Below are 52,230 nucleotides of genomic sequence, written 5' to 3'. Positions count from 1 at the left end.
ATGTGGTCGATCGCCATCTCGGCGCCTTCGCGCATCACCGTCCCCGGACGGGCGTAGAGCCCGGAGATCGGCACCAGCAGGCCGACCTTCACCTCCGCCGGCTGCTGCGCCCAGGCGCGCGATGCGATCAGCGTGCCGGAGGCGCCGGCCAGCAGGGTTCGCCGCGATATCGTGATCTTGCTCTTGGCAGTCATGACAGTCTCCTCCCCAGGATTGCGCGACGCTTAGGATTTTTTCGGCCAGAACGGCTGCGCCTGCGCGAGTTCGGGCGGATAGACGGTGACAGGCACGCCCGATTGCCATTGCACGATGACGACGCCGGCGCCGACGCGGCGGCCCTTCTCGTCGAATTTCAGCTGGCCGCCCGGATAGTATTTCGACGGGCCGGCATCCATGGTGCGGAAGGCCTGGGCGACCGCATTGCGGTCTGCCTTGCCGGCCTTCTCCAGCGCTTCCTTCATCAGCCACATGTCGCCATAGGTCGAGATGACGTTCTGCGTCATCCAAGGCTCCTTGTACTTGGCCTTGAGCTCGGCAATCAGCGCCTCATGGCCCTTCGAGCCCCAATTGGCGACGATGGTCATGATGCCTTGCACCGTCTCCGGGCTCACGCTCTGCAGCATGTCGGGCTCCGCGATGGTGATGCTGAAGGACACGGTCGGGATCTTGCCCTGGCCGAGGCCGAATTCGCTGATCTTCTCCAGACCGAGCTTGGCGTCGGATACCGCGTTCGGCATGAACAGCAGCAAATCGGGCTTGGCCGAGCGGACTTTCTGGATCAGCGGCGTCGCGTCCGACAGCGGCGGCGTCCAGACTTCCTCGACGACGAGCTGAAGGCCTTCCTGCGCGAACAGTTTTTCCTTGAGCGCCTTGGCGGTGGCAACCGACGTCGCGGTGTTGTCCATCAACATCGCCACGGTCTTCGGCTTCTTGCCCGATGCATTCTCGGCGAGCTTCATCAGCGTCGGCAGGCCGAGCTCGGACTGGCGGCTCGCGGTAGCGGCGGTCTGGAAGATGTATTTGAAGCCGCGGTCGGTCAAAAGGTCCGAATAAGACAGTGTGAGCACCGGCAGCTCGGCGCGCTCGGTCACCTCGGTGACCGCGAGCGTGAAGGACGAGAGATAGGAGCCGGTGGCGGCGACCAGATCGGGCTCTTGCGCCACCATGCGCTGCGCCGCATTCTTGGCCTTTTCCGTGGTGTCGCCGCAGTCGATCACGACGAGCTTCAGCTTGGCGCCGCCGAGCGCCTTGATGCCGCCTTGCGCGTTGATGTGCTCGATGCCCATCTCGGCGCCCATCTTCATCACCTGGCCGGGGCGGGTGTAGATGCCCGACAGCGGCACGATCAGGCCGACCTTGATCTCGGCCGGCGTCTGCGCCCGTGCGACGCCGGCGAGGCCCACGGCGGCGGCGCCGGACAGCACCGTGCGGCGCGTCAGGCCTTTCGAAGTCTTGTTCATTTTGTTTCTCCCTGGTCTTTGTTTTTATGTCCGTCACATGCCGAGATAGGCCTTGCGCACGCGGTCGTCGGCGCGCAGCGTGGTGTTGTTGCCCTGGAGCACGACGTGTCCGGCTTCGAGGACATAGCCATGGTCGGCGGATTCCAGCGCCTCAGCGACGCGCTGCTCGACCAGCAGCATGGTCAGCCCGGACTGACGCCGGATGTCGATCAGGCGTTCGAAGATGAAGTCGGCGGTCGAAGGCGCGAGTCCCATCGAGGGCTCGTCCAGCATCAACAGCTTCGGCGAGGAGGCGAGGCCGCGGCCGATTGCGAGCATCTGCTGCTGTCCGCCGGACATCGTGCCCGCGAACTGGTCGCGACGCTCCTTGAGCACCGGCAGCCATTCGAAGATGCGCTCGATATTGGCCTGCCAGTCGCGGCGGCCGCTTTCGGTCATCGCGCCCATTTCCAGGTTTTCCATCACCGTCAGTGACGGGAAGACCTGGCGTCCCTCCGGGACGTGGGCGATGCCGAGATGGGCTCGCTGCGGCGGCGGCACCGCAAGCAAATCGACGCCGTCGAACGTGATCGCGCCGCCGCTCGGCTTGACGATGCCGGAGATCGTCTTGAACAGCGTGGTCTTGCCGGCGCCATTGGGGCCGACGATCGCAACGAACTGGCCGGCGCCGACTTCGATCGAGACGTCGTTCAGGACGGGTTTTGCGGAGTAACCCGCGCTCAATCCTTCAATTCGCAGCATGGCCCGCCCACTTCTTGCCGAGATAGGCCTCGACGACCCGGCTGTCGCGCGTCACCACCTCGGGCAGCCCTTCGGTTATGACGGCGCCGTGGTCGAGCACGAGGAAACGATCGACGAGGCGCACCATCGCCTGCATGGTGTGCTCGATGATGGCGATGGTCATGCCGTCGCGCGCGAGCTGCTGGATCACTGCCACGACCTCGTCGGCCTCGCCGTGGCCGAGGCCCGCGAGCGTCTCGTCGAGCAGCAGGATGCGCGGCTGGCCGGCGATCGCGCGGGCCAGCTCCATCAGCCGCAGCTCCTTGGTCGAGAGCTCGCCGGCGACACGATTGGCCACCGCGGACAGCCCGACCCGGGCAACCGCGTCGGCCGCGAACTGGCGCGCCTGGTCGTCGGTGCGGGCGCGCACATAGGCGCCGACCACGACATTGTCGAGGATCGACATGCGCAGGAACGGCCGCATCACCTGGAAGGTGCGGCCGATTCCGGCCTCGCAGATCACGTGCGGCCGCTGTCCCGACATGTCGCGGCCGCCGATCAGCACTTCGCCCTGGCTCGGCTTCAGGAAGCCGTTGAGCAGATTGAACAGCGTGGTCTTGCCGGCGCCGTTGGGGCCGATGATGCCGAGGATCTCGTTCTTGTGCAGCTTGAAGCTGACATCCTGCACGGCCTTGAGGCCGCCGAAGGAGCGCGAGAGATTGCGGACCTCGAGCACGACTTCGCCGGTCGCGGGCCGCGGCGAAGCCGGCCGCAGCGTGGTGACATTGGCGGCGACCGTTGCCACAGTGTCGCTCGCCGTCGCCTTGGCATTCCGCTTGCGCAGGAGATCGCGCAGCTTCCAGAACAGGCCTTCCGGTGCGAGCAGGATGACGCAGACGATGGCGATGCCGAAGATGACGCCCTGAATGCCGGGGATGCGCGCGCCGGCTTCGGCGTGCAGGATCTCGGCGAGCGGGATCAGGATCACCGAGCCGATCACCGGACCCCATACCGTGCCGACCCCGCCGAACATCGCGACCGTGAGGGCCTGCGCCGACACCAGCATGCCGAACACCGATGCCGGCGTCACGACCAGCAGCACCTGCGCATAGAATCCGCCGATGGCCGCGGCAATCGCCCCGCTGAGCGTGATCGCGCGCAGCTTCCAGGCCAGCGTGTTGATGCCGGCCGCTTCAGCGGCGGCTTCGTTCTGCTTGATCGCGAGCAATGCCATGCCGAAGCGGGATCGCTCGATGATTTGCGTCAGCACGATGGTGGAGAGCATGAGTGCCAGCCCGAGCAGCGTGTAGAGATGGGGATCGGCGAACTGCATGTAGGCGATCGGCGCATCGCGCTTGATCGGCAGCGTCACCTCCTGGAAGCCGAGCCACTCGAACACGTAGAGAATGGCGAGCGGATAGGCGAGCATCGCCAGCGCGAAGTAGTGGCCCTGCAGGCGAAAGGTCGGAAAGCCGATCAGGAGCCCGGCGATGCCGCCGAGCACGGCGGCGATGGGGATCAGCAGCCAGGGCGAGATGTCGAAATAGATCTGCCCGAGCGCGGTCGCATAGGCGCCGATACCGAAGAAGGCGGCATGGCCGAACGAGATCAGGCCGGTGTAGCCGCTGAGCAGATTCCACGACAGCCCGAACACCGCCCACACCGGCACCAGCGTCAGGATCAGCTGATAGTAGGAGTTGGTGACGCCGAGCGACACGACTGCATAAGCGAGCGTGAAGAGCAGGGGAGGCAGAAAGGAGCGCATCCGGAGCATGGTCACGTCCTCTCGACCATGCGCCCGAAGAAGCCTTGCGGACGGAAGAAGATGATGAGGAGGAAGACGGCGAAGATCGCGGCGTTCTGCAACTGGGTCGGCAGGATCAGCGTCGACATCTGCTGCACGAGGCCGATCGTCATGCCGCCCCAGAACGCCCCGATGATGCTGCCCATGCCGCCGAGCACGACGCCGGCATACATGACGATGACGTACTCGAGACCGACAAAGGGGTGGAACGGGTAATTGGTGGCGAGCAGGCCGCCGGCGATGGCGGTGATGCCGCAGCCGAGCGCGAAGGCGGTGCGGTGCGCGCGGTCGACGTCGATGCCCATATAGGTCGCGGCGGTCGGATTGTCCGCGGCGGCGCGGAGCGACTTGCCGATCCGGGTCCGCGTGATCAGCAGCGAGAGCAGGGTCATGATCGCCAGCGAAACGATCATGTCGATGCTGCGGGCCTTGTTCAGGAAGATGCTCATGTCGAAGAAGGGCCCGAGCTCCCAGGCCGAACTCGACAGCGGCGTCCGGATCGAGGCGAGCACCGAGCCGAACACGATCAGGCCGCCATTCTGCAGGATCAGCGCGATGCCGAGCGTGAGGATGAGCTGAGCGTAATGGCCTTCGCCTTCGAGCGATGCCGTGCGCGTCCCCGATACGTGCGAGATCAGCGTACGATGCACGAAATAGCCGAACACCGCGAGCACGGGCCCGGCCAGCAGAATGGCGACGAACGGCCCGACCGTGTTGCCGAACAGCGTCTGCACGCCGGCGGCGGTGAACAGATAGAAGGCCGTGTACATGCCGAGCATCATGAAATCGCCGTGGGCGAAGTTGATGACGCGCATGACGCCGAAGATCAGGCCGAGCCCGACGCACATCAGGCCGTAGACGGCGCCGATCAGCAGGCCCGCGGCGAGCGCTTGAAAGAATCCTTCCATCAGCCTTGTCTCCGCGCAGCTGACGATTTCAGGCTGATCTTTGGATCGACCATGTTTCCCCGCATTCTCCGGCACTTCTTATGATGCCGATCGTAAAGCCCGTTCCGGTGCGTTCAGGCGGCATTGCGCGGCGATGTCGCCGGCGTTGCCGAGCTGCTCGCAGTCGTCGATGAGTTCTTCGAGCCGGTGCGCGCGGTCCTCGCCGAGGACTGTGGTTGCCGAGCTGCGAAAGCGTGCGCGAATATCTGACGGTGTTGCCGCGATGACGTCGGGCAAGGCGTGCCGGATGCTCCGCCCGCCGCGCAGATGCACGGTCACCTCCGCGCCCTGCCTGCCGGGGAAGGCGGCGGTGAAGCCGGCACCGGCTTCGAGCTCGGTGACCGCAACGAGGCGGACGATGTCGGTATCGCCGAGCTCGGAATAGTTCTCTTCCTCGATCTCGCCCCGTGCCAGCGTCGCCGCGACGCTGAAGGGAATGCTCATCTTGGCCTGGAGCGCATTGCGATAGGGCCCCATGGAATCACAGCCGGGATAGCGCACGGCGGCCTCCGACGCGCGAATGACGATTCGGTCGATCTCGTCCGTATTGGCGAGCTCGTGCGAGACGCGAAGCGCGGCCTGCGCCGCGGTCTGCGCGAAATTGCAGGCGGGGACGGGCTTGTTGTAGACGGCCATGATCTCGCACTCGCCATCGGGGAAGAGCGCGATGCTGTCGGGCGCGGCCTGGCGGCGATAGGCGGCGAACAGGCCGGCTTCGCCTTCGATGATGGTTTCCGAGCCGAAGGCGCCGGCCGCGGCAAGGCCGACGGCCTTGATCGCATTGCCGGCGGCAAACCCGGGATGGAAATACATGTCGGAGCCGCCGGCATGCGGCCATTCGTTGAGCCCGCTGGAAGTGTTGGCCGCGATCGCGATGGCGCTGGTGGCTTCATCCTCGGAGAGGTCGAGCGCGAAACTCCCTGCGAGCGCAGCGCCCAGGGGAGCGACGAGGCCCGTCGGCCGGTAGAGGCGCGCGAGGTCGGAGGTCAGCAGCGCGCGGCCGATCCGCGCGCCGGTCTCGTAGCCGATGACGGCTGCCGTCAGTAGCGTGGCGCCGCGCAGCGGCGTCTGTTCGGACAGTGCGAGCAGGGCCGGCCAGATCACCACGCCGTGGTGCGCGATGCTGGCCGCGTGCATGTCTTCGCGCACCAGGCCGTGCCCCATCACGGCATTGGCGAAGGCTGCGTCGGCCGGGGAGGAGAGCTGCGACGTCCCGATGATCGTTGCACCGCCGCCGGCTTGCGCGATCGCGACGGCCTGGCGGCTCCAGGGATGATGGCCCGCCTCGAACGCGCAGGACAGGAAGTCGAGCAGGCAGAGCTTTGCCTTGGCGATGACCTCCGGCCCGAAATAGCCTATATCCAGCGCAAGCACGCTCCGCGCCATCTGGCGCGCCAGCGATACCTTGCCGGATACGGTCGGGCCGATCGTCATTGCGGGGTGCTCTCCCTGGCCTGCGTGATCAGCCGCGCATCTCGACGCCGGCCCACTCTTCGAGCACCTTGGCGATCGAAGTGAAGTCGGATGATGCGCCGTATTTGGCGTTGGTGATCGCGAGCATCTGCCGGACCACCGCGCCGCAGACCATCGGCACGCCCATCGCCTCGGCCTCGTCCACGCACAGACGGACGTCCTTGTAGGAGAGGCCGGTGGTGAAGCCGAAATCGAACGTGCCGGGCAGCACCGCGCGGGGGAATTTGTCTTCGGATGCGCTGTTGCGGCCGCTGCTGGCGTTGATGATGTCGATCAGCACCTTGGCGTTGACCCCGCCCTTGACGCCCATGGCGACGGCTTCCGAGGTGATGACCAGTGCCGCCGCCGCCATCAGATTGTTGGCGAGCTTGGCGGTCTGCGCCACGCCGGGCTTGTCGCCGGTGTAGAACAGCTTGCCGAAATTCTTCAGGATCGGCTGCACAGTCTCGTAGGTCGCCTGCGGGCAGGATACCATCACCGCCAGCGTGCCGTTGACGGCGCCCTTGATGCCGCCGCTCACGGGCGCATCGACCAGCGTCATCCCCTTGGCCTTCAGGCCCTCGGCGACGAACTTCGCAGCGCCGGGACCCGAGGTCGAGAGATCGATGACGATCTTGGCGCGACTGCCGCTGCCGATGCCGTCCTGGCCGAGCGCAACGGCCTTGACGATGTCGGGGGTCGGCAGGCTCGCAAGCACGATGTCGGCGCGCGAGGCGACGTCGGCCGGAGAACTGGCGAGGAGCGCGCCGCGCTTGACCAGCGGCTGGGTGGCCTCGACCTGCGTGTCGTAGACGACGAGCGAATAGCCCGCGTCCATCAATCGTCCCGCCATGGGACCGCCCATGCGGCCCGTGCCGATTACGCCGAGCGTCTCTCCCGCCATCGTCCACTCCCTGTCGCGCGGTCCCGTTCGGGCGCGCCTTCTTGATCTCGTTGGCCAATAATTGTCGCCGGCCGGCCGTCTCGGCCGCCGTCGTCGTGGCAGCGGGTAACCGCGCCAACGGGCCGGATTGTTATGATTGTCAGACAAGCTGTCAAGCATAACATTTGGGGTCGACAGTTTGCCGCGGATCGGCATAAGGTCCGAACAAAACGAGGAAGACGCCCGGCGTGCCGCAAGACCCCATTCCAAGTGTGAGCAGGACGCTCGCTGATTTCGTAGCTGCCTCGTCATGGACGGACGTCGAGGCGCAGAGCCTCGAGGCGCGAAGATCGATCCTCAATTTCTTTGCGACCGCACTCGGCTCCGCGCGCGATCCCGTTGTCACCGCTGCGATGCGCACGCTGGCGCCGTTCAGTGGCGCTGCGACATCGACGGTGATCGGTCATTCCGAGCCGATGGATGCGCTCTGCGCGTCGTTCCTCAACGCCATCTCGGCGAATCTGCTCGACTTCGACGACACCCATCTCGAGACGATCATTCATCCGGCCGCGCCGGTCGCAGCGGCCGTATTCGCGCTCGCAGAGACGCGACAGCTGTCGGGGCGCGAGGTGCTGACGGCATTCATTCTCGGCGTGGATGTGGAATGCCGCATCGGCAATTCAGTCTCGCCGCGCCATTATGCGCGCGGCTGGCACATCACTTCGACCTGCGGGATTTTTGGTGCGGCCGCGGCCTGCGCGAAGCTGCTCGGCCTTCCGGCGGAAAGCATTGCAAACGCGATCGGAGTGGCTGCGAGCCAGTCGGCCGGCAATGTCGAGAACCTGCCGAGTGCCGCCAAGAACGTCAGCGTCGGCAATTCGGCGCGCAACGGACTGTTCGCCGCACTTCTTGCGCAGCAGGGCTATGAAGCCGCGCCTCGTGCCATCGAAGGTCCGCTCGGCTGGGCCCGCACCATGGGCGACGAGCCGGATGTCGCACATCTGCTCGACGGTCTCGGTAAGACCTGGGAGATTGCAAAAAACACCTACAAACCCTATCCCGCCGGTATCGTGTTCCATGCGGTCATCGACGCCTGCCTGCTGCTGCGCGAGCGGATCGCAGGGCGCATCGACCAGATCGAGCAGGTGACCGTGCAAGGCTCGGCACTGCTGCTTGCGCGGGGCGATCGCCCGATCAACAACGAGCGTGATGCGCGCGTCAGCATCCACCATTGCGTCGCGTGCGGATTGCTGCTCGGCGCGGCCGGCGTCGCCGAGTTCGCCCATGAAACCGTGGTCCGCCCCGATATCGCGCAACTGCGGCAGAAGGTGAGGGCGGAGCTCGATACGCGAATGCCCGATGGCGCTGCGCGCGTCACTTTGCGCCTGATGTCCGGCGAGGTGTTCACCGAGACCGTGACGTCGCCACGCGGCAGCCAGGCTGCGCCGCTGTCGAACCGCGACATCGAGGAAAAGCTGCGCGAAGGCGTGCGGACGGGTCGAAGCGACTGGGACGCGGACCGTGTCATCGACGCGGTCTGGCGGCTCGATGCGGTGGATGACGTCGCCACTCTCCTGCGATCGCTGCGACCGCCATCGCGCTAATCAACTCCAACTCAACTCTCTCAAGACCTGAAAGGGACGATCATGAGCAAGACCGAACTGTTCGACAAGGGCCTCAAGGTTCGCAAGGAAGTGCTCGGCGAGGATTACGTCAACAAGTCCATCGCCGGTGCCGACGACTTCACGCGCACCATGGCGGAATGGTCGACCGAGTTCTGCTGGGGCGCCTTGTGGACGCGGCCCGGCGTCGACCGGCGCACGCGTTCGATCGTCAATCTGGCGATGCTCGGCGCGCTGAACCGGCCGCACGAGCTGAAGCTGCACGTCAAGGGCGCCTTGAAGAACGGTCTGACCAAGGAGGAGATCAAGGAGATCCTGCTCCAGGTCGCCGTCTATTGCGGCGTGCCCGCCGGCATCGACGCCTTCCGCAACGCGCGCGAGGCATTCAACGAGGTCGACGCGGCCGGCTCCTGAGCGCGCTGGATTGGAAGAGGCAATGGCCACCCCGGAATACGAGCTCTTCGCAATCCGCTACGCCACGCGGGAAGCGCAGCGAAGCGAGCACTTCATCGGCGGCGACCCGCATGACGGGCCGATGCCGATGGACTATTTCATGTGGCTGGCGCGGGGAGGCGGGCGCACCTTCGTCATCGACACCGGTTTCAACGCGGAAGTCGCCAGGCAGCGCAGGCGGAATTTCCTGCGCTGCCCGGTGGAGACGCTTGCTGCGTTTGATGTCGACGTCGCCGATGTCAAGGACGTCATTCTCACGCATCTGCACTACGACCATGCCGGCAATTTCGACCGGTTTCCCAACGCGCGTTTTCATCTCCAGGAGCGCGAGCTCGCCTATGCCACCGGTCGATATATGCATTATCCGCGGCTGTCGCATTCCTTCGAGGTCGAGGACGTCTGCGGGATCGTGCGGCTGAACTACGCGCGCCGCGTGCTGTTCTACGACGGCGACGCCGAGATTGCGCCCGGGCTGACGGTCCATGCTGCCGGCGGACACTCCGCCGGCCTTCAATTTGTCCGCGTCAGCACGCGCCGCGGCCCGGTCGTGCTCGCCTCCGACGTCAGTCATTTCTACGAGAACATGACCAGCGAGCGTCCGTTCACGACGGCATTTCATGTCGGCGACATGCTGGTGGGGTTCGACAAGCTGCGCGCCGCGGCGCCCAATGCGGACCACATCGTTCCAGGTCACGATCCGCTCGTCATGATACTTTATCCCGCGCCTAGCCCGGATCTGGACGGGATCGCGGTCCGCTTGGATGTGGCGCCGTCCGGGCCTGCTCATTCCTAGGGCGGCGAGGGGACCACGCACCGCCTCCCTGTCGAGCTTCTCTCTCGCTCGACCCGTCTACATCCGAGAATCGATCATAGCCAGGACGACTGAGGAGTTCGATATCAGCGTGTCTGCGTTTGGTTGCTTCGTGCATCGCCCTCCACGAGGCGGTAACTCCTCGATGATCCGTCTTACGGATTGCGAGCATCGTCCGCACCTGACGGTGCATCCCAGGCAGTCGTAGACCTGGGCAGGCGAAAACAGTGCATCATCCGTCGCGACAACCGCGCCCCTGATGTCGTGATCGCTGATGATGTTGCAGGAGCAGACGATCATGCCGGATTCCGCTGCGTGGTGCGTCGCGCGGCATGGAGCCTGACGGCGGCGATGGTGGCGTTGGCGATCGCACGGCCGCGCTTGTCCGTTCCGGTCCACTGGGCGTCGCGGCCGCGCGGGTCGATCTCTAGTAACTTGACGCCGGCCGGAACTTCGCTGCCGTCGCGGACGATGCCGCGCAGGATACCGTCCCGCGGCGCGAGCACCGGAACGCCGGAGAGATGGCCGAGGACGAGGTCCCGGTAGACGCGGGCGCCGATCTCGATCGGCGTGTGCCAGCGTCCCGAAAATTGCGAGTAGACGAAGCGCTCCGCGCCGACTTCGCCCAGCGAACTCGCGACGCCGTCGGCCGCGTCCGTCCAGCGCGTGTCGGCAAGGGGCCCGATCTTGCCGGGCCGGGTCTCCACCGCAACGTCGCAATTGGAGGTTGAGGCGAAGCCGGGGCCGAGCCCGATCGTCAGCCGAGCGAGCCGCCTGAGGTCAGGCGTGATCCGGCGCTTCTGCAGACGCGCGTCGATCAGCAGGTCGATGTGGCGGACCGGAAGCAGGTCGAGCAGGCCGAGCCAGGTTACCAGGATCCGCGGCGGCCCGCCCAGTGTCTGATAGACCTGTATGCTATCGTCCACGCGTTCCGCCACGAACTCCTCGAGCCGGGCGGTGTCGGTGTAGAGCGCGTCGTGAAAGGCCATCTTGCGCCGGATCACCGGTGGATCGGGATCGTGCGACAGCACCACACAATATCCTGCGCGGACGAGCTGGATTCCGATCGCGGAGGCGATCTCGTTGGTGCCGAGGATGACAGCAAAGAGTCGTTGGTCGTTCGGCTGAGACATTTGAAACCACGGTTGCAGAGAAATGTGCAGCAAGGCGCGAGCCGGCCCGGAACAGGAAGAGCAAGAGCCGGGCCATTTGGAACGATTGAAAAAGAGCTCTCAACTGCCGATCAACATTCACGAAGCCGTCGCGCGTCCATCTGGTCCGAAAGCGCACGCGAACGTGTTGCAAACCTTCCATCGTGTCGAGAAGCCGACATCAAGCAGGCAAAAGCGCAACGATTGGGTGCGTGGCCCAAATCCTGCAAAGTTGGTCCCGTCGTAATTGTCGGGCGTCCGATCGGACGCAGTGAGGAGCTGACGTGACGCTCGATCTGCTGGATCGCGATGCTGCGCCGGATGGTGCGTCTGCGCTCGACGTTGCCCTGTGCCCGTTTCACGGCGACAAAGCGCGCGCGCCAGGCGGCGAACGGAAGACGCTGGTGCTGACCGGCGCGTCGCGCGGTATCGGCCATGCGACGGGAAAACTGTTTTCCGAGTCCGGCTGGCGGATCATCACCTGCTCCCGGCAGGCCTTCGATGGCGAGCGCTGTCCGTGGGATTCGGGGACGGACAATCATGTGCAGGTCGAATTGAGTGACCAGCGCGCCCTACCGCGCGCGGTCGCCGAGATCAAGGAGCGGCTCGACGGTGGACCACTGCACGCGTTGATCAACAATGCCGGCATTTCGCCCAAGGCCGCCAACGGCTCGCGGCTGAATTCGCTGACGACGCCGGTGGAAACCTGGATGAGCGTTTTCCACGTCAATCTGCTCGCGCCGATCCTGTTCGCGCAGGGTTTGGTGGAGGAATTGAAGCGGGCCACCGGTTCGATCGTCAACGTCACCTCGATCGTAGGTTCGCGGGTACATCCGTTTGCCGGCACCGCCTATGCGACGTCGAAAGCCGCGCTCGCGTGTCTCACCCGCGAGATGGCGCACGATTACGCGCCGTTCGGAATTCGCGTCAATGCGATTGCGCCCGGCGAGATCAAGACCGATATCCTCTCGCCGGAGACCGAGGCCCAACTGGCGCCGATCATCCCGCTGCACCGTGTCGGTACGCCCGACGAGGTCGCCAAGGTGATTTTCTTCCTGTGCTCGGATGCAGCCAGCTACGTCACAGGTGCGGAAGTACCGATCAACGGAGGGCAGCACGTGTGATCAAACGGCAGGCGCCGATCGCAGAAGAAACTTTGCCGATTTGCGCTGGATCAATGCGGTAATCCCACTTTGGCGCGTGACGCCCATTCGGACGGCAAATTCCGCGAAACGGATCACAAAGCGTGCAAGTGCGACGGAATCTTTTTGCAGCGATGCTGACAAGTTGAGCGCGACTCCCGACACGACATGAATCAGAATACGAAAAATTCCAAAGAAGGCCGCCGGGAGGATGTAACAGGCAACGGAGAGTCCGTCATGCTTCACGCTGCTCCCTTGGTTGAACGCTCCCCTGCCGATCGGACCGCGCCGATCGTGCCGCTCAACGAGATCGCGCTGACCGGCATTTTCGAGATTTCCAAGATATTGACGGCGCCGACGCGGCTGGAGACGACGCTCGCCAACGTCGTAAACCTCCTGCAATCGTTTCTCCAGATGCGCCATGGCGTCGTTGCACTGCTCGCCGATGACGGCATTCCCGATCTTGCGGTTGGCGCCGGTTGGAGTGAAGGCAGCGACGAGCGCTACCGGGGGCGGTTGCCGCAAAAGGCGGTCGACCAGATCGTCGCGACCGCCATGCCGCTGGTCGCGGAAAACATCGTCACCCATCCCGCCTTCGGTCCGGCTGATGCGGTGACCCTCGGCGCCTCGGAGACGACGCGAGTGTCGTTCATCGGCGTGCCGATCCGTATCGATGCCAAGGTCGTCGGTACCCTGACGATCGATCGGGTTTGGGACGAGCGGTCGATGTATCGGCTTGATTCCGACGTCCGCCTGCTGACCATGGTCGCCAATCTGATCGGCCAGACCGTGAAGCTACACCGCGTGGTTGCGCAGGACCGCGAGCGGCTGATGCATGAGAGCTATCGGCTTCAGAAGGAGCTGTCCGAGCTCAAGCCCACGCGCGATCGCCGCAGGGTCCACGTCGAAGGCATCATCGGTGACAGCCCGGCACTGCGCGGGCTGCTGGAAAAGATCGCCGTCGTGGCGAAGTCGAACTCGACCGTCTTGCTGCGTGGCGAATCCGGCACCGGCAAGGAGCTGATCGCGAAGGCCATTCACGAATTGTCGCCGCGCGCAAAGCGCCCGTTCGTCAAGATCAACTGCGCGGCTCTGCCGGAGTCGGTGCTGGAATCCGAGCTGTTCGGCCACGAGAAAGGCGCCTTCACAGGCGCGCTGAATTCCCGCAAGGGCAGGTTCGAGCTCGCCGACAAGGGTACCCTCTTCCTCGACGAGATCGGTGAGATCTCGGGCTCGTTCCAGGCCAAGCTCCTTCGGGTGCTGCAGGAGCAGGAGTTCGAGCGGGTCGGCGGCAACCAGACCATCAAGGTCGATGTCCGCGTCATCGCCGCGACCAACCGCAACCTGGAGGAGGCGGTTACGCGCAACGAATTCCGCGCCGATCTCTATTATCGCATCAGCGTCGTTCCGATGATGTTGCCGCCCCTGCGCGAGCGGCGCAGTGATATTCCATTGCTGGCCAACGAGTTTCTGAAGAACTTCAACACCGAGAACGGCCGCGCGCTGAGCTTCGATCGGCACGCGATCGAGGTCCTGATGGGTTGTGGCTTCCCCGGCAACGTGCGCGAGCTCGAGAATTGCGTGCAGCGCACGGCGACACTGGCGCCCGGGCCTGAGATCGTCAGGAACGATTTCGCCTGCTGTCACAGCCAGTGCCTGTCCGCCATGTTATGGAACGGGACGTCCGAGAGCACGCAGCAGCGCTCGCTGCCGATTGTGCCGCTTTCCGTCCTGCCGGCGGCCGCTCAGCGCGAGAGGGCACGCGAAATTCCGACGTCCGTCGAGCCGGCTGCCCCGGGATCCGATGTTGCTCCGGTCTCGTTGGTCGGCAATGTGACCGACCGCGACAGTGTCGTTGCCGCCATGGAGAGGTCGGGTTGGGTTCAGGCCAAGGCCGCTCGCCTGCTCGGTCTGACGCCGCGCCAGATCGGCTACGCGCTGAAGAAGCACGGCATCGAGGTCAAGCGGCTCTGACGGCGACTGTCGCAGATGCGACATGCTGTCGGGGCCACGACAACCGGTTCCGGGCAAATTATCGTTGAGTTTCCAACGCTTCACGATTGGCACGACGCTTGAAGAGAGATGTCCGACGGCATCGCCCATTCAAGGAGTCGAACAACATGGCCTACAAGATCGTCGCCTCGCAATGTACGGTTTGCGGTGCGTGTGAGTTCGAGTGCCCGAACGCCGCGATCAGCCTCAAGCGCGACATGTACGTAATCGATCCGAAGAAGTGCACCGAGTGCGAGGGGCATTTCGACACGGCGCAATGCGCGGTGGTCTGTCCGGTCCCCGACACCTGCATCCCGGCGTGAGGGTGGACCGATGCAGCAGGCTCCGAGGTCAATTGTGCAAGCGAGGCGATAGATGGCGGCAGTCCAGGAGACCATCGAGCGGGTTCGCGGCATCGACGTCGACCAGTATCGTTATGGGTTTGAAACCCTGATCGAGTCCGACAAGGCCCCCAAGGGGTTGTCGGAAGAGACCGTCAAGTTCATCTCCGAGAAGAAGAACGAGCCCGCCTGGATGCTGCAGTGGCGGCTGGAGGCCTATCGGCGCTGGCTGACCATGCAGGAGCCGACCTGGGCCCGCGTCGACTATCCCAAGATCGACTTCCAGGACCTGTATTATTACGCCGCGCCGAAGCCGAAGAAGACGGTCACCTCGCTCGACGAGATCGATCCGGAGATCCTGAAGACCTACGAGAAGCTCGGCATCCCCTTGCGGGAAGTCGCCATGCTCGAGGGCGTCGAGCCCAAGGTGGGCGAGGAAGATCCGGCGCGCCGCAAGATCGCGGTCGATGCGGTCTTCGATTCGGTCTCGGTTGCGACCACCTTCAAGGCGGAGCTGAAGAAGGCAGGCGTGATCTTCATGCCGATCTCGGAAGCGATCCGCGAGCATCCCGAGCTGGTGCAAAAATATCTGGGATCGGTGGTTCCGACCTCCGACAATTTCTATGCGACGTTGAACTCGGCGGTGTTCTCGGACGGCTCGTTCGTCTACGTGCCGCCGGGCGTGCGTTGCCCGATGGAGCTGTCGACCTATTTCCGCATCAACGAGCGCAACACCGGCCAGTTCGAGCGCACGCTGATCATCGCCGACAAGGGCGCCTACGTCTCCTATCTCGAAGGCTGCACCGCGCCGCAGCGCGACGAGAACCAGCTGCATGCGGCCGTGGTCGAGCTCGTCGCCCATGACGATGCCGAGATCAAATATTCGACGGTGCAGAACTGGTACCCGGGCAATTCCGAGGGCAAGGGCGGCATCTACAATTTCGTCACCAAGCGTGGCGACTGCCGCGGCAACAATTCCAAGATCTCCTGGACCCAGGTCGAGACGGGTTCGGCGATCACCTGGAAATATCCGAGCTGCATCCTGCGCGGGGACAATTCCCGTGGCGAGTTCTACTCGATCGCGATCTCGAACGGCTTCCAGCAGGTCGACTCGGGCACCAAGATGATCCATCTCGGCAAGAACACGTCGAGCCGCATCATCTCCAAGGGCATCGCCGCCGGCAAGTCGCAGAACACCTATCGCGGTCTCGTCACCGCGCATCGGAAGGCGACCGGCGCGCGCAACTTCACCGCCTGCGACTCGCTGCTGATCGGCGACAAATGCGGCGCGCACACCGTTCCGTACATCGAGGCCAAGAACTCCTCGGCGACGTTCGAGCACGAGGCGACGACCTCGAAGATCTCCGAGGACGTGCTGTTCTACTGCATCCAGCGCGGCCTCTCCCAGGAAGAGGCGGTCGGCCTCGTCGTCAACGGCTTCGTCAAGGACGTGCTGCAGCAGCTGCCGATGGAATTCGCGGTGGAAGCGCAGAAGCTGATCTCGATCTCGCTTGAAGGAAGTGTCGGATGATGATCGTCGGACCCAGCAAGCAAGGAGAAGTATGATGACGGCGCTCCTGGAGATTCGTGGACTGAAGGCCGAGATCGACGGTCGCCAGATCTTGAACGGGCTCGATCTCACCGTAAACAAGGGCGAGATTCATGCGATCATGGGCCCGAACGGTGCCGGCAAATCGACGCTGTCCTATGTCCTCTCCGGCAAGCCGGGCTACGAGATCACCGGCGGCGAGGTGCTCTTCAACGGTGAGGATCTGCTGGCCATGGATCCCGACGAGCGCGCCGCCAAGGGGCTGTTCCTGGCCTTTCAATATCCGCTCGAAATCCCCGGTGTCGCCACGCTGACATTCCTGCGCACGGCGCTGAATGCCCAACGCAGGAAGCGTGGCGAGGAAGAGCTGTCGTCGCCTGACGTGCTGAAGCGGGTGCGCGAGCTCGCCAAGCAGCTCAACATCGACCCCGAGATGTTGAAGCGCCCGCTCAATGTCGGCTTCTCCGGCGGCGAGAAGAAGCGTAACGAGACGCTGCAGATGGCGCTGCTGGAACCAAAACTCTGCGTGCTGGACGAGACCGATTCCGGCCTCGACATCGACGCGCTACGCATCGTCGCCGACGGCGTCAATCGCCTGCGTGCCTCGGATCGCGGCATGATCGTCATCACGCACTACCAGAGACTGCTCGACTACATTGTACCCGATGTCGTGCACGTGCTGTCGGCAGGCCGCATCGTGAAGACCGGGGGCAAGGAGCTTGCGCTCGAACTGGAAGCGACCGGCTACGCGCAATATCAGAACGAAGCGGCCTGACCCATGAATGCCGAGATCCGCCCCGTGAAGACCGCCGCCGAGATCGGGTTCGCCGATCTGTTCGCGGCCGTACGGCAGAGCTTGCCTGGTGGCCGAGATATCGAGGCTGTCCGGCGCGATGCTTTCGACCGCTTCGTGGCGCAGGGGCTACCGAACTCCCGCGTCGAGGCCTGGAAGTATACCGACCTGCGGCGTTTGGTACGCGATGCCAAGGCGTTGGCGCCGCGCCCCGACGCGGACGCTTGGACCGCTGCCCGCAACGCCGGCGCGGTCTTCGCCGGCCTCGACTTGCGCCGGCTCCTGATCGTCGACGGCGCCTTCGTGCCGGAACTCTCCGATCTTGCCGGTCTCGAATCCGGGGTCAGGATTCGCGCGACCGCCGAGGCGCTGAGCGCGGACGAGATGGTTCTACCGCTCGAGATGGCCGGGACCGATCCGGCCGCAGCGCTCAACACCGCACTCGCCGCCGACGGCGTCGTGATCACAGTTGCCGCTGATGTCGCCGTCGAACGGGCGATCCATCTTGTCTTTGTGACGACCGGCACCGTGCCCGCCGCGATGTTCACTCGATCGCGACTGGAGCTCGGCAGCGCGGCCGCGCTCACGTTGGTCGAGACGCATGAAGGCCCGGATCAATCCGACTATCAGGTCAACGCGGCGTTGCAAATCAACATCGCTGACAAGGCTCGCCTCGACCACATCAAGATCACCGGTGAAGGTACGGCGGCGCTGCATATCGCCACGCTGGAGGCCTCGATTGGAGCCGGCGCGGACTACCGCGAATTCGGCTTCGCGGCCGGCGGCGCGGTGGTGCGCAACCAGATCTTCCTGAAGGTCGCGGGCGAGGGGACCACAGCCAGCGTGCATCAGGCCAGTCTCCTCTCCGGCCGCCAGCACGCCGATACCACGCTCGTCCTGGACCACGTCGCCGCCGGGTCGCAGAGCCGCGAAGTGTTCAAGGCCGTGGTCGACGACGAGGCGCGGGCCGTGTTCCAGGGCAGGATCACCGTGCGACCGGGCGCGCAGCAGACCGATGCCAGGATGATGGCGCGGGCCCTGCTCCTGTCGGACGAGGCTGTCGCCAATTGCAAACCCGAGCTCGAGATATTCGCAGACGACGTCCAGTGCGGCCACGGCACCACCACCGGCGCGCTGGACGACCAGTTGAAATTCTATCTGATGGCGCGCGGCATTCCGGAAAGGGAAGCCGAAGCGCTGCTGATCCAGGCTTTCATCGGCGAGGTGATCGACGCGGTCGTGCGCGAAGATCTGCGCGAGGCGCTGTCCCGGGCGATGTTCGCCTGGCTCAAGGGACGGGAATGATCCCATGCATCCGGCGGTGAGTAACGGCAGCTATGACGTCAACCGCGTCCGCCAGGATTTCCCGATCCTGTCGATGCAGGTGCACGGCAAGAACCTGGTCTATCTCGACAACGCGGCCTCGGCGCAGAAGCCGAACGCTGTGCTCGATCGGCTGACGCAGGCCTATGCCAGCGAATATGCCAATGTGCATCGCGGCCTGCACTACCTCGCCAATGCCGCAACGGAGGCCTATGAGGGCGCGCGCGACAAGGTCGCGAGATTCCTCAATGCGGAGCGGCGCGAGGAGGTGATCTTCACCCGCGGCGCCACCGAGGCGATCAATCTGGTGGCCCAGACGTTCGGCCGTGAAAGGATCGGCGCGGGCGACGAGATCGTGCTCTCGATCATGGAGCACCATTCCAACATCGTGCCCTGGCACTTCCTGCGGGAACGGCAGGGCGCGGTGATCAGATGGGCGCCGGTCGACGACGACGGCAATTTCCTGATCGACGAGTTCGCGAAGCTGCTGAACGCGCGGACCAGGCTGGTCGCGATCACCCAGATGTCGAACGTGCTGGGCAGCGTCGTTCCGGTCAAGGAGGTCATTGGCCTGGCTCATGCGCGCGGCATTCCCGTCCTGGTCGACGGCTCGCAAGCCGCCGTCCACATGGACGTCGACGTCCGCGATCTCGACTGCGACTTCTACGTCATCACCGGCCACAAGCTGTACGGACCGACCGGCATCGGCGCGCTCTATGGCAAGTACCAGCATCTGGCGACCATGTCCCCGTTCAATGGCGGCGGCGAGATGATCCGCGAGGTCTCGTGCGAGACTGTCACCTATGGCGAGCCGCCGCACCGTTTCGAGGCGGGAACCCCGCCGATCGTGCAGGCCATCGGCCTCGGCGCCGCGGTCGACTATGTCCAGTCGATCGGCAAGGAACGAATCCGCAGACATGAGCGCAGCCTGCTGACCTATGCCCAGGAGCGGCTGCGCGGGATCAATTCATTGCGGATCATCGGGACGGCCGCCGACAAGGGTGCGCTCGTGTCGTTCGAGATGAAGAACGCGCACGCCCACGACTTCGCAACCGTGATCGACCGGTCCGGCGTGGCGGTGCGCGCCGGGACCCATTGCGCGATGCCGCTGCTCGACCGCTTCGGCGTCACCGCGACCTGCCGCGCCTCGTTCGCGCTCTACAACACCTTGGAGGAAGTCGATGCTCTGGCCGAGGCCTTGGTCAAGGCCCAGGAGCTGTTCTCATGAGCGATCGGATTGCCGCAAGACAGCGGCCCGTGGCTCGTATCGTCTGCGACGCCCGTCGCCGCCGGACGGTGCGCAACATGGAGCGGCGCTTCACCGGGGAGTTCGCGTCTGGCGAGCCGGTCCGCGCTACCGCCGTGATCAGGAACGACGGCATGTATCCGCACAAGGACGTCGGCGAGCCGCTGGTGCATCCGGGCGATACCGGTGTCGTCCGCGAGAGCTGGCGTTTCCTCGGCGAGATCTACTACACGGTCGAGTTCGTGGCCCGGTCGGTGTTCGTCATCATGCGAGGCCACGAAATGGTGCGAATGGGGACCGCCTTCGACGCTGCCTGACGCACTGCCGTCATGACACGGCTTCAGCCAGCGCCGCGGTCGCGTCCGCCCGCATCCGCGACACCATCGACCGGAAGCCGTTCGAGCGCTGTGGCGTCAGGTGCTCGCCGAGCCCGAGGCGCTCGAACAAGGCGAGGGGATCTTCGCCGGCGATCTCCTGCGCGGATCTCCCCGACAGGAGGGCGATCAGGATCGCGACCAAGCCGCGGACGATGTGAGCATCGCTGTCGCCGGCAAAGCTGAGGAGCGGCCGTCCGTCCCGGTGCCCGACGGTGGTCGCCAGCCAGACCTGGCTGACGCAGCCCTGCACCTTGTTGGCGTCAGTGCGCTGGTCGTCCGGAAACGGCGCCAGCTTGCGCCCGAGCTCGATGACGTAACGATAGCGGTCGTCCCATTCATCGAGCAGTGAGAAGTTCTCGATGATGTCGTCGATCGGCGTTGGCGGAGATCTGGTTTCAAGCGGCATGATCGCCTCGTTTGGTTGGTGAGGCGCATCAAGCAAGCTCCGTACCGCAGCGGGGTCGGTGCTTTCGGCAAGAAAATCCAAGTCCGATGGCGCCGCCGACAGCGCGCATTGTTTCGTTTCGAACAGGCCTCCGTTCAAGCGCATGTCGGCATGATGCGATGTCGGGTTTGCAACAATCGCGAGCGTCAACGCTATCCTTCTTCAATCGCTACGTTTTCTGCCTTCGGAAGACGCTGGCACACTCGTTGCAAAAGTCCCTGTGCAAGGCGACCTCGCGGAAAGAGATCGCGAGAGCGGCGCGCCGGTTGAGGCGTCCAATCGTTCACACAGGGATAACCGAGGGATATTCGCATGAGCCTAGCAACCACCCAGAGCGTTGCAGAGATCAAGGCCCGCAACAAGCAACTGATCGACGAGGTCTTGAAGGTCTATCCGGAGAAGACCGCCAAGCGCCGTGCCAAGCATCTCAACGTGCACGAGGCCGGCAAGTCCGATTGCGGCGTCAAGTCGAATCTGAAGTCCATCCCCGGCGTGATGACCATTCGCGGCTGCGCCTATGCCGGCTCCAAGGGCGTCGTGTGGGGGCCGATCAAGGACATGATCCACATCAGCCACGGCCCGGTCGGCTGCGGCCAATATTCCTGGGCCGCCCGGCGCAACTACTACATCGGCACGACCGGCATCGATACCTTCGTCACCATGCAGTTCACCTCCGACTTCCAGGAGAAGGACATCGTGTTCGGCGGCGACAAGAAGCTCGCCAAGATCATCGACGAGATCCAGGAGTTGTTCCCGCTCAACCACGGCATCACCATCCAGTCGGAATGCCCGATCGGACTGATTGGCGACGATATCGAAGCGGTCTCGAAAGTGAAGTCCAAGGAGTATGACGGCAAGACCATCGTTCCGGTCCGCTGCGAAGGCTTCCGCGGCGTCTCGCAGTCGCTTGGTCACCACATCGCCAACGACGCCGTTCGTGACTGGATCTTCGACAAGGTTAATCCGGAGGCCAAGCCGGCGTTCGAATCCACGCCCTATGACGTCGCGATCATCGGCGACTACAACATTGGTGGCGACGCATGGTCCTCGCGCATCCTGCTCGAGGAGATGGGCTTGCGCGTGATCGCGCAATGGTCGGGTGACGGCAGCCTCGCGGAGCTGGAAGCGACACCCAAGGCGAAGCTCAACGTCCTGCACTGCTACCGCTCGATGAACTACATCTCCCGCCACATGGAAGAGAAGTTCGGCATTCCCTGGTGCGAGTACAACTTCTTCGGCCCCTCCAAGATCGCGGAATCTCTGCGCAAGATCGCCAGCTTCTTCGACGACAAGATCAAGGAAGGCGCCGAACGCGTCATCGCGAAGTACCAGCCGCTGATGGATGCGGTGATCGCCAAGTATCGCCCCCGCCTCGAAGGCAAGACGGTGATGCTGTTCGTCGGGGGCTTGCGTCCGCGCCACGTCATCGGTGCGTACGAAGACCTCGGCATGGAAGTCGTCGGCACCGGCTACGAGTTCGGCCACAACGACGATTACCAGCGCACCGCCCAGCACTACGTCAAGGACGGCACGCTGATCTATGACGACGTTACCGGCTATGAGTTCGAGCGCTTCGTCGAGAAGATCCAGCCCGATCTCGTCGGCTCCGGCATCAAGGAAAAGTACGTCTTCCAGAAGATGGGCGTGCCGTTCCGGCAGATGCACTCCTGGGACTATTCCGGCCCCTATCACGGCTATGACGGGTTCGCGATCTTCGCCCGCGACATGGACATGGCGATCAATTCCCCGATCTGGAAGAAGACCAGGGCACCCTGGAAGGATGCCCCGCGGCCGAGCCTGATGGCGGCTGAATAGCAGAGGCGACGTCGGCTCTTCCCGAACCACGGGAAGAGCCGAACGACAGGCGATCGAACACGACATCCAAACGAAGGTGCCAAGATGACACAGAATGCCGAACACGTGCTCGATCATTTCGAGCTGTTCCGGGGTCCCGAATACCAGCAGATGCTGGCCAACAAGAAGACGCTGTTCGAGAATCCGCACGACCCGGCGGAAGTCGAACGCATCCGCGAATGGGCCAAGACGCCCGAATATCGCGAGAAGAACTTTGCTCGCGAGGCCCTGACCGTCAATCCCGCCAAGGCCTGCCAGCCTCTCGGCGCCGTGTTCGTGGCGGTCGGCTTCGAGGGCACGCTGCCCTTCGTGCACGGCTCGCAGGGCTGCGTCGCCTATTACCGCAGCCATCTCTCGCGCCACTTCAAGGAACCGAGCTCCTGCGTTTCCTCGTCGATGACGGAAGACGCGGCGGTGTTCGGCGGCCTGAACAACATGATCGACGGGCTTGCCAACACCTACAATATGTACAAGCCGAAGATGATCGCGGTCTCGACCACCTGCATGGCCGAGGTGATCGGCGACGATCTCAACGCCTTCATCAAGACCGCAAAGGAGAAGGGCTCGGTTCCGGCCGAGTACGACGTTCCCTTCGCCCATACGCCGGCCTTCGTCGGCAGCCATGTGACCGGCTACGACAACGCGCTCAAGGGCATTCTGGATCATTTCTGGGATGGCAAGGCCGGTACCGCACCGAAGCTCGAGCGCAAGGAGAACGGCAAGATCAATTTCATCGGCGGCTTCGACGGCTACACCGTCGGCAACATCCGCGAGATGAAGCGCATCTTCGAGCTGATGGGGATCGAGTACACGATCCTGGCGGACAACAGCGACGTGTTCGACACCCCGACCGACGGCGAGTTCCGCATGTATGACGGCGGCACCACGCTGGAAGACGCCGCGAACGCGATCCATGCCAAGGCGACCATTTCCATGCAGCAATATTGCACGGAGAAGACGTTGCCCTTCATCGCGAACCACGGCCAGGAGGTTGCGGCTTTCAACCACCCGGTCGGCGTCAGCGCCACCGACGAGCTCCTGATGACGCTGTCGCGGATCACCGGCAAGCCGATTGCGAAGGCTCTGGAGCAGGAGCGCGGCCGCCTGGTCGATGCCATGGCCGATTCCAGTGCGCATATCCATGGCAAGAAGTTCGCGATCTACGGCGATCCGGACCTCTGCTACGGGCTTGCGGCATTCCTGCTTGAGCTCGGCGCCGAGCCGACGCACGTGCTCTCCACCAACGGCAGCAAAGCCTGGGCGGAGAAGATGCAGGCGCTGTTCGACAGCTCGCCGTTCGGCAAGAATTGCCATGCGTATCCGGGCAAGGATCTCTGGCACATGCGTTCGCTGCTGTTCACCGAGCCGGTCGATTTCCTGATCGGCAACACTTACGGCAAGTATCTGGAGCGCGACACCGGCACGCCGCTGATCCGCATTGGTTTCCCGGTGTTCGATCGCCATCACCACCACCGCTATCCGGTGTGGGGCTATCAGGGCGGCATGAACGTTCTGGTCAAGATTCTCGACAAGATCTTCGACGAGATCGACAAGAACACCAACGTGCCGGCCAAGACCGATTACAGCTTCGATATCATCCGCTGAGGCGGCGAGAACGATCCGCCGCCGCCCGAGGCAATCGGCGGCGGCGGCAAGTCTAGCCAAAATGATCGAGATTGCGGGGCACGGCGCTCGCGCAACGGGTCAGTGGATAGGAGAGACGAATGACTTCGCTGTCGGCCACCATCCAGGATGTCTTCAACGAGCCGGGTTGCGGCAAGAACGCCAACAAGACGGAGGCCGAGCGCAAGAAGGGCTGCACCAAGCAGCTGCAGCCGGGCGGTGCCGCTGGAGGCTGCGCCTTCGACGGCGCCAAGATCGCGCTCCAACCCTTCACCGACGTCGCCCATCTCGTCCATGGCCCGATCGCCTGCGAGGGAAATTCCTGGGACAACCGCGGTTCGGCATCATCCGGCTCCGATCTCTGGCGCAGGAGCTTCACCACCGACATGAACGAGACCGACATCGTGTTCGGCGGCGAGAAGCGGCTCTACAAGGCGATCAAGGAGGTCATCGAGAAGTACGATCCGCCGGCGATCTTCGTCTACCAGACCTGCGTTCCCGCCATGATCGGCGACGATATCAATGCCGTTTGCAAGGCTGCCGCGACGAAGTTCGGCAAGCCGGTCATTCCCGTCAATTCACCAGGCTTCGTCGGTCCGAAGAACCTCGGCAACAAGCTCGCAGGCGAAGCGCTGCTCGAGCACGTGATCGGCACCGAGGAGCCCGACTACACCACGCCCTACGACATCAATATCATCGGCGAGTACAATCTCTCGGGCGAGTTCTGGCAGATCAAGCCGCTGCTCGACGAGCTCGGCATCCGCATCCTCTCCTGTATCTCGGGCGACGGCAAATACCGCGAGCTGGCCTATTCGCACCGCGCCAAGGCCGCGATGATGGTGTGCTCCAAGGCAATGATCAACGTCGCCCGCAAGATGGAGGAGCGCTACGGCATTCCGTTTTTCGAGGGCTCGTTCTACGGAATCCAGGATTCCAGCGATTCGCTGCGCGAGATCGCGCGGATGCTGATCGAGCGCGGCGCGCCGGCGGAGCTGATGGAGCGCACCGAGGCGGTGATCGCGCGCGAGGAGGCCAAGGCTTGGGCTGCGATCGAACGCTTCAAGCCGCGCTTCAAGGACAAGAAAGTGCTGCTGATCACCGGCGGCGTCAAATCCTGGTCGGTGGTCGCAGCACTCCAGGAGGCGGGGCTCGAAATCGTCGGCACCTCCGTCAAGAAGTCCACCAAGGAGGACAAGGAGCGGATCAAGGAGCTGATGGGCCAGGACGCCCACATGATCGAGGACATGACGCCGCGCGAGATGTACAAGATGCTGAAGGACGCGCGAGCCGACATCATGCTGTCCGGCGGCAAGTCGCAGTTCGTCGCGCTGAAGGCAGCGATGCCGTGGCTCGACATCAACCAGGAGCGCAGCCACGGCTATATGGGCTACATCGGCATGGTCGAGCTGATGGAGGAGATCGACAAGGCGCTCTACAATCCGATGTGGGCGCAGCTCCGAAGGCCGGCGCCGTGGGATGACGCCGGCGCCAATTGGCAGACCAAGGCGATGGCGCAGATGGACGCGCAGGCGGCCGAGATCGCGGCCGATCCGGCCCGTGCCGAGGAGACGCGCCGCGCCAAGAAGATCTGTTTCTGCAAGACCGTCGAGCTCGGCGCCATCGAGGATGCCATTGCCGCGCACGGTCTCACCACGGTCGACGGAGTGAAGGAACGGACCAACGCCTCCGGCGGCTGCGGCGCCTGCAAGGGGCGGATAGAGGACATTCTGGCCGCGCAGCCGACTCCGGTTCTTCAGGCAGCGGAGTAGGGCGCTCGTCATGGCGATCGTCACCACGTCCAAAAAGGCCTGTTCGGTCAATCCGCTCAAGATGAGCCAGCCGATCGGCGGCTCCTTCGCTTTCATGGGCTTGCGCGGCGCGATGCCGTTGCTGCATGGCTCGCAGGGCTGCACCTCGTTCGGGCTGACGCTGTTCGTGCGGCATTTCAAGGAAGCCGTGCCGATGCAGACCACCGCGATGAGCGAGGTCGCGACCGTGCTCGGCGGCTACGAGAACGTCGAACAGGCGATCCTCAACATCTACAACCGCACCAAGCCCGAGATCATCGGCATCAATTCCACCGGCGTCACCGAGACCAAGGGCGACGACGTCGAGGGCTTCATCCGCCTGATCCGGCAGAAGCATCCGCAGCTGGAAAAGTTCCCGCTGGTCTACGTCTCCACGCCCGACTTCAAGGGCGCCTTCCAGGACGGCTGGGAGAAGACCGTGGCGCGCATGGTCGAGGTGCTGGTCGATCCGGTCGAGGCGGGGACCGTGCGCGATCCCGTACGCGTCAACGTGCTACCGGGCTGTCACCTCACGCCCGGCGACCTCGACGAACTGCGTACGATCATCGAGGATTTCGGGCTCAAGCCGTCCTTCCTGCCGGATCTCGCCGGCTCGCTCGACGGCCATATCCCTGACGAGTTCACGCCGACCACGATCGGCGGCATCGGCGTCGACGAGATCGCCACCATGGGACAGGCGGCCTGGACGATCGCGATCGGCGCGCAGATGGAGCGCGCGGCGGAGGCCATGCAGGAGCGGACCGGCGTGCCGTTCCGGCTGTTCGAGCGGCTCTGCGGCCTGATCCCCAATGACGAGTTCATCGTGTTCCTGAGCGAGATCAGCGGGCGGCCGGTGCCTGTGAAGTACCGCCGTCAGCGCGGCCAGCTTGCGGACGCGATGCTGGACGCGCATTTCCACATCGGCGGCCGCAAGCTCGCGATCGGCGCCGAGCCCGATCTGCTGTTCGACCTGTCGAGCATGTTGCACGAGATGGGCGCCGAGGTCGCGGCCGCGGTGACCACCACGGCCTCGCCCGTGCTGGAGCGCGTCAAGACCCATGAGGTCCTGATCGGCGATCTCGAGGATCTCGAGGAACTTGCGAAGGCACGTGACTGCGACCTGCTGATCACCCATTCGCACGGTCGCCAGGCGGCCTCCCGCCTGAAGATCCCGTTCTATCGTGCGGGTTTCCCGATGTTCGACCGCCTCGGTGCCGGGCATCTGATGTCGGTGGGCTACCGCGGCACCCGCGACCTGGTGTTCGACCTCGCCAATCTCGTCATCGCCGACCGCGAAAACAATCATCAGCCGACGCCTGATACCTGGCGGAACACCGGGGCCGGCCTTCAGGTCGTCCCGCCTCAACTGCATTAAGCGAAGAAGAGGGATCAGATCGATGAAAGTCGCCTTTGCCACCCAGGATCTGATGCGCGTCGATGCGCATTTCGGCTGGGCCAAGAACATCGCCATCTACGACGTCAGCCCCGAAGGGCACCGCTTCGTCGAGGCCATCCAGTTCGACGGCGACCTCAAGGAGGACGGCAACGAGGACAAGCTGGCGCCGAAGATCGAGGCGATCAAGGATTGCACGATCCTCTATGTCGCGGCGATCGGCGGCTCCGGCGCGGCGCGGGTCGTCGCCAACAACATCCACCCGATGAAGGTGGCGCAGCCCGAAGCGATCGCCGATCTCTGCGTCAAGCTCGAGGACGTTCTGAAGGGCACGCCGCCGCCCTGGCTGCGCAAGGTCCTCGCCAAGGATCAGGAACGCAGCTTTGATTTGGAAGACTGAGGGGAAACATCATGACCGAAGCGGCTGAACTCGTTGAACCGGACGCAGCGGCCAATGCGCCGTTCATCAAGGAACTCGTCAGTGTGTGGCGGGCCCAGGACACCCACGGTGCCTGGGAGGGCAAGAAGGACCTCGATCTGCTCGAGCCCTACATTCTCGACAAGGAGAAGCGGCGCGCCTTGCCGATCGTCGGCGACCCCGATCCGGACACGATCTGGCGGATGGAGTTGTTCTTCAACGCGGTCGCACTGTCGGTCGAGAAGGCGACCGGGGTGATGATCTCGCCGATGCTGAAGATGCATCACGAGGGATTCGGCCGCATGGTCCTGATCGGCGGTCGTCTCATCGTCGTCAACAAGCAGCTGCGCGACGTGCATCGCTACGGCTTCGACAATTTGGCCAAGCTCGCCGCCGAGGGCGACAAATACGTCGCCGGCGCCGTCGAGATGATCCGAAAATTCCCCGACGTGGCAAACTATTGAGGTTAAGCATGAGCGATCCTGAAACCTTGAAGGCCGAGATCAAGAAGCTGTCGGCCAAGGCCACGCAGGCCAAGATGGACCTCCACGATCTCTCCGAGGAGCTTCCGATCAACTGGACCTCCATTCTGGGCGTGGCTCAGAAGGCCCACGACGCTTTCTCCGAGCTGGAGCGCAAGCGCGAGGAACTCAAGTCGCTGGAAAAGGCCTGACCGGATCCCGACCATGTCCCATGCAACCCGCGACGGCCGCGATTGGAGGCCGGATTACCTGGTCTCGATCGACCCGAAGAAGTGCATCGGCTGCGGCCGCTGCTACAAGGTCTGCGGCCGCGAGGTCATGACGCTGAAAGGCCTCAACGAGGACGGCGAGATGATCGACCTCGATGACGACGACGACGAGGTCGAGAAGAAGGTCATGGTCATGAATGACGACGGCGCCTGCATCGGTTGCGGCGCCTGTGCCCGGGTCTGCCCGACCAATTGCCAGACCCATGCCCCTGCGGCGGCCTGAGGGCAGCGGGGCCGGACGAACGATGACCAAGACACAGTTCGCCAGATACAATATCGGCCAGGTGATCCGGCATCGTCTCTATGCGATGCGCGGTGTCATCTTCGACGTCGACACGTCATTTGCGGGGACGGATGGAGAACCGGTGACCAACGGGACGGCAACCGGTCTGATCTACCGGCTGTTTGCCGAGGACGACGAGGTCCCCTATGTGGCAAGTATCGCCGAACGTGACCTCGAGCCCGACGATTCCGGCGAGCCGGTCCGACATCCCGGAATCGGGGCAATGTTCGAGGTCGGCGAGGCGGGCGCCTATCGACGGCGCAGACAGCTGATCAATTGACGTGTGACGAACGGCGTCCTCCGCCTCACTCGATCCCCTGCTCACGCGCCTTCATCATTGCAGCGATGCGGAAGCGTTCGTGGATCGCCACGGGATTGGCGAGCATGTCGGCTTCCGCCCGCCTGAACGCGGCGAAGACGATTTCGGCTTCCTCTTGGGTCAGCGGCACGCGGCCGGCCATGTGGGTTGCCTCCGGTGCGGCAGCGTGGATCGCGCGGCGATAGGGATGATCCTTCACCTCGATCAGCTCGTTCGCTTCGAGCTTGCCGCCCAGCGTGATCGCGAGCCCGACGACCTCGAGCCTGCGGCCGTCCTGCGTGGTCTTGACCAGGATCGCCATCACGGCACCATCGGCATGGCAAAGCCCGGGCGGGGATGAGCGTCGTAGTAATCGGGCCGCTCCGGCCAGCCGCCCTCGGCGATGAGCTTGAACGCAGTGATCTTGACCGGCGCGCCTTGCGAGCACGAGACCTCGGCGAACTTGACCTCGCGCGGGCCGGGACCAGCCGAGAAATCCGCCACCACGCTTCCGTCCGCGTTGCAGGCGCGGGCAAAGCCCGGCGTGCCGACACTGCTGGCCGGCACAGGATTGGCAACGAGATTGACACCGCCGGCGTCGCCACCAAAGGCAGGGCTCGCGAACTTGAACGTGGCGAGCACGCCGCTGCGATCGACCGGACGATCGGCGGTGATTGGGCGTGCGACCGAATAGACGGTCAGCGTGCCGCCATCGAGCAGCGCCTTGATCTCGTCTTCGGAGCAGGCGGCGAATTCGGACGCGACGTGCATGTCATTCTCCATACCAACGGGCCTGGAGAATCAACATCAATTTCCGTGCCACGTTATGCCTGCTCTCGGGAGGCGCGTCGGCACCGGAATACGACGGAATAGGCTCGCAACGCCGCCCCTATGCCGAGCCTGGCCGAATTGCCCCGACAGTGGGGGAGCGCACGTGTCGACTTCCGTACAAAACAAGTGGAGCGCACTCCGCCGCGCCTAGCGCGATTCTTGCAATGCCCTCGAAACATTCGGCCGCGAGAGAGGACGGCATGGACCAGAATACCGCCTATGCGATCTGCGCCTTCAACGACATTCCGAGCCAGCGGGCGATCGGCTTTCATCTCATGATCGTCGGCGAGGACGGAGCACCGCGGCCCTGGCCGATCGTGATCGTGCGCTGGGGCAGGCAGGTGTTCGGCTATCTCAACCGCTGCCCGCACAATGGCGTGAATCTGGACTGGGAACGTAACCAGTTCCTGGACGGCACCGGCACCCGGCTGCTGTGCGGCAAGCATGGCGCCACCTTCGAGCTCGGCACCGGCCGTTGTGTCGATGGGCCGTGCAAGGGCGAGAGCCTGACGCCGATCGCACTCGCCGTGCTCGACGGCGATGTCTGCGTCACCGGCGTAACGCTGGTCGAGGACGACGAGACGGCTTGCGGGGAAGAGATCTGACGCCGATGCGTCAGACCGGGCGGTTCTCGTTGCGGTTTTTCACCGGCTCCATCTTCGCGACGCCGTCTTCGAAGGAGATCTCGGTATAAGAGCCGTCGAGATCCTTTGCAGCGTCGAGCAGATAGTCGAGCTTGCCGGCGGTATCGAGCTTCTTGATGTCGTTCTTGTCGACGCCGGCGAGGTCCATCATCTCCTTCCACACCGTCGATTCGTCGCACGGCAAGACCTGGAACTCGATGTCGCCGATCCTGGTGCGGTATTTCGCCAGGAAGTCGATGTTGTTGCAGAACATGAAATAGCTGCCCTTCGGGCTCAGCGCACCGTCCAATACTTTCGCGACGTCAGCGAGATAGGCGTAGGAGTGCAGGTAACCGGCGAGCACCGGTATAGTCGGTTCTCCTTCCTGCGCCACGGTCAGCACCTGCTCGATCGAATAATCCGGCGGACGTTTCTCGTCGGCGACCTGGGCCTGGAATTTCAGCGCGATATCGCCGCGAAAGCCGAAGCGCCCCGGCTTGGTCGTATCGCCCTTCAGCACCGCGTTCAGCAGCCGGCCCTCCTTATCCAGGCGGCCAAGGGCGGTGTTGTCGATCGACGTCATGAATCTCTCCTGGTTTCATCTGCCACGCGGCTGTTGGCCTGCGCGAAGGCTTCGATGGCCCTTATGCAAGGAGTTTGCCGACTGTGCGCGCAGCGCCGAAAGTGCGAATGCGGCGTGAATCCGTACCGGTTTGCGTGGCCGCTGCGGAGCGTCCGGTATCGCGTTGCCAATTCCGTTTGTCCCGGCACCGCCAAGGCCGCGTGTCGCAAAGCCGACAGGCGTCGCAAAGGCAACAACCCAGCGACCGACGAAAACGCAGCAGTTTCAGACGCATGCGCTCTGGCACGGGACTTGCGATCCTTCGTTGCAAGGGACCCAGACAGCGAGGGCGAGATGATCAACCTGACGGACAGTGCGGTAAATGCGGTGAAGACCGCGATCTCCTCGGCGGCGCAGCCGGCTAGCGGCTTGCGCATCATGGTCGAAACCGGTGGCTGCGCCGGCTTCAAATACATGATGGGTATCGCCGAGGAGGCCAAGCCCGACGATACCGTGATCGAGCGCGGCGGCGTGAAAGTGTTCGTCGACAACCAGAGCCACGAGCATCTCGACGGCACCACGATCGACTTCGTCGTCGCGCTGGAGGGCTCCGGCTTCACCTTCGACAATCCCAACGCGAAGTCGAGCTGCTCCTGCGGCAAGTCGTTCAGCTGAGCCGTCTCCTTCGATCAGATCCGCAACAAAGAGAATGTGAAATGCTCGTCGAATCCGAACACCTGAAACAGCCGCCGGCCGCCGAACCTTCGGGCCGCGAGCAGATCGTGCGCGCCGTGCTCGACGAGATCCGGCCGAATCTCAAGCGCGACGGCGGCGATTGCGAGCTGCTCGAGATCGACGGCAACAAGATCATGGTCAGGCTCACCGGAGCCTGCGTGTTCTGCAAGCTCGCCAGCGCGACGCTGGAGGGCATCCAGGCACGCCTAATCGAACGGCTTGGCGAGTTCGTTCGCCTGATCCCCGTTGCCGGAGCGGCCAAGCCTCGTCACTGAGCAGGCCCGACACCGAGAGAGGGATTCCGTGCGGCCGATCTACCTCGACAACAACGCGACGACCCGCACGGACCCTTCCGTCGTCGCGGCAATGCTGCCGTTCTTCTCCGAGCAGTTCGGCAATGCGTCGTCAGTGCATACCTTCGGCAGCGGCGTTGCCCAGGCGGTGAGGCAGGCGCGGCGCAGTGTCCAGGGTCTGATCGGCGCTGCGTTCGATCACGAGATCGTCTTCACCTCGGGCGGTTCCGAATCTGACAACGCCGCGATCCTGTCGGCGCTCGCCGTGCAGGAAGGACGCGACGAGATCGTTACCACGGCCGTCGAACATCCTGCGGTGCTGTCGCTGCTCGAGGATCTCGCGCGACGCGGCATCAAGAGCCATCTCGTCCCCGTGGACAGACGCGGCCGGCTCGACATCGAGGCCTACAGGCGCGCGCTCGGCCCTCGCACTGCGGTTGCGTCCGTGATGTGGGCCAATAACGAGACCGGCACGATCTTTCCGGTCGAGTTCCTGGCGAAGATGGCCCGCTCCGCCGGCGCACTGTTTCACACCGATGCGGTGCAGGCGGTCGGACGGATTCCGATCGATTTGAAGGCTACCGAGATCGACATGCTGTCGCTGTCAGGCCACAAGCTGCACGGTCCCAAGGGGATCGGCGCGCTTTATGTGCGCAAGGGGGCGAAATTCAAGCCGCTGATCCAGGGCGGTCCGCAGGAGCGCCGCCGCCGTGCCGGCACCGAAAACGTTCCCGGCATCGTCGGCCTGGGCAAGGCGGCCGAGCTCGCCGGAACGCAGCTGGAGCAGGAGCGGACCGGGGTCGCCGCGCTGCGCGACCGGGTGGAGCAGGGGATCCTGCAATTCGGCCACTGCATGGTGCTCGGCGACGTCAAAAGCCGGCTGCCGAATACGTCGAACATCGCCTTCGAGCATATCGAGGGCGAGGCGATCATCCACCATCTGAATCGGGCCGGCATTGCCGCCTCGCTGGGATCGGCCTGCGCTTCCGGCTCGATGGAGCCCTCGCACGTGCTGCGTGCAATGAACGTGCCGTCGCAGGCGCTGCGCGGCGCGATCCGCTTCTCGCTGTCCCGCGAAACCACGGCCGACGAGATCGACCGCGTCCTGCACGTGCTGCCGGACATCCTATCGAAACTGAGAGCATTGTCTCCGTCCTGGCAAGAGCGCGCGAGCGACACCTCTCTGACCGAGGAGCTCAGCCTGTGAAAGTCATGATTCGCCGTTCGCCCGAGACCGGGCTGTCGATCTACGTGCCGAAGAAGGACCTCGAGGAACCGATCGTCGAATCCGAGCACGAGAATTTGTGGGGCGGCTGGATCAGGATCGCCAATGGCTGGGTGCTCGACTTGCCCCAAATGGCTGACGATACCAGGCTACCGATCACGATCAATGCGAAGAAGCGCGGCGGAGATGGAGACGAGTGATGAACGCACCGGTCCCCCAGATCGATTTCGCCAATCCCGCCGACGCCGAGGCCATCCTCGGCAGCGTCGTCGCGCGCATGCGCGCCGGCGACGTCATTCCCTATCTCGGGCCCGGTGTCGCCGAATTGGCGGCGCCGGCGGTGCCGATGAATCCAGAGGCGCTGGCGGCCTTCCTCGGCACCAAGGTCGCGCTGCCGCGGCGCGCCAGGGGCAACGCCTGGGCGGCGGCGCAGCACATCGAAAGCACGCGCCATCGTGCCACCGTTACCGCACTGATGACGGAAGCCTTCGCAACACCCGTTGAGCCCACGGCGCTGCAGCGTCATCTCGCCGCGCTGCCGCTGCCGCTTATCGTCGATAGTTGGTATGACGGCGCGATGCGCAGCGCCTTCGGCGAGCGCCGCGATTGGGGCGAGATCCAGGGCATCACCCGCGCCGGCATCGGCGAGGACCGCTGGTATCGCTTCTACGACGCGGCCGGCCGGGAGGTTGATCGCGCGGAGGCCAAGGGCTGGACCACGATCCTTTACAAGCCTCATGGCAGCGTCGCGCCGGCGAAGAACTTCCTGATCTCGGACGCCGACTATGTCGAAGTGCTGACGGAGATCGACATTCAGACGCCGATTCCGGACGAAGTGAAGGCGCGGCGCACCGGCCGCAGCTTCCTGTTCCTCGGCTGTCGCTTCAACGACCAGCTCCTGCGTACCTATGCAAGGCAGGTGTCCAAGCGCTCGGCTGAGAGTCATTATGCGGTGGTCGAACCCGATGCGCTCTCGAAAAACGAGCTGCGCTTCCTCGTGAACCAGGGCCTGACCCCGCTCGCCATTCCACTTCCGCGCGCCATCGAGATCGTGCTGGCGGGGTGATCTTCATTGCATCGCCCGACCTGGTCTCGCTGCGTGACCGTCGCGCGGCGAGATCAAGCTTGGCATTTGTGCGCATCGTCGACGACGTCGCGCCTGTCACCTTTCCAACACGCGTTGGCAATCCGACATTCTCCGACGTTTGCGCTAAGTCCTTGAAGAAGGCCGCGAAAGTCGAGCCGCGCAGCGATGGCATGCGGGTTGCTAATACCTTTCTAGAACGACTCTTAGGACGCTTCTCGAAAACCAGATCTGTTCGGCCTGCAAGGAGAACTGAACGATGGATGCTTCAGCGCAAAGCGAAGTGAGCAACGGCGGCAACGTGGCCGAGATCGGCGAGATCATGCAGAACATCGCCGAGCACAAGGGCTGCGGCACCAGCGGCGGCAGCGGCAAGGCGAGCTGCGGATCGCAGGCCGGGCAGGGCGATCTGCCGACCGAGATCTGGGAGAAGGTGAAGAACCATCCCTGCTACAGCGAAGAGGCGCATCATCACTACGCGCGCATGCACGTCGCGGTCGCGCCGGCCTGCAACATCCAGTGCAACTATTGCAATCGCAAATACGACTGCGCCAATGAATCGCGCCCCGGCGTGGTCAGCGAGAAGCTGACGCCGGAGCAGGCCGCCAAGAAGGTGCTCGCGGTCGCCTCCACCATCCCGCAGATGACGGTGCTTGGAATTGCCGGTCCCGGCGATCCGCTGGCCAATCCGGAAAAGACCTTCAAGACCTTCGAGCTGATCTACAACACGGCGCCCGACATCAAGCTGTGCCTGTCGACCAACGGCCTCATGCTGCCCGACCACGTCGACACCATCGCGAAGTACAACGTCGACCACGTCACCATCACCATCAACATGGTCGATCCCGAGATCGGCGCGAAGATCTATCCCTGGATCTTCTACAAGCACAAGCGCTACACCGGCTATGAAGCCGCCAAGATCCTGACGGACCGCCAGCTCCAGGGGCTGGAGATGCTCACCGAGCGCGGCATCCTCTGCAAGGTCAACTCGGTGATGATCCCGGGGATCAACGACCAGCACCTGGTCGAGGTCAACAAGGCGGTGAAATCGCGCGGCGCCTTCCTGCACAACATCATGCCGCTGATCTCCGCGCCCGAGCACGGCACCGTGTTCGGTCTGAACGGGCAGCGCGGTCCGAGCGCGCAGGAGCTGAAGGCGCTGCAGGATTCCTGCGAAGGCGAGATGAACATGATGCGGCACTGCCGCCAGTGTCGCGCCGACGCGGTCGGCCTGCTTGGCGAAGACCGCAGCGCCGAGTTCACCACCGAGAAGATCATGGCGATGGAGGTGAAGTACGACGCCGAGACCCGCAAGGCCTACCAGGAGAAGGTCGAGGAGGAGCGCGTCGCCAAGGTCGTGGCAAAGCAGGAGGAGCTCGCCGAGCTGGCAGGTGCGTCCAGCGACATCAAGGTATTGGCCGCGGTCGCGACCAAGGGCTCCGGCCTGATCAACGAGCACTTTGGCCATGCCAAGGAGTTCCAGGTCTACGAGCTCTCCACCGCAGGCGCGAAATTCGTCGGCCATCGCCGCGTCGACCTCTATTGCCAGGGCGGCTACGGCGAGGAGGACAGCCTCCAGACCATCATCCGTGCCATCAACGACTGCCATGCAGTGTTCGTGGCCAAGATCGGCGGCTGCCCCAAGGGGGACCTGATCAACGCCGGGATCGAGCCGGTCGATCAATACGCCCATGAGTTCATCGAGAAGTCGGCGATCGCCTGGTTCAAGGCCTATCTCGACAAGGTGAACAGCGGCGAGATCGAGCATGTCGAGCGGGGCGACGCGGCCATCCGCCAGGGCGCGCTGATCTCGGCGGCTTGAGGAGGACCCGATGCCGTTCAAGATCATCGCTTCGCAGTGCACGAGCTGCTCGGCTTGCGAGCCGGAATGTCCGAATGTCGCGATCCGCGAAAAGGGCGGGACGTTCGTGATCGATCCGAAGAAGTGTACCGAGTGCCTGGGGCATTTCGACGAACCGCAATGCGTGGCGGTCTGCCCGGTCGACAATACCTGCGTCATCGATATGTCGCTGCCGCGCTACCAGGCGCCGGCCTGAGGGAGGAAAGAGATGAATTTCACGATCACACCCGCGGCGCAAAAATTCATGCGCATGATGCTCCGCGTCGACGGCGGCATGGGCAGCGGTTTCCGACTCGCCGTCAGTCCGGGCGGCTGCTCGGGCCTTGCGGCCGACATCAGCGTTCGGGCGGAGCCGCAGGCAGGAGATGCCGTGGTCGAGCGGGAGGGCGTCAAGCTGTTCCTTCCGGCCGAGAGCCGGCTGCTGCTCGACGGCGTCACTATCGATTTCGCGGATACGCCGACCCAGACCGGGCTGGTGTTCCACGATCCGAAGCAGGTCTCCTGCGGTCATCACTAGGCGGTCCCTATGCTGCACGACGCCGGCCTCGATCCGCAACCCGAGTTCAGCGACGCGCTGGTCGCCGGCGCGTTGCTTGGCGCCGGATTGCCTGGTGAAGCCGAGCATCATCTGTGGCAGGCCGGGCTTTCCTATCATCTGGACGGGATCGCGGAGAGCCACCTGCGCGAAGCCGAAGCGCTGGCGCCGGGCCATGCGGCGGTGCTGATCGGGCTGTATCGCTTCTATTTCTACAAGGGACGCCTCGCCGAGGCGCTGGAGATCGCGACCCGCTGCCTCGCCAAGGCGGCGCATGACAGCGGTCTGCCGCCCGATTGGCGGGACGTCTCGGCCGGCGATGCCGCGTTTGGCCGTTACGAGAGCGTACTGCCGCGGTTCTTCCTGTTCTCGCTGAAGGGCTATGCGTACCTCCAGATGCGGCTCGGGCGGACCGACGAGGGCCAGCGGGCGGTTCTGAAGTTGCTGGAGCTCGATCCCTCCGACAAGATCGGCGCGAAAGTGCTGCTCGGCGTTCTCGAACGTATGGGGCAGGACGATGACTGACGACATCGACGAGGCCCGCGACTGGCGGGGCGACCAGGTCGATTGCTCCGGCTGCGCGCACCTGGCGCTGAACGCCGGCGGCGGTTGCCGCATCAGGCATGCCTGCGTCAACGACCGCTATGCGCGCCGGATCGACCGCTTCTTCAACTGGAATCCCGGCCTTGCCGACGGCTATCTCGGCCATCCGCATTTCGAGGTGCGCGCGATCGCCGCAAAGTCAGCGAATCTGTTCCTGCTCCCCCCGCTGCTCGGCGACGTCGACGAAACCGTGCGCTGGAACGCGGTCCGCCGCCTGCCCAAGCGCTATGCGTTGCGATTGCGTGGGGATCCGCATCGCGAGGTCAGGATGCGGGTTGCCACCCTGATCGACGGCGACGAGCTGCTGCCGATGGCCTCGGACCAGGACTATTACGTTCGCCTCGTCGTCGCGCGCAGGCTCGCGCCGCTGCTGCTCGGCCGGATGATCAATGACGAGGAGGCGGAAGTGCGCCGCGTCGTGGCCCGGCGCATCCCCGATGAATGGCTGCTCGGCATGAGCAGCGACCGCGACGCGGCCGTACGGCTCGAGGTCGCGCAGCGGCTGTCGCCGGATCGTCTCGCGTTGATGCGGCACGATCCGGACTGGCGCATCCGTTACGAGGTCGCAAGCCGCGCGATGGTCGGCGAACTCGTCGGCCTAGCCGAGGATCAGGACGAGCTGGTGCGCGAAGTCGCCCGGTCGCGGGTCGCCGTGCGGCTGGAACGAGAAACGGGAGCCTCGCCATGAGCAACATCGTCCGCGACAGCGACATCGTCGAGCTGACGGCCGCGCCGTTCTTCACCTTCGGCGAGAAAGTGCGGGCCAAGCGCACCATCCGCAACGACGGAACCTATGCCGGCAAGGAGATCGGCGACATCCTCGCCAAGAAGGGCGAGATTGGCTACGTGGTCTCGATCGGCACGTTCCTCCAGCAATTCTACATCTATGGCGTCGAATTCCTCGAAAGCGGCAACCGCGTCGGGATGAAGCGCAAGGAACTCGATCCCGTTACCCCGCGCGATGCGGTCGAGGACATTCCGCTGCCGGAGGCTGCATCATGATGATCGAACCGAAGTTGCCGAAGTATCAATGGGGCCAGCGCGTGAAAGCCGCGATGGACCTGCACAATGATGGCTCGTTTCCAGATGCGCCGGCCGAGGGTCTGCTCGTCGGCGTCGGCCACGCTGGCGAGATTGTCCAGGTCGGCCGGCATACCGACGCCAATCTGCCGATCTACCTGGTCGAGTTCGGCGAGCGACTGGTGGTCGGATGCCTCGAAGAAGAAATCAGTCCGCTATAGGGGTGGTGCGATGAACGCCGCGGTCCTCAGACAGCCGGAGCTGCGCTTGCCTGCGCATCCCAACGAGCTCGACCGCAGGCGAATCGAGCGCGCACTCGGATCGCGCAAGCGCTATCGCTACGTCTCGCCGGTCGTGAAGGGCGTAACCGGCGGCTATCTCGTCGAGAGCCCCTGCTGCTCGCGCAACATCGACGTGGAGGGCGGCGTCATTGACGTCGCATTGCTGCATCACGATGCGGCGAGCGCGAGCTGGAAGCTGTTTCGCAAGGATCACGCGACCGGCGCGTGGGAACTGCATGGCGTGCACCGACGGCTGGCGTCGGTGACCGAGATCCTGAATGCCGATCCGGAACGTGTGTTCTGGCAATAGCGGGAGTTGGAAGGATGGCCCTGGCGGCAATCGAACTGGTTGAAATCGAGCAGGTGCTGACGTCGTGGGACGCGGCGCCCCAGGCCTATCTCGAGCTGCGGCGGAAGTTCCCGCATCTCGCTTGGATCCGCTGCGATGCGTCCGACGTGACTGAGACACCTTACCGCAGCTTTGGGGTGTTCGACCTGCATCTGCTCGACAGCGCCGATCATTGCGCCGCGATCACCGACGATCCGGCACGCGCGACCGGTATCGTGCTGGCCAGGCGGGCGGCCGCATCATGACCGAGCCTGCTCTCGCCTATGATGACGTCGCGGAAGCTGGCGAGCTCGCGGTCGAGACCGGCCACGACTTCATTCCGCTCTCCGACCCCGACGTTACGCTGGCGGAGATTGCGGCAGTCGATGCCGTCCTGCGCTCGCCGCGGATCTCCAGCGGTCCGCTCGCGGAAGAGTTCGAAGCGGCATTTGCCGCTTATGTCGGCCGGGCCTATGCGATTGCGGTGCCCAGCGGCACGATCGGCTTGATGCTCGCGCTGAAGGCCTACGGTATCGGCGCAGGAGACGAGGTCATCGCCTCGTCCTATGCGTTCCGCGAGACCGCGCATGCGATCAGCCTTGCCGGTGCGCGTCCGGTGTTCGCCGATATCGACTATTGGTCGGGGACGCTGGCACCGCAGAAAGTGGAAGAGCGCGTCACGCCCGGGACGCGGGCCATCCTCGCAGCCAATACCAACGGTCACCCGGCACCCTGGGCGGGGCTGCGCGACATCGCGGCACGGCACGGTCTCGTCCTGCTTGAGGATTCCACCGAGGCGATCGGCTCGCGCTACAAGGACAGGCTGGTCGGAAGCTTCGGCGACATCGCCGTGTTCGATTTCGCGCAGCCCTCGCTGCTGACCTGCGGCGAGGGCGGCATGGTCGTCACCGACGACATCGACATTGCGGTGACGCTGCGTCGCCACCGTTCGCACCGGCTCACCGAGCGCTCCTCGGTTGTGGTCGGCTCGGCCCCATCCCATCAGGCCGGAATCAGCGATCTCGCGGCTGCGCTTGGGCTGGCGCAATTGAGGCGCATCGACGAGATCATCGAACGTCGCCGGCTGGTCGAGCAGCTCTATGCGACGCACGTGCAGTCCTTCGAAGGCATCAAGCCGCCCTATGTCGCGCCTGACGTGACCGAGGTGAACTGGTTCCTCTATCTCGTGCATCTCGGCACGCGCTTCACCCGCTCCAGCCGCGATGCCATCGCCGAGGATCTCCGGGTTGAGCAGGTCGAAGCCGCGGCCTACAGCCATCCGCTGCATTTACAGCGTCATTACTTCGATCTCGGCTATCGCCGCGGCGATCTGCTGGTGACCGAGAAGATCGCCGATCGCGCCGTGGCGCTGCCGTTCCACACCCATCTGACGGACGGCCAGATCGAATTCATCGTCGAGACGATGAAGGACGCCTCGATCAATGTGGGGGCGGGTGCGGCGATCTACTGAACCAACGATGAGTACAACTTGAGAGGATGACGATCATGACCACACTGACAGTCCTGCCCGAGGGCAAGATCATCGACGTGACCGAAGGTACGACACTGCTGGCCGCGCTGCTCGGAGCGGAAATCGCGATCCCGCACAAATGCGAGGGCCAGGCCAAGTGCGGCTCCTGCCATATCTTCGTGCACGAAGGGCGCAAGGGCCTGTCGAAGATCGCGCGGCTGGAGAACGAGAAGCTCGATGCGATCGTTGGCGTCAGCTCGAAGTCGCGCCTCGCCTGCCAGGCCACCGTGCTCGGCACCGAGGACGTCAAGATCGAGTTGCTCGGCTTCTCGTCGGGCCTGTGAGTGCGGGGAGCACAACGATGGAAACGCAGAACGTCATCCTTCACGCCCGCTTTGCGCCGAACGGCTCGGTGGTCGAGATCAGCGAACGGCCCGAAGGTCTCACGCCACAGGCCTGGTTCGACTTCCTCAGCGACAAGGCCGGCGACGTCTACCAGGCGCTCGCGGGCGGTCGCGGCGTATTCCGGCTGACGCGGGAGGAACTGGCGGCGCTGAAGCAGGCGGCAGCGCCGGCCGCGGCCTGACCGGCTGGAGAAGCGCTCATGGGCCCGGAAGAAATCGACGTTTTCATCATCTGCGCCAGTGACGACATCGAGCGCGGCGGTGCCGGGGCCTTCAGCCTGTCGCGCATCGATGCATCCGGCGAGAGCCGGCCGTTTCCGATCGTCGTGATCCGGACCCACGACAACGCCTATGTCGGCTACGTGAACGCCTGCCCGCATGACGGGGTCTGGCTCAATATCGGCAGCGGCGATTTCTTCACGCAGGACCGCTCATTCCTCAAATGCGGTCGTCACGGCGCGATCTTCGAGATCGACAGCGGGCTCTGCATCGACGGCCCGTGCAACGGAAAGAGCCTCCAGCCGATCGCGCTGGCAGTGGTGGATGGCGAAGTCTGCCTGTGCGGCGAGCGGCTGGTCGAGGACGACCGCCCGTTCGGTGCCTTCGACGATCATGACGAGACCATGGAAATCATGATCCATCCGGATTAGCGGAGGAACTGGCCGTGACCGTCGCCCAATTGCTCGATCGGCTGAAGGGGCTGCCGGAGGACGCCGTGGTGCTGATGGACAGCGGGGACGGGCTGTCCCGCGTCTCCACGCTCGAATTTGTCGCCGATCAAGGTCCGGGCGCGCCGGCCGAAGTTATCCTGTCGCCCAGCATGGACGAGTAGGCGCCTGCAGCAGAGGACGTTGGCATGAGCGATACGGTGGTCACTGTTTCAATGTTCGAGCGGATCGGCGGCTCCGTAACCGTCGACCGCCTGGTGGAGAGCTTCTATCGCCGGATGGACGAGTTTCCCGAAGCGGCCGGCATTCGCGCCATGCATGCGGATGACCTCACATCGACCAAGCAGGTGCTGAAGCGTTACCTCGCCGAATGGACCGGGGGTCCGAAGCTCTATTCGCCGGAGAAAGGTCATCCGCGGCTGCGTCAGCGTCACATGGGTTTTCCGATCGGTAGCGCCGAGCGCGATGCGTGGCTGTTCTGCATGCGCGGCGCACTGGAGGAGGCCGTCGCCGACGAAGCGGCGCGAGGGGAGCTCGACGCCGCACTCACCAAGCTCGCCGACTGGATGCGCAACCAGGCGGGCAATCCGCATGACGCGCGCGGCGGGCACGCCTGAAGGGAGACCCCGTATCAATCCGATAGCGGCAGACCGAAAAATTCTTCTTCCGCGCCGCCCCACGCCCTGTGCAGGGCAAGGCCGCTCTGCCACTTTCCCATTTCAGTGTCGCTTGCCGGCCGGTGTGTGATCGTGCCCTCGGGCCTCTCGGCCAGCAAAAAGCCCTTGCCATTGCGGATGAAGCGAGTGAGATCCCTGGTGTCGGTCGGCCGCACGACGCAGCGCGGTGCGTCGTCGATGAGAATGGTCGTCGGCAGCATCTCGCGGGCCTCCCTCAATCCGTCGGCGGCCCGAGATCGTCGTCGGCCTTTTTCTTTTTCTTCTTCTCGGTTTTCGCCTGGGCATAGGCGCCCGCATTCTTCAGCAGAATCGGCTGCTGTCCTTCGACATATTGCGAGATCCAGAACTGGGTCCGCTCGAGCGCCTTCTCTGCCGCATCCGCGCGGAAATTGCCGCGCTCCTCGCAGCCGAAGCCCTGGGCGGCCTCGGGATAGGTGAAGGCGCTGACGTCGGGACGCGAGGCGCGGAATTGCGTGATGGCCTCCAGCGGCAGCTCCGGATCGCTGTCGCCGAAATGCAGGAGTGTCGGCACCTTGCGCTTCTCGCGATAGTCGGTAACGGTCTCGCGGCCGTCATAGCCGATCACGCAGGCGATGCTGCTGACCTTGTTGGCCGCGGTGTAGGCGAGGTCGCCGCCCCAGCAATAGCCGACGATCGCGACTTTGCCGGCATCCTTCACCGCGTCGACGGTCGTCTGGATATCCGAGATCGCCTGCTCCTGGCCGACCTGCGCGCTGATCGCCGCACCCTCGGCCTTGCCGGCCTCGTCGTGACCGAGAATGACGCCCGGCCTGACCCGGTCGAACAGGGATGGCGCGATCGCGACATAGCCCTTGGCCGCAAAGGCGTCGGCGACCTTGCGGATCTCGGGCGTGACGCCGAAAACATCTTGCAGGACCACGACGGCACCCTTGGGCGTCTCCGCCGGCTCGGCGCGATAGGCGGAGAAACTTGCCCCGTCGCTTGCGGTTAGTTCGATCATCGCATCATCTCCTCTCCGGTGGGCCTCTGGTTGCTCTAGAGCAGGCCAAGCTCGAGCTTGACGTCGTCGGTCATGCGCGATGAGTCCCAGGGCGGATCGAACACCAGCCGGACCGCGGCGTCTTCGACACCGCTGACCTCGCTCACCGCCTTCTCCACCCACGACAGCATCTCGCCGGCGACCGGGCAGCCCGGCGCGGTCAACGTCATGTCGATCTCGACCAGGCCGCCGTCCTTCGGCTCGATCCGGTAGATCAGGCCGAGGTCGTAGATGTTCACGGGGATTTCGGGATCGTGAACCGTCCGCAGCGCGGCGATGATGCCGGCGATCAGCGTCTCGTTGTCGGCAGGCGCTATGGTCGTCATCGTCACCTCACTGGAGCCCCTCGGCGAGCGCCGCAACGACCGGCCAGCCGACCGCGCCTGTGGGGTCGAGCCGGCGCAGCGCGGCGAGTAGCTCGCGAGCCTGTTTCTGCTCGTCCTTGCGCAGGTGTATGAAGGCGAGCGCCTTCAACGTATAAAGCGCGAAGCGACCGGCGCCGTCGGGCAGTCTGGCCTGTGGCTGCCAGCGCCGCCAATCGGAGCTCCAGCCGGCCTGGTGCGCGGCCTCGCGCAATCCGCGCTCGGCGATGTCGAGGGCTTCGTCGAGACGGCCGCGATAGGTGTGAGTCTTGTACAGGCAGAAATAGACCGCAAGCTCGGTCGGCGCGGCATCGAGGGCCTGGCGGAAGATGCGATCGGCCTCGAGCGGGTCGCGGCGATAGCTGACCACACCCTGCTGCAGCAGCGAGTCGATTTCGGGCGCAAGCTCGCCGAAATTGATGCCGTCGGAATCGACGAGGACGGCCGTCATGCGCGGCTCGCCTTCGCCGGAATTCGGCATCGATTGGAGTCTATGTCGGACAATTCGAGTTCCTCGTCTGGCGTATCGGAATACGGGCTCAACCCTCGCAAAGCAAAAGCCGGGCCGGACTTGAAATGCTGCGAAAAGCGCGGCGTTTCGGGGCCGATGTGAGGCATCATTTCGGTGCCCAGAGCGAGGCCGTCCGCGTTCGTCACGTCATCGACACGCGCGCATGGGGCGTTGTCGCAAGTCGGACATCACCCCGGCGCCGGGCACGCAAGCCCTTCTGAACCCGCGTGTTCCGAAACTGGTTTGACGCTTGCATGGAGCTTCGCGCAGAGCAGGAGCGTGCGACATGGCGATGGCGGGACCGGACATCGAACAATTGATCAGGGAAGCGTTTCCGGACGCCCATGTGATCGTGACCGACCTCGCCGGCGACGGCGATCACTACGGCGCGCGCGTGGTCTCGCGGGCGTTTGCCGGCAAGAGCCGGATTCAACAGCATCAGATGGTCTATGCCGCCCTGAAGGGGCAAATGGGCGAGGCGCTGCACGCGCTTGCGCTCGAAACGGCGGTGCCGAAATGAAAATGGAAGGATGAAAGCATGAGCGAGCCGATCGAACAACGAATCAAGGACGTCATTACAGGCACGGACGTCGTGCTATTCATGAAGGGTGTGCCGGCCGCGCCGCAATGCGGTTTCTCCGGCGCCGTCGTGCAGATCCTGAACGGCCTTGGCGTGCCCTTCACCGGCATCAACGTGCTCGCTGATCCCGCCATTCGCGAGGGCATCAAATCGTTCTCGAACTGGCCGACCATTCCCCAACTCTACGTCAAGGGCGAGTTTCTCGGCGGCTGCGACATCGTGCGCGAGATGTTCAAGCTGGGTGAGCTGGCTGCGGTGCTGAGCGACAAGGGCGTTGCGGTGGCGGCGTCATGAGCGACGGATTGACCGAGGAGTTCGCGTTGCCGCAGCTCTACCGCCATCACGTGTTCGCTTGCCATACCCAGCGGCCGCCGGGCCATCCGCGTGGAAGCTGCGGTGCGTCCGGCGGCGGGCCATTGTGGGAGCGGCTCGGCAAGGCGATCGAGGCCAAAGGACTCACCGATGTCGGTTTCACAGCATCCGGCTGCCTCGGATTTTGCGGTGCCGGTCCGCTGATGGTGGTCTATCCCGATGGCGTCTGGTACCGGCCGACGACGCCGGAGGACATCGACGAGATCGTGGAGCAGCATCTGACGCAAGGCCGGCGCGTCGATCGCCTGGTGATGGTGCTGGCGCGGGGCTGAGCCTCATGGCTCCGCGCAACGCGGCGTCGTCTCCGGTCGCGTGCAGCCCTGGAGGTCGCTGCGCTCGCCGCCGAGCAGCGAGGAAACGGGCTCGCGATCGAAGCCAGCGCATCTTGCGCCGTCGGCTTCGACCAGCGGGCGCCGGATCAGCAAGGGATCGTCGAGCATCGATGCGATGGCGCCCGCTGCGTCGATCTCTGCCGGCTTCACCTCGCCGGACTTGATCCGTGGCGCCGCAGGGTTGAACCAGGATGTCACGGGTGTCGCACCGAAGAAAGCGAGCAGACGCTCCGCAGTCCAGGGCTCCGTCAGCAGGCTCTTCGCGATCACCTGATGGCCAGCCGCTTCCAGCGCGCGGATCTGCCGGGCGTTGGTTCCGCAGCCCGGCTTCTGGTAGAACAGCACTGTCGCCACGCCCGAGGCTCCTATTTCATCATGCTGAGCTGGACCAGCGGCGCGGCGCCGCCGCGGCCGAGGATCGTGTCGACCTTCTTGCGGACGCCTTCCAGCGTCAGTGGCTTTACTACCGCGCCGTGAGCGCCGGCCTTCATGGCGTCGACTGCGGTGGTCTCGTCGGACTTGTCGGTGACGACGAGAATGCGCACGCCCGGAAACCTGTCGCCGAGCTCGCCGATCAGCGCAGGGCCGCGGGCCTTCAGAAAGGAGACGCCGAGCAGCACCACGTCGGGCTTCAGCCAGTCCACGCCCTTGGCGTAGGCCTCTTCCGGCGTGGCGAGTTCGTGCGTCTCGATCTCGTCATGCAGCATGAACTGAAGCGCTGCGCGGGTGATCTCGTCTTCGTCGATCACGAATACGCGCCGTTGGTCGACGGCCTTGGCGGTCTCGACACCAATCTGCATCTGACATTCTCCTCTGACTACCTCACATCGAGAATGAGCAATTTTCGTTCCGCGTTTGCGCGACGGAATCGCGGTGCATTCGCACCGTAGCCGCCGGGCTGCTTGTCCGGTTTCTGACAGAGGCCCTACCACTGTAGGGTTCGACACAGCTTCTGTCGGCCGCTGGCGTCGAAATATTTCGCGAGCGCGATCAGTGTTTTAGTGCGCGCGCAGCGAATGGCACGCCAGTTGCTATTTGAACGCAGCAACAACGAGTGAGGGCTGAGAACACGCCGACGCTGCTGGCGAGCGATGTTCTCCTTCCCGAACCCCGCGGGCCCAGGCTTCTGAGAGAGAAGCAATCTCGCGCGACGAGCGCGATGTCATTGGCAATCGGTTGATGGAGAGCAACATGTCTTCACTGAGACAAATCGCGTTTTACGGCAAGGGTGGTATCGGCAAATCGACGACGTCGCAGAACACGCTCGCGGCGCTTGCCGAGATGGGTCACAAGATCCTGATCGTCGGCTGCGACCCCAAGGCGGACTCGACCCGCCTGATCCTGCACGCCAAGGCGCAGGACACGATTTTGAGCCTCGCGGCCAACGCCGGCAGCGTCGAGGACCTCGAGCTCGAGGACGTCATGAAGGTCGGCTACCGCGACATCCGCTGCGTCGAGTCCGGCGGTCCGGAGCCCGGCGTCGGCTGCGCCGGCCGCGGCGTCATCACCTCGATCAACTTCCTGGAAGAGAACGGGGCCTACGAGGACATCGATTACGTGTCCTACGACGTGCTCGGTGACGTCGTCTGCGGCGGCTTCGCGATGCCGATCCGCGAGAACAAGGCGCAGGAAATCTACATCGTCATGTCCGGCGAGATGATGGCGATGTATGCCGCCAACAACATCTCCAAGGGCATTCTGAAATACGCCAATTCCGGCGGCGTGCGGCTCGGCGGCCTGGTCTGCAACGAGCGGCAGACCGACAAGGAGCTGGAACTTGCGGAAGCCATGGCCAAGAAGCTCGGCACCCAGCTGATCTATTTCGTGCCGCGCGACAACATCGTGCAGCACGCGGAGCTGCGCCGCATGACGGTGCTGGAATACGCGCCGGAGTCGCAGCAGGCCGAGCACTATCGCAAGCTCGCGCACAAGATCCACAACAACGGCGGCAAGGGCATCATCCCGACCCCGATCACGATGGACGAGCTCGAGGACATGCTGATGGAGCACGGCATCATGAAGCCGGTCGACGAATCCGTCGTCGGCAAGACCGCCGCAGAACTCGCCGCCATGTCGGCGTAATCCTCCGCCGGCCTCCCCGACCGGGGAGGCCGGCATCGGTTTCACGTCGAAAGCGGTGGAGTCTCCCGTGATTGCAGCGCAAGCGAGCCGGACCGACCTGCTGTCATTCCCCCTTGCAGAGGCGGTCTCTGGTGAGACTCATGCCGGAAGGGCCTTCTACCGCCTGTTGACCGGACATGACCCGGCCGAGGCGGATATCGACGACAACGACGATTTTGATCGCCACGTACTGGCATCGATCCTGGCAGCGGCCGCCATGGATGGGGGCTCGTTCGCCGAGCGCGCGGGTCTCGCTGAGCAAGAGCTCAACGAGCTGCTGGCCGAATGCTTTCCGTCGGCGCAGGTGCGAGCCGTCGCCTGGATTTCCAGGTCAGATACGATGGGCGATGATGAGACGATGATGGTCCGCGACCTGTTGCTCGCTCAGCGGTCGTCCGAGGGTGAGGTCGGCCGCTGGCTCGCCGCGATGGTCGCACGCCGCGCGATGGAGCCGAACCATCTGTGGGAGGATCTCGGGTTGCGCGAGCGGGCCGAATTGTCCCGCCTGCTGATGCGTCATTTCGCGCCCTTGGCGGCGCGCAACACCAGAAACATGCGCTGGAAGCGCTTCTTCTATCGCATGCTGTGCGAGGACGACGGATTCGTGATGTGCACGACGCCGGTCTGCACGCAATGCAACGATTTCGACCTCTGCTTCGGTGAGGAGAGCGGTGAGACCCGTATGGCCGAACGCCGTCGGGAGTTTTTGCGCGGCGACGGCGATCATGCTGACGGCGTGAGGTGATCATGGACGCGTATCCGGAGATATCCTTCACGGAGGCATTGGATTCGGAATCGCCGGCGCAACGCGAGGTCGGGGACGGTCCATTCTCCGCGTTCAGCCGCTTGCGCGATGTGGGCCTGCGGCCGACGCGCCAGCGCGTGCTGCTGGCGGAGCTGCTGTTCGGCCAAGGCGACCGGCATGTCACGGCCGAGACGCTCTTTGCCGAGGCGGCCACAGCCAATATCCAGCTCTCGCTGGCCACCGTCTACAACACGCTGAACCAGTTCACCCAGGCCGGGCTGCTGCGCCGCATCGGTCCGGATGGCTCGCGCTCGTTCTTCGACACCAACACGACCGTCCATCCGCACTTCTACCTGGATGGCGAGGATATCTTGATCGACGTGCCGGAGACGCTCGTCCTCGAGCAAGTCCCGGATCCCTTGCCCGGCCACGAGATCTCGCGGCTCGACATCATCATCCACATCCGCCGCAAGCCTGTCGACATCTGACACGCCTGTCTGACGCTGTCGTATTTGCGACAAAGCGGGCGACGTCGATAAGCCCATCAATTTCAGATGCTTGGCGTTCATTCTGACGATGGCACGGGGGTTGCTGAACTCCTGATTGGAATGAATGATTTGGAGTACGCAGATGGCGCTTTACGGTCCAACGACCCGATCCGACGGGGCTCTGCTCCGACCCGTCATTCTCAACGACACCACCCTGCGCGATGGCGAGCAGGCGCCCGGCGTTGCTTTTACCACTGCGGAAAAGGTTTCGATCGCGCGGGCATTGGCCGCCGCTGGCGTCACCGAGATCGAAGCCGGCACGCCCGCCATGGGGCAGGAGGAGGTGAGTGCGATCCGGGCCATCGTCGAAGCCAACCTGCCGGTGACCGCGATCGGCTGGTGCCGGATGCGGACGGCGGACGTCGATGCGGCCATCGAGGCCGGCGTCTCCATGGTGAATGTGTCGATCCCTTCATCCGACGTGCAGATTGCCGCCAAGCTCGGCGGCGGCCGGCTGGCAGCGCTGGAGCAGGTGAGGCGGGTGGTCGGCTACGCCCACGACAGGGGGCTCGACGTCGCGGTCGGCGGCGAGGACTCCTCGCGGGCCGACATAGGTTTCCTGGTCGAGCTGATCGCGACTGCAAAGCTCGCGGGCGCGCGGCGCTTCCGCATCGCCGACACGCTGAGCGTGCTCGATCCCGACGCCGCCTTTGCGCTGATCGCAGCCCTTCGGGGCACCACCGACATCGAGCTTGAATTCCACGGCCATGACGATCTCGGCCTCGCGACGGCCAATACGCTCGCCGCGATCAAGGCTGGCGCGACCCACGCTTCCGTCACCGTGATCGGCCTCGGCGAGCGGGCCGGTAACGCCCCGCTGGAGGAGGTCGCCGTCGCGCTCAAGCAGCTCTACGGCTGCGATACCGGCGTGGTGCTGTCCGAACTGGAGAAGGTGGCATCCGTGGTCGCGGCGGCGGCCGCACGCGCCATTCCGCTCAACAAGGCGATCGTCGGCGAGCACGTCTTCACCCACGAGTCGGGCATTCACGTCGACGGCCTATTGAAGGACCAGCGTACCTATCAGGCGCTGGATCCTCGCCTGCTCGGCCGCTCCAACCGTATCGTGATCGGCAAGCATTCGGGGCTCGCCGCGATCACCGCGCTGCTCGCCGAGCTCCAACTGGCCGTCAACACGGAAGAAGCCAAGATCGTCCTCGCCCGTGTCCGCCAGCATGCCGTCGAGCACAAGGGGGCCGTCGGGCGCGAGACGGTGACGGCGATCTGGCGCGAGGTGCGCGATCGCTCGCTGCTCGATTGCGCGTGAGGGTACTATGGCCTGTGTCGTCGACATTCCGCTCGCTGAACCGTCCCCTCCCGGACCGGTCAAGCCGTCTCTGCTCAAACTGATCCGTGAGGACATCGGCTGCGTGCGCCAGCGCGACCCCGCAGCGCGCGGCCAGGTCGAGACGCTCCTGACTTATCCCGGCATCCATGCCGTGATCTGGTATCGCATCGCCAACCGGCTGTGGACCGGCGGCTGGCGCTTTCCGGCGCGGCTCCTGTCCTGGTTCGGCCGCTTTGCGAGCAATGTCGACATCCATCCGGGCGCGCGCATCGGCCGGCGGTTTTTCATCGATCACGGCGCCTGCGTCGTCATCGGCGAGACCGCGGAGATCGGCGACGACGTCACGCTGTATCACGGCGTCACGCTCGGCGGCACCTCGTGGTTCCCCGGCAAGCGCCATCCGACGCTGGAAGATCGCGTCGTGGTCGGTGCGGGCGCCAAGATCCTCGGGCCGATCACGGTCGGTGCCGGCTCGCGCGTCGGAGCCAATTCGGTGGTGATCGACAGCACCCCGCCCGACGTCACGGTCGTCGGCATTCCCGCGCGCGTCGTGCGCCCGCAGCTCGGCCATCGCCGCGTCGTCGGCCGGATCGACCTCGATCATCATCTGATGCCGGACCCCGTCGGAGACGCCATCGCCGTACTGCTCGATCGCGTCGAATTCCTCGAGGCTAGGCTGACCCATATGCAGAAGCGCGTCAGGGACGCCGGCACGCCCGTAGCGCAACATACGCTCGGTACGGCGACGCAGAATCCGGAGGAGACCGACAATGGCTGATGGCATCCTGGCACAACTCAACAAGGCATCGGCGGCCGAAGAGTTCTTCACCCTGCTCGAGGTCGATTACGATCCCAAGGTCGTCAACGTGGCGCGGCTGCATATCCTGCGGCGCATGGGCCAGTACCTCGCCGGGGAGGATTTTGCCAGCGCGACGGACGCGGTCGTGGCGGAGCGATGCAAGAGCGTGCTGGAGCGCGCCTATGCGGACTTCGTCGCGTCGTCGCCGATCGACCAGCGCGTGTTCAAGGTCCTGAAAGATGCCGTCGCGCCGCAAACGAAGGCCGCGCCGACATTGGTGCAGATCGGCACGCTGAAGTGAACACAGGCTCTGTCGGATTTACGACGCGTGTCGCAGCAGCGTTGTCGGCTCCACCGCCTAAAGCGGATGCAATCGATACCGCCACTCTTCTAAGTCGCTGTATCGGCATCCGATTTTCATCCTCTGCACAGTTGGTACGACACTTGCTGTTCTTTATCTGAACCGAGTTCTGGAGCCTGGAGAAGCGCATGCACATCGTCGTTTGCATCAAGCAGGTCCCCGACTCCGCGCAGATTCGCGTGCATCCCGTGACCAACACCATTATGCGCCAGGGGGTGCCGACCATCATCAATCCCTACGACCTCTTTGCGCTGGAGGCCGCGCTCGAACTGCGCGACCAGTTCGGCGGCGAGGTTACGGTGCTGACCATGGGGCCGCCTTCGGCCGAGGACAGCCTCCGCAAGACATTGACCTTCGGCGCCGACCGCGCCGTGCTCCTGACCGACCGTTTCTTTGCCGGCGCCGATACGCTCGCCACGACCTATGCGCTCGCCACCGCGATCCGCAAGATTTCGATCGAGTTCGGCGCGCCTGATCTCGTCTTCACCGGCAAGCAGACCATCGACGGCGATACCGCGCAGGTCGGTCCCGGCATCGCCAAGCGGCTCGGCCTGCTCCAGCTCACCTATGTCGCGAAGATCAGCGCGCTCGACTTGCAGGCCCGCACCATCGACGCGGAGCGGCGCTCTGAAGGCGGCGTGCAGCTGCTGCGCACCAGGCTGCCGTGCCTGGTCACCATGCTGGAGGCAACCAACCAGATCCGCCGCGGCGCCATGGCGGACGCCCTGCGTGCCGCCCGTGCGCCGGTCGTGAAATGGAGCGCGCAGGATGCCGGCGTCGAGGATATTTCCAAATGCGGCCTGCGCGGCTCGCCCACCATCGTCAAGCGCGTGTTCGCACCCGCAGCCCGCAGCGAGAAGGCGGCATTGATCGAGCCCGGTGAGCAGCCGGCGGAGGCGCTGATCGACGCCATCTTCAAGCGCCAGCCGACGCTCGAGACCGAGCTGGCGGCGCTGGCGCGCGGCTATTGAATCGAACGGAGCAAGCATCATGGGCACCGCACCGAAAACCGCCGCACCTGCTGCCGGCCGCGCCGCGACCAAGAAGGAGCTGCCCGAGCACTTCAAGGCCTAC

General features: G+C 64.3%; 71 protein-coding genes (1 of these 71 running past the window's edge). 51 read left to right on the top strand and 20 right to left on the bottom strand.

What is annotated here, in order from left to right; genetic code table 11:
- From SE92_RS10920 to SE92_RS10890, 7 genes are all read right to left on the bottom strand, one after another.
- Positions 1-194 carry the beginning of an ABC transporter substrate-binding protein gene (locus tag SE92_RS10920; protein ID WP_063195701.1) on the bottom strand. 1,042 nt of this gene lie to the left of the window's left edge, so the window shows 194 of its 1,236 coding nt (coding positions 1-194); its start codon is at positions 192-194; its stop codon lies off the left edge, out of view.
- A 30-nt stretch (positions 195-224) separates the two neighbouring features.
- Positions 225-1,460, bottom strand: a complete 1,236-nt coding sequence (locus tag SE92_RS10915) for an ABC transporter substrate-binding protein (protein WP_063195700.1) — start codon at positions 1,458-1,460, stop codon at positions 225-227.
- Between the two features lie 33 nt (positions 1,461-1,493).
- Positions 1,494-2,201 (bottom strand): ABC transporter ATP-binding protein, encoded by a 708-nt coding sequence (locus SE92_RS10910; protein WP_063195699.1) that lies wholly within the window; start codon positions 2,199-2,201, stop codon positions 1,494-1,496.
- Entirely contained in the window at positions 2,188-3,954 is a 1,767-nt protein-coding gene (locus tag SE92_RS10905; RefSeq protein WP_198172920.1) for a branched-chain amino acid ABC transporter ATP-binding protein/permease, read from the bottom strand. Before SE92_RS10905 ends, SE92_RS10910 begins: the two co-directional genes overlap by 14 nt.
- Positions 3,955-3,956: 2 nt before the next feature.
- Complete coding sequence (locus tag SE92_RS10900) at positions 3,957-4,892, bottom strand: branched-chain amino acid ABC transporter permease (RefSeq protein WP_063195697.1); 936 nt, start codon at positions 4,890-4,892, stop codon at positions 3,957-3,959.
- A gap of 78 nt (positions 4,893-4,970) precedes the next feature.
- Positions 4,971-6,365: an MmgE/PrpD family protein gene (locus SE92_RS10895; protein WP_063195696.1), complete on the bottom strand. Its 1,395-nt coding sequence runs from the start codon at positions 6,363-6,365 to the stop codon at positions 4,971-4,973.
- Positions 6,366-6,393: 28 nt separating this feature from the next.
- Positions 6,394-7,446 (bottom strand): NAD(P)-dependent oxidoreductase, encoded by a 1,053-nt coding sequence (locus SE92_RS10890; protein WP_283806764.1) that lies wholly within the window; start codon positions 7,444-7,446, stop codon positions 6,394-6,396.
- A gap of 92 nt (positions 7,447-7,538) precedes the next feature.
- On the opposite strand from SE92_RS10890, the gene SE92_RS10885 reads away from it, so the two are divergent.
- The 3 genes from SE92_RS10885 to SE92_RS10875 are packed head-to-tail and all read left to right on the top strand — an operon-like array spanning position 7,539 to position 10,134.
- Positions 7,539-8,870: an MmgE/PrpD family protein gene (locus SE92_RS10885; RefSeq protein WP_245324541.1), complete on the top strand. Its 1,332-nt coding sequence runs from the start codon at positions 7,539-7,541 to the stop codon at positions 8,868-8,870.
- A gap of 42 nt (positions 8,871-8,912) precedes the next feature.
- The gene (locus tag SE92_RS10880) at positions 8,913-9,302 is read left to right on the top strand and encodes a carboxymuconolactone decarboxylase family protein (RefSeq protein ID WP_024341820.1); all 390 of its coding nucleotides are present in this window, start codon (positions 8,913-8,915) and stop codon (positions 9,300-9,302) included.
- 22 nt (positions 9,303-9,324) lie between these two features.
- The gene (locus tag SE92_RS10875; protein WP_063195693.1) at positions 9,325-10,134 is read left to right on the top strand and encodes an N-acyl homoserine lactonase family protein; all 810 of its coding nucleotides are present in this window, start codon (positions 9,325-9,327) and stop codon (positions 10,132-10,134) included.
- A 57-nt stretch (positions 10,135-10,191) separates the two neighbouring features.
- Here the strand turns inward: SE92_RS10875 and SE92_RS34930 are convergent, their stop codons facing one another.
- Both SE92_RS34930 and SE92_RS10870 read right to left on the bottom strand, forming a co-directional pair.
- A complete protein-coding gene (locus SE92_RS34930; protein ID WP_084251790.1) occupies positions 10,192-10,452 on the bottom strand; it encodes a (2Fe-2S)-binding protein in 261 nt (86 codons plus the stop codon).
- Positions 10,449-11,285 (bottom strand): hypothetical protein, encoded by an 837-nt coding sequence (locus SE92_RS10870; protein ID WP_063195692.1) that lies wholly within the window; start codon positions 11,283-11,285, stop codon positions 10,449-10,451. The genes SE92_RS34930 and SE92_RS10870 overlap by 4 nt, the downstream gene beginning before the upstream one ends.
- A gap of 302 nt (positions 11,286-11,587) precedes the next feature.
- Here SE92_RS10870 and SE92_RS10865 point away from each other — a divergent pair, with 302 nt between their 5' ends.
- On the top strand, positions 11,588-12,427 hold the full coding sequence (locus SE92_RS10865) for an SDR family NAD(P)-dependent oxidoreductase (protein WP_063195691.1): 840 nt from the start codon (positions 11,588-11,590) through the stop codon (positions 12,425-12,427).
- Here SE92_RS10865 and SE92_RS35775 read toward each other — a convergent pair whose 3' ends face one another.
- Positions 12,428-12,691, bottom strand: coding sequence for a hypothetical protein (locus SE92_RS35775; RefSeq protein ID WP_157095315.1), 264 nt, complete (start codon positions 12,689-12,691; stop codon positions 12,428-12,430).
- On the opposite strand from SE92_RS35775, the gene nifA reads away from it, so the two are divergent.
- The 7 genes from nifA (at position 12,683) to SE92_RS10830 (ending at position 20,006) form a co-directional block, all read left to right on the top strand.
- Positions 12,683-14,419 carry a nif-specific transcriptional activator NifA gene (nifA, locus tag SE92_RS10860; protein WP_063195690.1) on the top strand — a complete coding sequence of 579 codons (1,737 nt, stop codon included), beginning with the start codon at positions 12,683-12,685 and terminating at the stop codon, positions 14,417-14,419. The two genes, SE92_RS35775 and nifA, sit on opposite strands and share 9 nt — an antisense overlap.
- Positions 14,420-14,517: 98 nt before the next feature.
- On the top strand, positions 14,518-14,760 hold the full coding sequence (locus tag SE92_RS10855; RefSeq protein WP_283806763.1) for a 4Fe-4S binding protein: 243 nt from the start codon (positions 14,518-14,520) through the stop codon (positions 14,758-14,760).
- A gap of 52 nt (positions 14,761-14,812) precedes the next feature.
- On the top strand, positions 14,813-16,309 hold the full coding sequence (gene sufB / locus SE92_RS10850; protein WP_063195689.1) for a Fe-S cluster assembly protein SufB: 1,497 nt from the start codon (positions 14,813-14,815) through the stop codon (positions 16,307-16,309).
- 34 nt (positions 16,310-16,343) lie between these two features.
- Positions 16,344-17,102, top strand: coding sequence for a Fe-S cluster assembly ATPase SufC (gene sufC / locus SE92_RS10845; RefSeq protein WP_063203459.1), 759 nt, complete (start codon positions 16,344-16,346; stop codon positions 17,100-17,102).
- 3 nt (positions 17,103-17,105) lie between these two features.
- Complete coding sequence (sufD, locus tag SE92_RS10840; RefSeq protein WP_063195688.1) at positions 17,106-18,425, top strand: Fe-S cluster assembly protein SufD; 1,320 nt, start codon at positions 17,106-17,108, stop codon at positions 18,423-18,425.
- A 4-nt stretch (positions 18,426-18,429) separates the two neighbouring features.
- Positions 18,430-19,671 (top strand): cysteine desulfurase, encoded by a 1,242-nt coding sequence (locus tag SE92_RS10835; protein WP_063195687.1) that lies wholly within the window; start codon positions 18,430-18,432, stop codon positions 19,669-19,671.
- Complete coding sequence (locus SE92_RS10830) at positions 19,668-20,006, top strand: nitrogen fixation protein NifZ (RefSeq protein ID WP_245324539.1); 339 nt, start codon at positions 19,668-19,670, stop codon at positions 20,004-20,006. Before SE92_RS10835 ends, SE92_RS10830 begins: the two co-directional genes overlap by 4 nt.
- Positions 20,007-20,016: 10 nt before the next feature.
- Here SE92_RS10830 and SE92_RS10825 read toward each other — a convergent pair whose 3' ends face one another.
- The gene (locus tag SE92_RS10825) at positions 20,017-20,472 is read right to left on the bottom strand and encodes a SufE family protein (protein ID WP_063203457.1); all 456 of its coding nucleotides are present in this window, start codon (positions 20,470-20,472) and stop codon (positions 20,017-20,019) included.
- Between the two features lie 351 nt (positions 20,473-20,823).
- On the opposite strand from SE92_RS10825, the gene nifD reads away from it, so the two are divergent.
- From nifD to hspQ, 9 genes are all read left to right on the top strand, one after another.
- Positions 20,824-22,326, top strand: coding sequence for a nitrogenase molybdenum-iron protein alpha chain (gene nifD / locus SE92_RS10820; RefSeq protein WP_063195686.1), 1,503 nt, complete (start codon positions 20,824-20,826; stop codon positions 22,324-22,326).
- 84 nt (positions 22,327-22,410) lie between these two features.
- Positions 22,411-23,970, top strand: coding sequence for a nitrogenase molybdenum-iron protein subunit beta (gene nifK / locus SE92_RS10815; RefSeq protein ID WP_063195685.1), 1,560 nt, complete (start codon positions 22,411-22,413; stop codon positions 23,968-23,970).
- Positions 23,971-24,089: 119 nt separating this feature from the next.
- Positions 24,090-25,757 carry a nitrogenase iron-molybdenum cofactor biosynthesis protein NifE gene (gene nifE / locus SE92_RS10810; protein WP_063195684.1) on the top strand — a complete coding sequence of 556 codons (1,668 nt, stop codon included), beginning with the start codon at positions 24,090-24,092 and terminating at the stop codon, positions 25,755-25,757.
- A gap of 10 nt (positions 25,758-25,767) precedes the next feature.
- Entirely contained in the window at positions 25,768-27,150 is a 1,383-nt protein-coding gene (gene nifN / locus SE92_RS10805; RefSeq protein ID WP_063195683.1) for a nitrogenase iron-molybdenum cofactor biosynthesis protein NifN, read from the top strand.
- Between the two features lie 22 nt (positions 27,151-27,172).
- Positions 27,173-27,568 carry a nitrogen fixation protein NifX gene (gene nifX / locus SE92_RS10800; protein ID WP_063195682.1) on the top strand — a complete coding sequence of 132 codons (396 nt, stop codon included), beginning with the start codon at positions 27,173-27,175 and terminating at the stop codon, positions 27,566-27,568.
- An 11-nt stretch (positions 27,569-27,579) separates the two neighbouring features.
- Positions 27,580-28,050, top strand: a complete 471-nt coding sequence (locus SE92_RS10795; protein ID WP_063195681.1) for a NifX-associated nitrogen fixation protein — start codon at positions 27,580-27,582, stop codon at positions 28,048-28,050.
- Positions 28,051-28,058: 8 nt separating this feature from the next.
- Positions 28,059-28,259 carry a CCE_0567 family metalloprotein gene (locus SE92_RS10790; protein WP_063195680.1) on the top strand — a complete coding sequence of 67 codons (201 nt, stop codon included), beginning with the start codon at positions 28,059-28,061 and terminating at the stop codon, positions 28,257-28,259.
- Between the two features lie 13 nt (positions 28,260-28,272).
- Complete coding sequence (gene fdxB, locus SE92_RS10785; protein WP_063195679.1) at positions 28,273-28,560, top strand: ferredoxin III, nif-specific; 288 nt, start codon at positions 28,273-28,275, stop codon at positions 28,558-28,560.
- Between the two features lie 22 nt (positions 28,561-28,582).
- On the top strand, positions 28,583-28,900 hold the full coding sequence (gene hspQ, locus SE92_RS10780; RefSeq protein ID WP_063195678.1) for a heat shock protein HspQ: 318 nt from the start codon (positions 28,583-28,585) through the stop codon (positions 28,898-28,900).
- A gap of 25 nt (positions 28,901-28,925) precedes the next feature.
- On the opposite strand, the gene SE92_RS10775 is transcribed toward hspQ, so the two are convergent.
- Complete coding sequence (locus SE92_RS10775; RefSeq protein ID WP_063195677.1) at positions 28,926-29,240, bottom strand: hypothetical protein; 315 nt, start codon at positions 29,238-29,240, stop codon at positions 28,926-28,928.
- Positions 29,240-29,689, bottom strand: coding sequence for a hypothetical protein (locus SE92_RS10770; protein ID WP_063203456.1), 450 nt, complete (start codon positions 29,687-29,689; stop codon positions 29,240-29,242). Before SE92_RS10770 ends, SE92_RS10775 begins: the two co-directional genes overlap by 1 nt.
- A 260-nt stretch (positions 29,690-29,949) precedes the next feature.
- On the opposite strand from SE92_RS10770, the gene SE92_RS10765 reads away from it, so the two are divergent.
- Positions 29,950-30,354, top strand: a complete 405-nt coding sequence (locus SE92_RS10765; RefSeq protein WP_063195676.1) for a Rieske (2Fe-2S) protein — start codon at positions 29,950-29,952, stop codon at positions 30,352-30,354.
- Positions 30,355-30,364: 10 nt separating this feature from the next.
- On the opposite strand, the gene SE92_RS10760 is transcribed toward SE92_RS10765, so the two are convergent.
- Entirely contained in the window at positions 30,365-30,955 is a 591-nt protein-coding gene (locus SE92_RS10760) for a hypothetical protein (protein WP_063195675.1), read from the bottom strand.
- A gap of 333 nt (positions 30,956-31,288) precedes the next feature.
- Between SE92_RS10760 and SE92_RS10755 the strand changes: the two genes are divergently transcribed.
- The 20 genes from SE92_RS10755 to SE92_RS10665 all read left to right on the top strand — a co-directional run bounded on the left by SE92_RS10755 (position 31,289) and on the right by SE92_RS10665 (position 42,059).
- Complete coding sequence (locus SE92_RS10755; RefSeq protein WP_063195674.1) at positions 31,289-31,609, top strand: iron-sulfur cluster assembly accessory protein; 321 nt, start codon at positions 31,289-31,291, stop codon at positions 31,607-31,609.
- A gap of 41 nt (positions 31,610-31,650) precedes the next feature.
- Positions 31,651-31,944, top strand: coding sequence for a NifU family protein (locus SE92_RS10750; RefSeq protein ID WP_063195673.1), 294 nt, complete (start codon positions 31,651-31,653; stop codon positions 31,942-31,944).
- Positions 31,945-31,972: 28 nt separating this feature from the next.
- Positions 31,973-33,169 (top strand): cysteine desulfurase NifS, encoded by a 1,197-nt coding sequence (gene nifS / locus SE92_RS10745; protein ID WP_063195672.1) that lies wholly within the window; start codon positions 31,973-31,975, stop codon positions 33,167-33,169.
- Positions 33,166-33,387 carry a putative nitrogen fixation protein NifT gene (gene nifT, locus SE92_RS10740; protein ID WP_063195671.1) on the top strand — a complete coding sequence of 74 codons (222 nt, stop codon included), beginning with the start codon at positions 33,166-33,168 and terminating at the stop codon, positions 33,385-33,387. Before nifS ends, nifT begins: the two co-directional genes overlap by 4 nt.
- On the top strand, positions 33,387-34,253 hold the full coding sequence (locus SE92_RS10735; RefSeq protein WP_063195670.1) for an SIR2 family NAD-dependent protein deacylase: 867 nt from the start codon (positions 33,387-33,389) through the stop codon (positions 34,251-34,253). The genes nifT and SE92_RS10735 overlap by 1 nt, the downstream gene beginning before the upstream one ends.
- Before the next feature lie 277 nt (positions 34,254-34,530).
- Positions 34,531-36,093 carry a nitrogenase cofactor biosynthesis protein NifB gene (gene nifB / locus SE92_RS10730; RefSeq protein ID WP_063195669.1) on the top strand — a complete coding sequence of 521 codons (1,563 nt, stop codon included), beginning with the start codon at positions 34,531-34,533 and terminating at the stop codon, positions 36,091-36,093.
- Between the two features lie 10 nt (positions 36,094-36,103).
- Positions 36,104-36,328 (top strand): 4Fe-4S binding protein, encoded by a 225-nt coding sequence (locus SE92_RS10725; protein ID WP_063195668.1) that lies wholly within the window; start codon positions 36,104-36,106, stop codon positions 36,326-36,328.
- A gap of 12 nt (positions 36,329-36,340) precedes the next feature.
- On the top strand, positions 36,341-36,649 hold the full coding sequence (locus SE92_RS10720) for a HesB/IscA family protein (RefSeq protein ID WP_063195667.1): 309 nt from the start codon (positions 36,341-36,343) through the stop codon (positions 36,647-36,649).
- Between the two features lie 9 nt (positions 36,650-36,658).
- A complete protein-coding gene (locus SE92_RS10715; RefSeq protein ID WP_063195666.1) occupies positions 36,659-37,192 on the top strand; it encodes a tetratricopeptide repeat protein in 534 nt (177 codons plus the stop codon).
- On the top strand, positions 37,185-37,958 hold the full coding sequence (locus SE92_RS10710; RefSeq protein ID WP_063195665.1) for a 4Fe4S-binding leucine-rich repeat protein: 774 nt from the start codon (positions 37,185-37,187) through the stop codon (positions 37,956-37,958). Before SE92_RS10715 ends, SE92_RS10710 begins: the two co-directional genes overlap by 8 nt.
- Positions 37,955-38,272, top strand: a complete 318-nt coding sequence (locus tag SE92_RS10705; protein WP_063195664.1) for a nitrogen fixation protein NifZ — start codon at positions 37,955-37,957, stop codon at positions 38,270-38,272. Before SE92_RS10710 ends, SE92_RS10705 begins: the two co-directional genes overlap by 4 nt.
- Positions 38,272-38,511: a nitrogen fixation protein NifZ gene (locus tag SE92_RS10700; RefSeq protein WP_063203455.1), complete on the top strand. Its 240-nt coding sequence runs from the start codon at positions 38,272-38,274 to the stop codon at positions 38,509-38,511. The genes SE92_RS10705 and SE92_RS10700 overlap by 1 nt, the downstream gene beginning before the upstream one ends.
- A gap of 10 nt (positions 38,512-38,521) precedes the next feature.
- A complete protein-coding gene (locus tag SE92_RS10695) occupies positions 38,522-38,881 on the top strand; it encodes a DUF3024 domain-containing protein (RefSeq protein ID WP_063195663.1) in 360 nt (119 codons plus the stop codon).
- A 14-nt stretch (positions 38,882-38,895) separates the two neighbouring features.
- Positions 38,896-39,165, top strand: coding sequence for a DUF6129 family protein (locus SE92_RS10690; RefSeq protein WP_063195662.1), 270 nt, complete (start codon positions 38,896-38,898; stop codon positions 39,163-39,165).
- Positions 39,162-40,370, top strand: a complete 1,209-nt coding sequence (locus SE92_RS10685) for a DegT/DnrJ/EryC1/StrS family aminotransferase (protein WP_063195661.1) — start codon at positions 39,162-39,164, stop codon at positions 40,368-40,370. The genes SE92_RS10690 and SE92_RS10685 overlap by 4 nt, the downstream gene beginning before the upstream one ends.
- A 35-nt stretch (positions 40,371-40,405) precedes the next feature.
- Complete coding sequence (locus tag SE92_RS10680; RefSeq protein ID WP_063203454.1) at positions 40,406-40,714, top strand: 2Fe-2S iron-sulfur cluster-binding protein; 309 nt, start codon at positions 40,406-40,408, stop codon at positions 40,712-40,714.
- Positions 40,715-40,731: 17 nt separating this feature from the next.
- Positions 40,732-40,956 (top strand): hypothetical protein, encoded by a 225-nt coding sequence (locus SE92_RS10675; protein ID WP_063195660.1) that lies wholly within the window; start codon positions 40,732-40,734, stop codon positions 40,954-40,956.
- 18 nt (positions 40,957-40,974) lie between these two features.
- On the top strand, positions 40,975-41,424 hold the full coding sequence (locus SE92_RS10670; protein WP_063195659.1) for a Rieske (2Fe-2S) protein: 450 nt from the start codon (positions 40,975-40,977) through the stop codon (positions 41,422-41,424).
- 14 nt (positions 41,425-41,438) lie between these two features.
- The gene (locus SE92_RS36610) at positions 41,439-41,606 is read left to right on the top strand and encodes a hypothetical protein (RefSeq protein WP_167523652.1); all 168 of its coding nucleotides are present in this window, start codon (positions 41,439-41,441) and stop codon (positions 41,604-41,606) included.
- Between the two features lie 24 nt (positions 41,607-41,630).
- Complete coding sequence (locus tag SE92_RS10665) at positions 41,631-42,059, top strand: group II truncated hemoglobin (RefSeq protein WP_063195658.1); 429 nt, start codon at positions 41,631-41,633, stop codon at positions 42,057-42,059.
- A gap of 14 nt (positions 42,060-42,073) precedes the next feature.
- Here the strand turns inward: SE92_RS10665 and SE92_RS10660 are convergent, their stop codons facing one another.
- Genes SE92_RS10660 through SE92_RS10645 form a run of 4 tightly spaced genes read right to left on the bottom strand, consistent with a single transcriptional unit; the run spans position 42,074 to position 43,953 of the window.
- Complete coding sequence (locus tag SE92_RS10660; RefSeq protein ID WP_063195657.1) at positions 42,074-42,319, bottom strand: hypothetical protein; 246 nt, start codon at positions 42,317-42,319, stop codon at positions 42,074-42,076.
- Positions 42,320-42,333: 14 nt separating this feature from the next.
- On the bottom strand, positions 42,334-43,101 hold the full coding sequence (locus SE92_RS10655) for a dienelactone hydrolase family protein (RefSeq protein WP_063195656.1): 768 nt from the start codon (positions 43,099-43,101) through the stop codon (positions 42,334-42,336).
- 35 nt (positions 43,102-43,136) lie between these two features.
- Positions 43,137-43,466, bottom strand: a complete 330-nt coding sequence (locus tag SE92_RS10650) for an iron-sulfur cluster assembly protein (protein ID WP_063203453.1) — start codon at positions 43,464-43,466, stop codon at positions 43,137-43,139.
- Between the two features lie 7 nt (positions 43,467-43,473).
- Complete coding sequence (locus SE92_RS10645) at positions 43,474-43,953, bottom strand: hypothetical protein (protein WP_063203452.1); 480 nt, start codon at positions 43,951-43,953, stop codon at positions 43,474-43,476.
- Between the two features lie 346 nt (positions 43,954-44,299).
- Here SE92_RS10645 and SE92_RS10640 point away from each other — a divergent pair, with 346 nt between their 5' ends.
- The 3 genes from SE92_RS10640 to SE92_RS10630 are packed head-to-tail and all read left to right on the top strand — an operon-like array spanning position 44,300 to position 45,237.
- Complete coding sequence (locus tag SE92_RS10640) at positions 44,300-44,533, top strand: BolA family protein (RefSeq protein ID WP_063195655.1); 234 nt, start codon at positions 44,300-44,302, stop codon at positions 44,531-44,533.
- 18 nt (positions 44,534-44,551) lie between these two features.
- Positions 44,552-44,887 carry a Grx4 family monothiol glutaredoxin gene (grxD, locus tag SE92_RS10635; RefSeq protein WP_063195654.1) on the top strand — a complete coding sequence of 112 codons (336 nt, stop codon included), beginning with the start codon at positions 44,552-44,554 and terminating at the stop codon, positions 44,885-44,887.
- The gene (locus SE92_RS10630; RefSeq protein WP_063195653.1) at positions 44,884-45,237 is read left to right on the top strand and encodes a (2Fe-2S) ferredoxin domain-containing protein; all 354 of its coding nucleotides are present in this window, start codon (positions 44,884-44,886) and stop codon (positions 45,235-45,237) included. The genes grxD and SE92_RS10630 overlap by 4 nt, the downstream gene beginning before the upstream one ends.
- 3 nt (positions 45,238-45,240) lie before the next feature.
- Here the strand turns inward: SE92_RS10630 and SE92_RS10625 are convergent, their stop codons facing one another.
- Together SE92_RS10625 and SE92_RS10620 are read right to left on the bottom strand one after the other, a co-directional pair.
- Entirely contained in the window at positions 45,241-45,651 is a 411-nt protein-coding gene (locus tag SE92_RS10625) for an ArsC/Spx/MgsR family protein (protein ID WP_063195652.1), read from the bottom strand.
- An 11-nt stretch (positions 45,652-45,662) separates the two neighbouring features.
- Entirely contained in the window at positions 45,663-46,097 is a 435-nt protein-coding gene (locus tag SE92_RS10620) for a response regulator (protein ID WP_063195651.1), read from the bottom strand.
- A gap of 391 nt (positions 46,098-46,488) precedes the next feature.
- On the opposite strand from SE92_RS10620, the gene nifH reads away from it, so the two are divergent.
- The 7 genes from nifH (at position 46,489) to SE92_RS10585 (ending at position 52,127) form a co-directional block, all read left to right on the top strand.
- Positions 46,489-47,379, top strand: coding sequence for a nitrogenase iron protein (nifH, locus tag SE92_RS10615; protein WP_063203451.1), 891 nt, complete (start codon positions 46,489-46,491; stop codon positions 47,377-47,379).
- A gap of 97 nt (positions 47,380-47,476) precedes the next feature.
- Positions 47,477-48,163: a nitrogen fixation protein NifQ gene (locus SE92_RS10610; RefSeq protein WP_063203450.1), complete on the top strand. Its 687-nt coding sequence runs from the start codon at positions 47,477-47,479 to the stop codon at positions 48,161-48,163.
- Positions 48,164-48,165: 2 nt separating this feature from the next.
- The gene (gene irr, locus SE92_RS10605; RefSeq protein WP_063195650.1) at positions 48,166-48,651 is read left to right on the top strand and encodes a Fur family transcriptional regulator Irr; all 486 of its coding nucleotides are present in this window, start codon (positions 48,166-48,168) and stop codon (positions 48,649-48,651) included.
- A gap of 142 nt (positions 48,652-48,793) precedes the next feature.
- Positions 48,794-49,975: a homocitrate synthase gene (gene nifV / locus SE92_RS10600; RefSeq protein WP_063195649.1), complete on the top strand. Its 1,182-nt coding sequence runs from the start codon at positions 48,794-48,796 to the stop codon at positions 49,973-49,975.
- Between the two features lie 7 nt (positions 49,976-49,982).
- On the top strand, positions 49,983-50,774 hold the full coding sequence (gene cysE / locus SE92_RS10595; protein ID WP_063195648.1) for a serine O-acetyltransferase: 792 nt from the start codon (positions 49,983-49,985) through the stop codon (positions 50,772-50,774).
- Positions 50,767-51,096 (top strand): nitrogenase stabilizing/protective protein NifW, encoded by a 330-nt coding sequence (gene nifW, locus SE92_RS10590; protein WP_063195647.1) that lies wholly within the window; start codon positions 50,767-50,769, stop codon positions 51,094-51,096. Before cysE ends, nifW begins: the two co-directional genes overlap by 8 nt.
- A gap of 188 nt (positions 51,097-51,284) precedes the next feature.
- On the top strand, positions 51,285-52,127 hold the full coding sequence (locus SE92_RS10585) for an electron transfer flavoprotein subunit beta/FixA family protein (RefSeq protein ID WP_063195646.1): 843 nt from the start codon (positions 51,285-51,287) through the stop codon (positions 52,125-52,127).
- The last annotated feature ends 103 nt before the right edge of the window (positions 52,128-52,230 follow it).

This window comes from Bradyrhizobium sp. AT1, from assembly GCF_001590795.1.
Classification (GTDB): Bacteria; Pseudomonadota; Alphaproteobacteria; order Rhizobiales; family Xanthobacteraceae; genus Bradyrhizobium.
This window is presented reverse-complemented; position numbering and strand designations above follow the sequence as displayed.

Bases quoted from the DNA above. Each gene is read 5' to 3' on its own strand.
- SE92_RS10830 (WP_245324539.1), top strand. From the start codon at position 19,668: ATGAGCGATCGGATTGCCGCAAGACAGCGGCCCGTGGCTCGTATCGTC.
- SE92_RS10910 (WP_063195699.1), bottom strand. From the start codon at position 2,201: ATGCTGCGAATTGAAGGATTGAGCGCGGGTTACTCCGCAAAACCCGTC.
- SE92_RS10630 (WP_063195653.1), top strand. From the start codon at position 44,884: ATGAGCGACGGATTGACCGAGGAGTTCGCGTTGCCGCAGCTCTACCGC.
- SE92_RS10755 (WP_063195674.1), top strand. From the start codon at position 31,289: ATGATCAACCTGACGGACAGTGCGGTAAATGCGGTGAAGACCGCGATC.
- nifA (WP_063195690.1), top strand. From the start codon at position 12,683: ATGCTTCACGCTGCTCCCTTGGTTGAACGCTCCCCTGCCGATCGGACC.
- grxD (WP_063195654.1), top strand. From the start codon at position 44,552: ATGAGCGAGCCGATCGAACAACGAATCAAGGACGTCATTACAGGCACG.
- SE92_RS10770 (WP_063203456.1), bottom strand. From the start codon at position 29,689: ATGCACGTCGCGTCCGAATTCGCCGCCTGCTCCGAAGACGAGATCAAG.
- fdxB (WP_063195679.1), top strand. From the start codon at position 28,273: ATGTCCCATGCAACCCGCGACGGCCGCGATTGGAGGCCGGATTACCTG.
- SE92_RS10870 (WP_063195692.1), bottom strand. From the start codon at position 11,285: ATGTCTCAGCCGAACGACCAACGACTCTTTGCTGTCATCCTCGGCACC.
- SE92_RS10775 (WP_063195677.1), bottom strand. From the start codon at position 29,240: ATGGCGATCCTGGTCAAGACCACGCAGGACGGCCGCAGGCTCGAGGTC.
- SE92_RS10720 (WP_063195667.1), top strand. From the start codon at position 36,341: ATGAATTTCACGATCACACCCGCGGCGCAAAAATTCATGCGCATGATG.
- SE92_RS10765 (WP_063195676.1), top strand. From the start codon at position 29,950: ATGGACCAGAATACCGCCTATGCGATCTGCGCCTTCAACGACATTCCG.
- SE92_RS10700 (WP_063203455.1), top strand. From the start codon at position 38,272: ATGATCGAACCGAAGTTGCCGAAGTATCAATGGGGCCAGCGCGTGAAA.
- SE92_RS10880 (WP_024341820.1), top strand. From the start codon at position 8,913: ATGAGCAAGACCGAACTGTTCGACAAGGGCCTCAAGGTTCGCAAGGAA.
- nifW (WP_063195647.1), top strand. From the start codon at position 50,767: ATGGCTGATGGCATCCTGGCACAACTCAACAAGGCATCGGCGGCCGAA.
- nifX (WP_063195682.1), top strand. From the start codon at position 27,173: ATGAAAGTCGCCTTTGCCACCCAGGATCTGATGCGCGTCGATGCGCAT.
- hspQ (WP_063195678.1), top strand. From the start codon at position 28,583: ATGACCAAGACACAGTTCGCCAGATACAATATCGGCCAGGTGATCCGG.
- SE92_RS10835 (WP_063195687.1), top strand. From the start codon at position 18,430: ATGCATCCGGCGGTGAGTAACGGCAGCTATGACGTCAACCGCGTCCGC.
- SE92_RS10660 (WP_063195657.1), bottom strand. From the start codon at position 42,319: ATGCTGCCGACGACCATTCTCATCGACGACGCACCGCGCTGCGTCGTG.
- SE92_RS10890 (WP_283806764.1), bottom strand. From the start codon at position 7,446: ATGCTTGACAGCTTGTCTGACAATCATAACAATCCGGCCCGTTGGCGC.
- nifD (WP_063195686.1), top strand. From the start codon at position 20,824: ATGAGCCTAGCAACCACCCAGAGCGTTGCAGAGATCAAGGCCCGCAAC.
- SE92_RS10825 (WP_063203457.1), bottom strand. From the start codon at position 20,472: ATGCCGCTTGAAACCAGATCTCCGCCAACGCCGATCGACGACATCATC.
- SE92_RS10710 (WP_063195665.1), top strand. From the start codon at position 37,185: ATGACTGACGACATCGACGAGGCCCGCGACTGGCGGGGCGACCAGGTC.
- cysE (WP_063195648.1), top strand. From the start codon at position 49,983: ATGGCCTGTGTCGTCGACATTCCGCTCGCTGAACCGTCCCCTCCCGGA.
- SE92_RS10670 (WP_063195659.1), top strand. From the start codon at position 40,975: ATGGGCCCGGAAGAAATCGACGTTTTCATCATCTGCGCCAGTGACGAC.
- SE92_RS10715 (WP_063195666.1), top strand. From the start codon at position 36,659: ATGCTGCACGACGCCGGCCTCGATCCGCAACCCGAGTTCAGCGACGCG.
- SE92_RS10705 (WP_063195664.1), top strand. From the start codon at position 37,955: ATGAGCAACATCGTCCGCGACAGCGACATCGTCGAGCTGACGGCCGCG.
- SE92_RS10655 (WP_063195656.1), bottom strand. From the start codon at position 43,101: ATGATCGAACTAACCGCAAGCGACGGGGCAAGTTTCTCCGCCTATCGC.
- SE92_RS10750 (WP_063195673.1), top strand. From the start codon at position 31,651: ATGCTCGTCGAATCCGAACACCTGAAACAGCCGCCGGCCGCCGAACCT.
- nifV (WP_063195649.1), top strand. From the start codon at position 48,794: ATGGCGCTTTACGGTCCAACGACCCGATCCGACGGGGCTCTGCTCCGA.
- SE92_RS10690 (WP_063195662.1), top strand. From the start codon at position 38,896: ATGGCCCTGGCGGCAATCGAACTGGTTGAAATCGAGCAGGTGCTGACG.
- SE92_RS10905 (WP_198172920.1), bottom strand. From the start codon at position 3,954: ATGCTCCGGATGCGCTCCTTTCTGCCTCCCCTGCTCTTCACGCTCGCT.
- SE92_RS10650 (WP_063203453.1), bottom strand. From the start codon at position 43,466: ATGACGACCATAGCGCCTGCCGACAACGAGACGCTGATCGCCGGCATC.
- nifN (WP_063195683.1), top strand. From the start codon at position 25,768: ATGGCGATCGTCACCACGTCCAAAAAGGCCTGTTCGGTCAATCCGCTC.
- SE92_RS10895 (WP_063195696.1), bottom strand. From the start codon at position 6,365: ATGACGATCGGCCCGACCGTATCCGGCAAGGTATCGCTGGCGCGCCAG.
- nifK (WP_063195685.1), top strand. From the start codon at position 22,411: ATGACACAGAATGCCGAACACGTGCTCGATCATTTCGAGCTGTTCCGG.
- SE92_RS10695 (WP_063195663.1), top strand. From the start codon at position 38,522: ATGAACGCCGCGGTCCTCAGACAGCCGGAGCTGCGCTTGCCTGCGCAT.
- SE92_RS10735 (WP_063195670.1), top strand. From the start codon at position 33,387: ATGAACGCACCGGTCCCCCAGATCGATTTCGCCAATCCCGCCGACGCC.
- SE92_RS10685 (WP_063195661.1), top strand. From the start codon at position 39,162: ATGACCGAGCCTGCTCTCGCCTATGATGACGTCGCGGAAGCTGGCGAG.
- SE92_RS10760 (WP_063195675.1), bottom strand. From the start codon at position 30,955: ATGACGTCGATCGACAACACCGCCCTTGGCCGCCTGGATAAGGAGGGC.
- SE92_RS10665 (WP_063195658.1), top strand. From the start codon at position 41,631: ATGAGCGATACGGTGGTCACTGTTTCAATGTTCGAGCGGATCGGCGGC.
- nifE (WP_063195684.1), top strand. From the start codon at position 24,090: ATGACTTCGCTGTCGGCCACCATCCAGGATGTCTTCAACGAGCCGGGT.
- sufC (WP_063203459.1), top strand. From the start codon at position 16,344: ATGACGGCGCTCCTGGAGATTCGTGGACTGAAGGCCGAGATCGACGGT.
- SE92_RS10675 (WP_063195660.1), top strand. From the start codon at position 40,732: ATGGAAACGCAGAACGTCATCCTTCACGCCCGCTTTGCGCCGAACGGC.
- SE92_RS10795 (WP_063195681.1), top strand. From the start codon at position 27,580: ATGACCGAAGCGGCTGAACTCGTTGAACCGGACGCAGCGGCCAATGCG.
- sufD (WP_063195688.1), top strand. From the start codon at position 17,106: ATGAATGCCGAGATCCGCCCCGTGAAGACCGCCGCCGAGATCGGGTTC.
- SE92_RS10585 (WP_063195646.1), top strand. From the start codon at position 51,285: ATGCACATCGTCGTTTGCATCAAGCAGGTCCCCGACTCCGCGCAGATT.
- sufB (WP_063195689.1), top strand. From the start codon at position 14,813: ATGGCGGCAGTCCAGGAGACCATCGAGCGGGTTCGCGGCATCGACGTC.
- SE92_RS10680 (WP_063203454.1), top strand. From the start codon at position 40,406: ATGACCACACTGACAGTCCTGCCCGAGGGCAAGATCATCGACGTGACC.
- SE92_RS34930 (WP_084251790.1), bottom strand. From the start codon at position 10,452: ATGATCGTCTGCTCCTGCAACATCATCAGCGATCACGACATCAGGGGC.
- SE92_RS10915 (WP_063195700.1), bottom strand. From the start codon at position 1,460: ATGAACAAGACTTCGAAAGGCCTGACGCGCCGCACGGTGCTGTCCGGC.
- SE92_RS10900 (WP_063195697.1), bottom strand. From the start codon at position 4,892: ATGGAAGGATTCTTTCAAGCGCTCGCCGCGGGCCTGCTGATCGGCGCC.
- SE92_RS10640 (WP_063195655.1), top strand. From the start codon at position 44,300: ATGGCGATGGCGGGACCGGACATCGAACAATTGATCAGGGAAGCGTTT.
- nifH (WP_063203451.1), top strand. From the start codon at position 46,489: ATGTCTTCACTGAGACAAATCGCGTTTTACGGCAAGGGTGGTATCGGC.
- nifB (WP_063195669.1), top strand. From the start codon at position 34,531: ATGGATGCTTCAGCGCAAAGCGAAGTGAGCAACGGCGGCAACGTGGCC.
- SE92_RS10875 (WP_063195693.1), top strand. From the start codon at position 9,325: ATGGCCACCCCGGAATACGAGCTCTTCGCAATCCGCTACGCCACGCGG.
- SE92_RS10790 (WP_063195680.1), top strand. From the start codon at position 28,059: ATGAGCGATCCTGAAACCTTGAAGGCCGAGATCAAGAAGCTGTCGGCC.
- SE92_RS10725 (WP_063195668.1), top strand. From the start codon at position 36,104: ATGCCGTTCAAGATCATCGCTTCGCAGTGCACGAGCTGCTCGGCTTGC.
- SE92_RS10620 (WP_063195651.1), bottom strand. From the start codon at position 46,097: ATGCAGATTGGTGTCGAGACCGCCAAGGCCGTCGACCAACGGCGCGTA.
- SE92_RS10645 (WP_063203452.1), bottom strand. From the start codon at position 43,953: ATGACGGCCGTCCTCGTCGATTCCGACGGCATCAATTTCGGCGAGCTT.
- irr (WP_063195650.1), top strand. From the start codon at position 48,166: ATGGACGCGTATCCGGAGATATCCTTCACGGAGGCATTGGATTCGGAA.